This window comes from Bifidobacterium sp. UMB1197, assembly GCF_030217745.1.
Classification (GTDB): Bacteria; Actinomycetota; Actinomycetes; order Actinomycetales; family Bifidobacteriaceae; genus Bifidobacterium; species Bifidobacterium vaginale_B.
In genome coordinates this window covers 1-52,762 of the sequence record NZ_JASOOL010000009.1, presented here as the reverse complement: position 1 = coordinate 52,762, position 52,762 = coordinate 1, and the positions used below count along the sequence as shown (strand labels likewise).

General features: G+C 42.3%; 39 protein-coding genes, 3 tRNA genes, 1 other RNA gene and 1 pseudogene. 26 read left to right on the top strand and 18 right to left on the bottom strand.

Translation table 11 applies throughout. The features are described 5' to 3' along the window. The first annotated feature begins 277 nt into the window (after window positions 1-277). Both lysS and QP420_RS05785 read left to right on the top strand, forming a co-directional pair. Window positions 278-1,954, top strand: coding sequence for a lysine--tRNA ligase (gene lysS / locus QP420_RS05790; RefSeq protein ID WP_415695322.1), 1,677 nt, complete (start codon window positions 278-280; stop codon window positions 1,952-1,954). A 58-nt stretch (window positions 1,955-2,012) separates the two neighbouring features. Then, window positions 2,013-2,753, top strand: coding sequence for a phosphoglyceromutase (locus QP420_RS05785; RefSeq protein ID WP_004128801.1), 741 nt, complete (start codon window positions 2,013-2,015; stop codon window positions 2,751-2,753). 108 nt (window positions 2,754-2,861) lie between these two features. On the opposite strand, the gene phoU is transcribed toward QP420_RS05785, so the two are convergent. Beyond that, window positions 2,862-3,542: a phosphate signaling complex protein PhoU gene (phoU, locus tag QP420_RS05780; protein WP_060787381.1), complete on the bottom strand. Its 681-nt coding sequence runs from the start codon at window positions 3,540-3,542 to the stop codon at window positions 2,862-2,864. Window positions 3,543-3,699: 157 nt separating this feature from the next. Between phoU and QP420_RS05775 the strand changes: the two genes are divergently transcribed. Further along, window positions 3,700-5,151 carry a sensor histidine kinase gene (locus QP420_RS05775; RefSeq protein WP_481616817.1) on the top strand — a complete coding sequence of 484 codons (1,452 nt, stop codon included), beginning with the start codon at window positions 3,700-3,702 and terminating at the stop codon, window positions 5,149-5,151. A 10-nt stretch (window positions 5,152-5,161) separates the two neighbouring features. Here QP420_RS05775 and QP420_RS05770 read toward each other — a convergent pair whose 3' ends face one another. Further along, on the bottom strand, window positions 5,162-5,416 hold the full coding sequence (locus QP420_RS05770) for a DUF2530 domain-containing protein (protein ID WP_415689137.1): 255 nt from the start codon (window positions 5,414-5,416) through the stop codon (window positions 5,162-5,164). Between the two features lie 148 nt (window positions 5,417-5,564). On the opposite strand from QP420_RS05770, the gene QP420_RS05765 reads away from it, so the two are divergent. The 3 genes from QP420_RS05765 (at window position 5,565) to QP420_RS05755 (ending at window position 8,599) form a co-directional block, all read left to right on the top strand. Beyond that, complete coding sequence (locus tag QP420_RS05765; protein ID WP_060787336.1) at window positions 5,565-6,560, top strand: CHAP domain-containing protein; 996 nt, start codon at window positions 5,565-5,567, stop codon at window positions 6,558-6,560. Between the two features lie 129 nt (window positions 6,561-6,689). Continuing rightward, on the top strand, window positions 6,690-7,412 hold the full coding sequence (locus tag QP420_RS05760) for a C40 family peptidase (protein ID WP_415689280.1): 723 nt from the start codon (window positions 6,690-6,692) through the stop codon (window positions 7,410-7,412). Between the two features lie 143 nt (window positions 7,413-7,555). Beyond that, window positions 7,556-8,599 (top strand): universal stress protein, encoded by a 1,044-nt coding sequence (locus QP420_RS05755; protein ID WP_060787338.1) that lies wholly within the window; start codon window positions 7,556-7,558, stop codon window positions 8,597-8,599. A gap of 107 nt (window positions 8,600-8,706) precedes the next feature. On the opposite strand, the gene QP420_RS05750 is transcribed toward QP420_RS05755, so the two are convergent. Then, a complete protein-coding gene (locus QP420_RS05750; protein ID WP_481616816.1) occupies window positions 8,707-9,945 on the bottom strand; it encodes a glycosyltransferase in 1,239 nt (412 codons plus the stop codon). Between the two features lie 165 nt (window positions 9,946-10,110). Then, window positions 10,111-10,530 (bottom strand): OsmC family protein, encoded by a 420-nt coding sequence (locus QP420_RS05745; RefSeq protein WP_060787340.1) that lies wholly within the window; start codon window positions 10,528-10,530, stop codon window positions 10,111-10,113. A gap of 109 nt (window positions 10,531-10,639) precedes the next feature. On the opposite strand from QP420_RS05745, the gene QP420_RS05740 reads away from it, so the two are divergent. The 3 genes from QP420_RS05740 (at window position 10,640) to QP420_RS05730 (ending at window position 12,770) form a co-directional block, all read left to right on the top strand. Beyond that, window positions 10,640-11,512, top strand: a complete 873-nt coding sequence (locus tag QP420_RS05740) for a thymidylate synthase (RefSeq protein WP_060787341.1) — start codon at window positions 10,640-10,642, stop codon at window positions 11,510-11,512. A 70-nt stretch (window positions 11,513-11,582) separates the two neighbouring features. Then, window positions 11,583-12,206, top strand: a complete 624-nt coding sequence (locus tag QP420_RS05735; RefSeq protein WP_481616818.1) for a dihydrofolate reductase — start codon at window positions 11,583-11,585, stop codon at window positions 12,204-12,206. 18 nt (window positions 12,207-12,224) lie between these two features. After that, window positions 12,225-12,770: a low molecular weight protein-tyrosine-phosphatase gene (locus QP420_RS05730; RefSeq protein WP_481616815.1), complete on the top strand. Its 546-nt coding sequence runs from the start codon at window positions 12,225-12,227 to the stop codon at window positions 12,768-12,770. 6 nt (window positions 12,771-12,776) lie between these two features. On the opposite strand, the gene QP420_RS05725 is transcribed toward QP420_RS05730, so the two are convergent. Next, window positions 12,777-13,562 (bottom strand): DUF4191 domain-containing protein, encoded by a 786-nt coding sequence (locus tag QP420_RS05725; protein ID WP_060787343.1) that lies wholly within the window; start codon window positions 13,560-13,562, stop codon window positions 12,777-12,779. 147 nt (window positions 13,563-13,709) lie between these two features. Continuing rightward, window positions 13,710-14,366, bottom strand: coding sequence for a DUF3043 domain-containing protein (locus QP420_RS05720; RefSeq protein ID WP_415695328.1), 657 nt, complete (start codon window positions 14,364-14,366; stop codon window positions 13,710-13,712). Between the two features lie 151 nt (window positions 14,367-14,517). Here QP420_RS05720 and QP420_RS05715 point away from each other — a divergent pair, with 151 nt between their 5' ends. Both QP420_RS05715 and QP420_RS05710 read left to right on the top strand, forming a co-directional pair. Further along, on the top strand, window positions 14,518-15,885 hold the full coding sequence (locus tag QP420_RS05715; RefSeq protein ID WP_481616814.1) for a M20/M25/M40 family metallo-hydrolase: 1,368 nt from the start codon (window positions 14,518-14,520) through the stop codon (window positions 15,883-15,885). 217 nt (window positions 15,886-16,102) lie between these two features. Then, entirely contained in the window at window positions 16,103-18,784 is a 2,682-nt protein-coding gene (locus QP420_RS05710; protein ID WP_481616813.1) for an ATP-binding cassette domain-containing protein, read from the top strand. Between the two features lie 13 nt (window positions 18,785-18,797). On the opposite strand, the gene QP420_RS05705 is transcribed toward QP420_RS05710, so the two are convergent. Next, window positions 18,798-18,870 (bottom strand) — tRNA-Arg (locus tag QP420_RS05705). Window positions 18,871-18,877: 7 nt separating this feature from the next. Here QP420_RS05705 and QP420_RS05700 point away from each other — a divergent pair. From QP420_RS05700 to QP420_RS05665, 8 genes are all read left to right on the top strand, one after another. Then, window positions 18,878-19,000 (top strand): hypothetical protein, encoded by a 123-nt coding sequence (locus tag QP420_RS05700; RefSeq protein ID WP_481616812.1) that lies wholly within the window; start codon window positions 18,878-18,880, stop codon window positions 18,998-19,000. A 484-nt stretch (window positions 19,001-19,484) separates the two neighbouring features. Then, window positions 19,485-20,123: a hypothetical protein gene (locus tag QP420_RS05695; RefSeq protein WP_415689150.1), complete on the top strand. Its 639-nt coding sequence runs from the start codon at window positions 19,485-19,487 to the stop codon at window positions 20,121-20,123. A 182-nt stretch (window positions 20,124-20,305) separates the two neighbouring features. Beyond that, on the top strand, window positions 20,306-22,132 hold the full coding sequence (locus QP420_RS05690; RefSeq protein ID WP_481616811.1) for an ABC transporter ATP-binding protein: 1,827 nt from the start codon (window positions 20,306-20,308) through the stop codon (window positions 22,130-22,132). Window positions 22,133-22,147: 15 nt separating this feature from the next. Next, window positions 22,148-22,921, top strand: a complete 774-nt coding sequence (locus tag QP420_RS05685) for an energy-coupling factor transporter transmembrane component T family protein (RefSeq protein ID WP_415695333.1) — start codon at window positions 22,148-22,150, stop codon at window positions 22,919-22,921. Between the two features lie 57 nt (window positions 22,922-22,978). Continuing rightward, the gene (gene menA / locus QP420_RS05680; protein ID WP_481616810.1) at window positions 22,979-24,079 is read left to right on the top strand and encodes a 1,4-dihydroxy-2-naphthoate octaprenyltransferase; all 1,101 of its coding nucleotides are present in this window, start codon (window positions 22,979-22,981) and stop codon (window positions 24,077-24,079) included. A gap of 213 nt (window positions 24,080-24,292) precedes the next feature. Further along, window positions 24,293-25,081 carry an ANTAR domain-containing response regulator gene (locus QP420_RS05675; protein WP_481616809.1) on the top strand — a complete coding sequence of 263 codons (789 nt, stop codon included), beginning with the start codon at window positions 24,293-24,295 and terminating at the stop codon, window positions 25,079-25,081. 103 nt (window positions 25,082-25,184) lie between these two features. Beyond that, complete coding sequence (gene polA / locus QP420_RS05670; RefSeq protein WP_481616808.1) at window positions 25,185-28,202, top strand: DNA polymerase I; 3,018 nt, start codon at window positions 25,185-25,187, stop codon at window positions 28,200-28,202. Between the two features lie 94 nt (window positions 28,203-28,296). Next, complete coding sequence (locus tag QP420_RS05665; protein WP_481616807.1) at window positions 28,297-29,154, top strand: Nif3-like dinuclear metal center hexameric protein; 858 nt, start codon at window positions 28,297-28,299, stop codon at window positions 29,152-29,154. A gap of 85 nt (window positions 29,155-29,239) precedes the next feature. Here QP420_RS05665 and QP420_RS05660 read toward each other — a convergent pair. From QP420_RS05660 to QP420_RS05640, 5 genes are all read right to left on the bottom strand, one after another. Then, a tRNA-Leu gene (locus QP420_RS05660) sits at window positions 29,240-29,326 on the bottom strand. A 66-nt stretch (window positions 29,327-29,392) separates the two neighbouring features. Next, entirely contained in the window at window positions 29,393-31,360 is a 1,968-nt protein-coding gene (locus QP420_RS05655; RefSeq protein WP_481616806.1) for an FAD-binding protein, read from the bottom strand. Between the two features lie 41 nt (window positions 31,361-31,401). Then, window positions 31,402-32,916 carry a DNA-processing protein DprA gene (locus tag QP420_RS05650; protein ID WP_481616805.1) on the bottom strand — a complete coding sequence of 505 codons (1,515 nt, stop codon included), beginning with the start codon at window positions 32,914-32,916 and terminating at the stop codon, window positions 31,402-31,404. Next, complete coding sequence (locus tag QP420_RS05645) at window positions 32,913-34,598, bottom strand: YifB family Mg chelatase-like AAA ATPase (RefSeq protein WP_481616804.1); 1,686 nt, start codon at window positions 34,596-34,598, stop codon at window positions 32,913-32,915. Before QP420_RS05645 ends, QP420_RS05650 begins: the two co-directional genes overlap by 4 nt. After that, a complete protein-coding gene (locus tag QP420_RS05640; RefSeq protein WP_481616803.1) occupies window positions 34,598-35,050 on the bottom strand; it encodes a YraN family protein in 453 nt (150 codons plus the stop codon). The genes QP420_RS05645 and QP420_RS05640 overlap by 1 nt, the downstream gene beginning before the upstream one ends. 225 nt (window positions 35,051-35,275) lie before the next feature. On the opposite strand from QP420_RS05640, the gene glgX reads away from it, so the two are divergent. Next, window positions 35,276-37,399 (top strand): glycogen debranching protein GlgX, encoded by a 2,124-nt coding sequence (gene glgX / locus QP420_RS05635; RefSeq protein WP_481616802.1) that lies wholly within the window; start codon window positions 35,276-35,278, stop codon window positions 37,397-37,399. An 87-nt stretch (window positions 37,400-37,486) separates the two neighbouring features. On the opposite strand, the gene QP420_RS05630 is transcribed toward glgX, so the two are convergent. After that, a complete protein-coding gene (locus QP420_RS05630; RefSeq protein WP_481616801.1) occupies window positions 37,487-38,551 on the bottom strand; it encodes an ABC transporter permease in 1,065 nt (354 codons plus the stop codon). A gap of 134 nt (window positions 38,552-38,685) precedes the next feature. Here QP420_RS05630 and QP420_RS05625 point away from each other — a divergent pair. Both QP420_RS05625 and aroA read left to right on the top strand, forming a co-directional pair. Further along, window positions 38,686-38,759: transfer RNA gene (locus tag QP420_RS05625), tRNA-Pro, on the top strand. A gap of 48 nt (window positions 38,760-38,807) precedes the next feature. Beyond that, window positions 38,808-40,193, top strand: a complete 1,386-nt coding sequence (gene aroA, locus QP420_RS05620; RefSeq protein WP_481616800.1) for a 3-phosphoshikimate 1-carboxyvinyltransferase — start codon at window positions 38,808-38,810, stop codon at window positions 40,191-40,193. Window positions 40,194-40,296: 103 nt separating this feature from the next. Here the strand turns inward: aroA and QP420_RS05615 are convergent, their stop codons facing one another. The 3 genes from QP420_RS05615 to QP420_RS05605 all read right to left on the bottom strand — a co-directional run bounded on the left by QP420_RS05615 (window position 40,297) and on the right by QP420_RS05605 (window position 46,071). Continuing rightward, entirely contained in the window at window positions 40,297-41,526 is a 1,230-nt protein-coding gene (locus QP420_RS05615) for an acetate/propionate family kinase (protein ID WP_481616799.1), read from the bottom strand. 143 nt (window positions 41,527-41,669) lie between these two features. Beyond that, complete coding sequence (gene pta, locus QP420_RS05610) at window positions 41,670-43,328, bottom strand: phosphate acetyltransferase (RefSeq protein WP_481616798.1); 1,659 nt, start codon at window positions 43,326-43,328, stop codon at window positions 41,670-41,672. A gap of 265 nt (window positions 43,329-43,593) precedes the next feature. Continuing rightward, window positions 43,594-46,071, bottom strand: coding sequence for a phosphoketolase (locus QP420_RS05605; protein ID WP_415695345.1), 2,478 nt, complete (start codon window positions 46,069-46,071; stop codon window positions 43,594-43,596). 386 nt (window positions 46,072-46,457) lie between these two features. Between QP420_RS05605 and guaA the strand changes: the two genes are divergently transcribed. The 3 genes from guaA (at window position 46,458) to ssrA (ending at window position 50,326) form a co-directional block, all read left to right on the top strand. Continuing rightward, the gene (guaA, locus tag QP420_RS05600; protein ID WP_464405389.1) at window positions 46,458-48,020 is read left to right on the top strand and encodes a glutamine-hydrolyzing GMP synthase; all 1,563 of its coding nucleotides are present in this window, start codon (window positions 46,458-46,460) and stop codon (window positions 48,018-48,020) included. Between the two features lie 89 nt (window positions 48,021-48,109). After that, the gene (locus tag QP420_RS05595) at window positions 48,110-49,807 is read left to right on the top strand and encodes an alpha-amylase (protein WP_481616797.1); all 1,698 of its coding nucleotides are present in this window, start codon (window positions 48,110-48,112) and stop codon (window positions 49,805-49,807) included. 122 nt (window positions 49,808-49,929) lie between these two features. Then, window positions 49,930-50,326: a transfer-messenger RNA gene (ssrA, locus tag QP420_RS05590) on the top strand. Between the two features lie 86 nt (window positions 50,327-50,412). Here the strand turns inward: ssrA and QP420_RS05585 are convergent. Continuing rightward, on the bottom strand, window positions 50,413-50,886 hold the full coding sequence (locus QP420_RS05585) for a Fic family protein (protein ID WP_481616796.1): 474 nt from the start codon (window positions 50,884-50,886) through the stop codon (window positions 50,413-50,415). Further along, the gene (locus QP420_RS05580; protein WP_481616795.1) at window positions 50,883-51,395 is read right to left on the bottom strand and encodes a Panacea domain-containing protein; all 513 of its coding nucleotides are present in this window, start codon (window positions 51,393-51,395) and stop codon (window positions 50,883-50,885) included. The genes QP420_RS05585 and QP420_RS05580 overlap by 4 nt, the downstream gene beginning before the upstream one ends. A gap of 732 nt (window positions 51,396-52,127) precedes the next feature. Here QP420_RS05580 and QP420_RS05575 point away from each other — a divergent pair. Next, window positions 52,128-52,762, top strand: a pseudogene (locus QP420_RS05575) (hypothetical protein); the annotation flags it as partial.

Below are 52,762 nucleotides of genomic sequence, written 5' to 3'. Positions count from 1 at the left end.
GATTTGAACCCGCGGCCTCTTCGTCCCGAACGAAGCGCGCTACCAAACTGCGCTACAGCCCGATGTTAGACTTGCACAAAGTACTTGCTCAAAGTGCCCACGCAAAGTACCCACTCAAAGTACCTGCGTACAAGTTCTAACAACGTCCGTAATGTTACAGGTTGGCGCATACAAATATTTTATTGCGTTCGCTTAGCTTGGCATTAGTAACTGCTCGCTTAACTGCGTTCCATACTGCGTTCCATGCTGTATTCCCTAGTGGCTACAATTAGCGTCTATGAGTGACACGAATACTACAATGCTCGCCGCGCAAAACGCTGCAGCAGAAAATGACGCAACAGATAACGCCAATGAAATTGACACCGTTGAGCATGCACAGATGCTGCTTGCTCAAGATGAGGCTATTGCAAAGCGTGTAAACGAAGGCGCAAGCCTGGATGAAGCAATTGATCCAAGCAATAAAGAGTTTGGTCCTCTTGCTCACCCAGAGCAGGTGCAAATGCGCGTTGCAAAGCGTGCGATGATGCTTAAGGAAGGCGTGCAGCCATACCCAGTGCATCTTAACGTTACAGATACTATCGAAAAAGTGCGTGCCGATTTTGACGGCAAGCTTCAAGCTGGCGAAGAAACCGATACAGAGGTTGGCATTGCTGGCCGCGTTCTCTTCTTGCGTAATGCTGGCGGCTTGTGCTTCGTTAAGCTTGCGGCAGGAGATGGCACCACGATTCAGGCAATGGTTTCCAAGAAGGAAATCGGCGAAGAATCCATTAAGAGCTTTAAGCAGATGGTAGATTTGGGCGACCATTTGTACGTGCGCGGTCGCGTGATTTCTTCTAAGACTGGCGAGCTTTCCGTATTCGCAACTGAGTGGGCAATTGCAGCTAAGGCTTTGCAGCCACTTCCAGCTTTGCACAAGGAATTAAGCGACGATACTCGTACGCGCAAGCCTTATATTGGCATGATTGCAGACGAGAAGATTCGCGATATGGTTCGTAGGCGTTCGCATGCTGTGGCTTCTCTTCGCCGCACTTTCGACAGCCACGACTTCTTGGAAGTCGAAACTCCAATGTTGCAAACGGTTCACGGCGGTGCTGCTGCTCGTCCGTTTACAACTCATATGAACGCTTTTGACATTGATCTTTATTTGCGAATTGCTCCAGAGCTTTTCCTTAAGCGCTGCTTGGTTGGTGGCATTGACCGCGTGTTTGAAATTAACCGAGATTTCCGTAACGAAGGCGTGGACGCAACTCACGCTCCAGAGTTTACAATGCTCGAGGCGTACCAGGCTTACGGTACTTACGATACAATTGGCGATCTTACTAAAGAGCTGATTCAAAAGGCTGCTGTAGACGCTTTTGGCTCCACTAAGGTGACTTTGCTTAACGGTGAAGAGTACGATTTTGGTGGCGAATGGAAGCAGATTACCATGTACGGATCGCTTAGCGAGGCTTTGGGTGAGGAAATTACGCCAGAGACTTCTGTTGAGCATTTGGGCGCAATCGCAGACAAGCTTGGCGTTGAGCGCGACGAAGTGGAAAATCACGGCAAGTTGGTTGAGCACTTGTGGGAGCACTTCTACGAAGATAAGCTTTATGAGCCAACGTTTGTGCGCGACTTCCCAGTGGAAACCAGCCCGCTTGTTAAGGGTCACCGCACAAAGCCAGGAATGGTTGAAAAGTGGGATTTGTACGTGCGCGGCTTTGAGCTTGCAACCGGCTACTCCGAGCTTAACGACCCAGTTGTGCAGCGTGAGCGCTTTGTTGCTCAAGCTAAGGACGCTTTGGCTGGAGACGTTGAGGCAATGGATATTGACGAGGACTTCATTGAGGCTCTCGGTGTTGGTATGCCTCCTGCTGGCGGCATGGGAATGGGTATTGACCGCTTGCTAATCGCCCTTACGGGCGCAACCATTCGCGAGACGATTACATTCCCACTCGTAAAGCCTCTTCGCTAATTGACGTAAAGTCAAATTTAATTCATGTAGTCGTACGAAACTAATAGACTAGGTAATTATGACATACAAATTAGTATTGCTCCGACATGGTCAGAGCGCATGGAATAAGACCAATCAGTTCACTGGTTGGGTTGATGTACCTCTCACTGAGCAGGGTGTTGAGGAAGCTAAGCATGGTGGCGAGCTTCTTAAAGAGAAGAATGTTCTTCCAGACATCGTGTTCACTTCTTTGCTTCGTCGCGCTATCAATACCGCGAATTACGCGCTTGATGCCGCCGACCGCCTTTGGATTCCAGTTCGTCGCAGCTGGCGTTTAAATGAGCGTCATTACGGTGCTTTGCAAGGTAAGAACAAGTCTGAGATTCGTCAGGAATATGGCGATGAAAAGTTTATGATCTGGCGTCGTTCTTATGCAACCCCACCTCCAGAGATTGATCCAAACGACGAGTATTCTCAAACAAATGACCCACGTTACGCAGGCGATCCAGTTCCAGAAACTGAGGCTTTGGCAAACGTTGTGACTCGCGTAACTCCTTACTGGGAGTCCGATATTATTCCAGAGCTTAAGTCTGGCAAGACTGTAATGATTGCAGCTCACGGCAACAGCTTGCGCGCAATTGTTAAGATGCTCGACGGTTTGAGCGAAGAAGAGATTTCTAAGGTAAACATTCCAACGGCTATTCCTCTTCTTTACGAGTTGGACGAGAACTTTAAGCCAATTAAGCCTCGCGGCGAGTATTTGGATCCAGAAGCTGCTGCTGCTGGTGCTGCTGCCGTTGCAGCTCAAGGCCAGAAGTAAGTTTGATTAGCTTAAGTTAGTTTTGTTAGTTTAAGTTAGTTTTGATTAAAAAAGTAGGCCTGCAATTAATTTTGCAGACCTACTTTTGTTTATTTTGTTTATTTTGTTTTATGCAACAACCGTATCTTTATCTGGTTCTGGCTTCTTAGTTGGGTCAAATCCCGAGACAATAAATACCACTTGTCTTGCGGCTGCAACTGAATGATCGCCTATGCGTTCCATAAATCGGCTTAAAAGCACCAAGTCAATCAGCTGTTTTCTGGTGCCGTTCCAATCTTCGCCTTCTACAAGAGCAAAAATATCTTCGTGCAACTTATCCATTACGTCGTCGCCGTGAATAATAGCATCTGCTACATTAACGTCTCTATTCGAAAGCATGTCTGTTAGTTGACCTGCAAGAACATGCAAAAAGTCAACCATTTTTTCAACAGTTTCTTTTGCCTGGCTAGGAATTGCCGACTCTGGCCAATCTCTTCTTGCGATTTGTGCAACGTGGCTAGCTAAATCTCCCATGCGTTCAAAAGTGGCAGCAAGTCTCATAGTTGCAACTACTTCTCGCAAATCTGTTGCAACTGGGTTTTGGCGAGCAAGCAGTATTAAACATTGATCTATAACGTTTGCTTCTAGAGCGTCTAACTTTGCGTCGTTATCTATAACTGTTTGCGCGGATTCTATATCTGCGTTTACAAGCGCGTTTCCAGCATTGTTCATAGCTTTTGCAACAAGCTCTGCCATGCGTTCAATGTTTGATGCAACAGCCTTCATCTCTTCGTTGAAAATCACTCGCATGGTGTGTCCTTTCTTGCGATTTGCATTTTGAAGCATATTCGCGTTTTTAAACTTGCCATAATAAATTCTTGCCGTAATAAATTATAGACTACTGTGCGCACGTGCTTAAACAGATTAATCGCTTAAATGTGAGCGCGTTAGAGTATTCTTTAAGAGTATGCTTCAAGATTCGCCATCTTCGCCTTTAATGGTGTTTGTTGTTTTTGCTTTGATTGCACTTTGCGTTGCAATCGTTGTTGTTATGTTTGCATTTGACTTTATTTTGCAAACATTTCGCAATGTTTTTGTTCCGTTTTTTACATCCGATTTAAGTCGCGTTTTTAAAGCTATTAGGCGTTATTTTAGGCGCATTTTTAAGCGAATTTTTAGAGGCAATTTTAAGAAGATAAAAAAAGCTTTTGGCGATTTAGATTCTGATTCCGATTCCGATTTTGATTTAGACGATGGTTCCGAAGATATTAGCTCCGACGCTTGCGCGGTTTTGGCTATGCTTCCAGGCGCAACCATTGTTGTTGATAAAAATAACGACGTTTTGCGCGCAAGTTCGCAAAGTTATACTCTCGGCGTTGTTTTAGATGATTCGATTGTTTCGCCGCGCGTTTTACAAGCCGTAAATAAAGTTCGCTCGTCTGGAGGGTCTGAAAGCTTTGACTTGGTGACTTATACGCCAAAACAATATGTAACAATTGACTCCGACTCTGCCGAAGTTGGCTCTAGTTCTATCGATTCTACTGCAATCAATTCTGGTACAATTGACCCTACTGCAATTGGCTCTACAGTACCCGCGTCTAATCCTTCTACAATTTCTAGACCTAACTGGCTTAACGTTACGGTTGGAAGCGTTGGAGCAGGCAAGGTTGTTGTTATTATAAACGACTCCAGTGCAGCGCATCGCTTTGAGCAAACTCGCAACGATTTTATAAGTAATGTTTCTAATCAACTTATTAAATCAACACGCATGATTTCCAGTCTTACTAATGTTTTGCAAACTAAAGATGTTAGTGCAAGCCGTATTAAAGATGTTGCTGCGTCTGCTCAAAAATCATCTAAACACTTGGAGCATATGCTAGAAGATTTGCTGCTTCTTATGCGCGCGCAAAGTCCTATAGACTCTTCAAAGGCTAGTGTTGTAAACGTTTTGAAAGTGTTGGAGGAAATTAAATCACAGGTTTCTAGCCTTGCGCAAAGCAAAAATGTTAATGTAATTGTTAAGGCAGATTCTTCCATTAACGTTTTAGCAGATGCTAGCCAAATAATAGTTGCTGTTAGAAAACTTGTTGAAAATGCTATTATTTACTCGCCCAAAAATCGCAGTGTGGCGCTCTGCGCTTTAAAGTCAAACGATAATAGATTTGCTGTGATTCGCGTTGTTGATTCTGGAATTGGAATTCCACTAAAAGATCAGCCGCGTATTTTCGAGCGTTTTTACAGGTCGAGCAACCAAAATGATTCTAGCCAAGATGGTGTTGGATTGGGTCTTGCTATTGCAAAGCACGTGGCTCTTACGCATCATGGCAGTATAACATTGTGGAGTAGGCCAGGGCAGGGAACTACGGTTAACTTTGCTATTCCGCTTGCTATTCCGCTTGCAAATTCGGATGTAAATTAGATTAAGCGACTTATTTTCCGAGTCTTCTATAATCCCAGCGGTCGAAGTGTTCCCAGATTAAAAGCAAAATTCCAATTACAAATCCGCTAAGGCACACCACCGCAATAAACCACAGTATAAAATGCAAAATCGCAAGTAGAACGGTGATTAATGATGCTATTAGCCAAATAATTGTTCCAGCCATAAAAGCTTTGCACAAGTCTACGCGCAACGGCTTTGGCGCTTCTCTGCGTGCGTCTGGATTAATAATCGGTGCTAGCTTCATATGATTAACCATACATCTTTGCGTGTTCAATATCAATTTTAAGAATTGCATTGCGTACTGTGTTTTGTATCCGTACCACATTGTATTCTTTAAGTTTGTAAGTGTAAATTTGTGAATACGCTTTAGAGGATTTTAGGAGCGATTTTTTATGAAGCATGCTGAGCACGGCGCTAATAAAGCAAAGGGGCGGTTTGGTTCGCCTTTTATGCTTTTTGCTTCTGTACGTGGTTCGCATGCCTCTTCCACAAATCGCGCTGCTGCAGTTTTGTCAAATAATGGCGCTGTTGTAGGTTTGGAAAATGTAGATTTACAAGAATTTGCTGTTCCTTTAACACGCCGTCAGCGCAGAATGGCTCGTGCTACTAAAGAGCGTAAGAATCGTATGATTGTTTCGGCTTCTTTGTTTGCATTAGTTGGAGCTGCTTTAACTTCTATGACTTTAAACAAGCCTAATAATATGGATTCTTTGGCTTCTAAGTCGTATTCTTCTAATTTAAGTTTTGTAGACGATTCTTCTGCTCAAGCAGCATCTCGTTCTAGTGCTAGAGAGAGCATTGATCGCGCTAGTAAGTATTTAAACTTTAGTAGTGCTGTTGCTGGTCTTGAATCCGATTTAAACGCGTTTTCTACTAAGTCTTCTCATAAGTCTAAGTGGGATTTGGGTTCCATCTCCGATTTTAAAGTGTCGGAAATGTCTAAGTCGGCAGCAAATAATCCAAATGTTGCTGTTTTTATGGATTCAGATGCAAAGATTTTGCCAGCTGGCTTTAATCCAAATCACGATTCTGGCGATTCTGGAAACGCTTATGAATTCAGCCAATGCACGTGGTGGGTTTATATTCGCAGGCATCAGTTAGGTCTTCCTGTTGGTTCCAATATGGGAGACGGCTGGATGTGGGGCTGGTCTGCTCGTAAGCTCGGCTATTGGGTTGATCGTACTCCTCGCCACGTTGGAGACATTATGGTGTTTGGCCGTGGTCAGGCTGGTGTTAATCGCTATTATGGCCATGTTGCAATTGTAGAAAAGATTAATCAAGATGGTTCTATAGAAACCTCTGAATCTAGCGCTGAATATCATGGTAGAACTTATTCCAGAGTTGTTAGTGCTAAAGACGTTTCTGCTTTTGATTTTATTCACTACTAAATTCACTACTAAATTCGCCACTATGGCTTTTAAAACTTTACTAGTATAAAGATTAGATTCATCAACTTTTGTTGATTTATTGCGCGGTTTTTGCCGCTTTGTATTGTTAATGTGTTAACATCGCTAATGATGGTTAAGCAAAATATTAAGCAAAATAAGATTTTTTCTTCTATAGTTGCGGGCGCTGCATGTGTAACGCTTCTTGCTACTATGGTTCCGTTTGCTTATGCTTCTGCCAAAGAATCTGCTGTTACTTCTACGCGTTCTTTCCCTAAACTCACCTCTGTTAAGCGAGATTTGCTTACTGAATCCACTTCTACAAGTGTTGATTCTAATTCGCATTGGGGTGGTATTGAGTCTTTGAACGTTCCTCAGACTAAGAGTGCCGAAGAAGTGGCCGCAGAAAATGCACGTAATGCCGCTAATGCTGGCGATTACGATTTTGCAGCAAGCCGTTCTGGCGTTAGAGGAATGTCGCAAAATTATTTTGTTGCTCCTCCAGATGGCTCTTCTGTTTCTTCAATGCTTAATTTTGCCGCTCAATTTGTAGACAAAGTTCCTTATCGTTCTGGCGGAACAACTCCTGCCGGTTGGGATTGCTCGGGCTTTGTAAAGTATGTTTTTGCAAATATGGGTATTTCTTTGCCTCGAACTTCTGGTGCGCAAGCAACTGTTGGCACAGCTGTTCCAAGCCTGGATCAGGCGGCTCCTGGAGACATTATTGCAAATGGCACTCATGCTGCTATTTACGTAGGCAACGGAATGGTTATTAATTCGCAATACGGCGGAACAAAGTATAGCCCTATTCCTTACGTCTTTACATCTGCCTATTCAATTCGCAGAGTTTTCTAGTTATTTTTGCGCGCAAAAGTGACGTTTAATCTTATATTGTTATATTGTAAATCTGCTGTGTCGCAATAGACTCAAAACAATTAAACGGCTATTGTAGTATTTAAGCAAAGGTTGCAAAATTCGCGCATACTAGGAGGATCTAGATGACACAGAATGTTATTACACAAGAAAAAGCTGTTCTTGTAGGCGTTGATGGTTCTCATGCAAGCTATAAGGCTGTTTGGTGGGCATCCAACTACGCTAAGCACGCTGGATTGCAGCTTCAAATTGTTTGCGCATATTCTTTGCCAAGTTATGCGGCTGTGTCTTTTGATGCAACTTATACCGCCATTGGAGACGATAACGTTGCTCATCAAGACGCGCAAGAGATTTTATCTAGAGCCAAAGCCGTAGCTTTAGAGCAGGGTGTTGACGCAACAACTCTTATTGTTACGGGAGACCCTTCTTCCGTGTTTGTGGAGCTTTCTAGAAACTATCAGCTTATTGTTATTGGAAACCGCGGAAAAGGTGGATTAGCAGAGCGTTTGCTTGGCACAACAAGTTCTTCGCTACCAGCTTATGCCTATTGCCCAATTGTTGTTGTTCCATACACCGACGACGATGGCCAGAGAATTCACTTGAATAATAAGATTTCTAAGATTGCAGTTGGCTCCGATGAATCTAAGTGGGGCTTAAAAGCGCTTGAGATTGCTGCCGACTTGGCAGATAGCTGGAATGCTCAGTTAGACGTTATCTCCGCTGTTCCTAGCGTTCAGGGTGCTGAGGGAGATACGGCAGTTATGGGATCTTATATGGAAGATCTTGATGAGCGTGTAAAGCCAATTTTGCAGCGTTTACCAAACCTAAAGATTCATCGTTCCGTGGTTCCAGGATCTGCTGTAAACGCTTTGACTCAAGCCAGCTTAAACAACGATTTGGTTGTTGTTGGCTCTAGGGGCAGGGGCGGATTTACTGGTTTGCTTCTTGGCTCCATTAGCCAAGGTTTGCTTCAGCATTCGTCTAGGCCAGTGTACGTTGTTCCACGCAAGTATGTGGAGCTAAGCGCAGCGCAAGTGGCTCAGCAGGCTATTGCTAGTAGCAACGCGGCGCCTATTGACTCTATTAATGGCGTTCATAAAGTTGATGTTCCAAAGGCTGGTGTAGAAGAAGCTAAGCAGATTGAGCAAACAATCGATCCGCTTCACTAGAGTAGTAACGCTAAGTAGTAACGCTAAGCGCTAAAACATAAATCGCGTATAAGGCACTAATTGTGTTTTATACGCGATTTTTTCAAACTTGTATTGTTAATATGCTTTTAGTTTTTCTTAAGCAAGAATCGTGCTCGTCTTGCCTCGCGAGCAGCACGCTTTTTAGCCATTTCTTGATTATTAATGCTAATTGCGCGCTGATAAATCTTAATTAATTCTTGAGCTTGCTTTTTAAAATCATTGTTCTTTGAGTATTCAAGAACATTTTCTTTTAGCTTTGCTTGCTCTTCTTGGCTCATATTAAGAACGCGACTAAACACTTTTTTAAAGTCTTCTTTAGAATCCCACTGGTAGCCATTTTTGCCACTAATAATCTGATTTTCGTTAGGAGCGTCGTGCTTAACAAGCGCAAATAAGCCAGAGGCCATTGCCTCCAGCATAGAAAGCGAATGCATCTCCGATAAAGAAGCGGTGGTGTAGTAGTCCATTGCGTGCAAATACTTAGGAATTTGCGTGTGGTCAATAGGCCCTAGAAGGTAGATTCTATCTTCAAAACCTTTGCTTGCCACCTTATTGCGCAAGTCCTCTAAATCAGGGCCTCCGCCAATAACAACCAATCGAGCCAAATCGCGTGGAAAATCGCAGTACATAAAGTTGTCAATTAACTCGCTAATGTTCTTTTCTGCGCCAATTCTTCCAACAAAAACAAACAACTTTGTAGAATCTGCAATACCGTATTTTTTACGGAATTCTTCTCTAAAAGCAATTCGTTCTGGCGTAGGCAAGAATTTTTTGTATTCAACGGCATTGCTAAGAACAACAACCTTTTTGTCAACTTTTTGGCGGTCAATATAAGCCTGAGCCTTAGAAGACATGCTTGTAATAATTGTTGCGTTTTTAGAAAATCGCGTAAAATATTTTGCCGATATATTCCTTGAAAACTCGGTAAAATGCTTTAAGCCAATGTAAAACAGGAATTTATCGTATTCGGTGTGTAGTGTGTACACAACTGGAATATGCTCTTTTTTGGCCACTTCTAGGCCGATTTCTCCAATGCCAAACTCGTTTTGAATATGAATAATGTCTGGCTTAAAGTTAATCGGGAATTTTTTGCGCATATTTCCAATTGGAATCGCAACCCTATATTTGTAGAGCTTTTTTAAAAGAATACCTGGAACGTACACAACGCCGTCTACGAGCTTTGTTTTACGCTGTTTTTCGGAGCCAACCGTAACAACAAGAACCTCATGCCCAAGTTCCTCGTACATTTTTTTAAGCATGTAGGATTGTGTTGCTACGCCGTTTATGTATGGTGGATACGTTTCCGTAAAAATAGCGATTTTCAAAGTTTCCTCCGATTACATAAATAGCTCTAACAACCTTAAAAGTGTAGCATTGTGTTTAGCATTGTGCCACAAATCGTTATTTTTTGCCACTTTAGTGGCGTTTTCTTGATGCTAGGTTGCTGGTTGTTTTTCCGCGCTCTAAAAGCGCTGGCGCCAATCTTCCCATTAATGCCGAATATTTACGCTAACTTGTACAACAGCTCCGCGCTCAAGCGTGTGCTTAACTGTGCAACCCTTGCTAATATGCTTTTCCATGCGTTCTTTTAGCGCTTGTGCATCTTCGCTTGTTAGCGCAGGTTTTGCGTTTGTGGCGTCTACTGTTAAGTCTTCTTGGAATCTTAAGTAAGTTCCTTCTTCGGGGTCGTAAGTGCCATTTACAACTACGCGCGCGCCTTTTCCTTCTCCAATCGCGTGTTCAACCGCATATTGGCTGCTTAAAGCCGTGCATCCTGCTAGCGCTATTTGCATTAGCTCAACAGGCGAGAATTGTCCTTCGCCTTTGCCAAATTCCAAAGTTGCTCCGTCTTCGCTTTTTGCAATCCAAGAGCCGTCTTCTAATCGCTCAACCCATATTCTTCTAGCCATTTTTGCTCCTTTGCAGTTGTTGTGTTTAGATAAAACAATTATATAAAGATATACAGTTATTTGCACATACATTGGTGGTGTTGAATTTAGCTAATGCTAGAATAAACGTATGGCTTTAACTCAACAAGAACTTGCAGATTTGCGCGCGCGCGTGCCGCAAAAACCAGTATCCAATATTCCTACTCCTTACGAAGATTTAGTTAGAAAAATCTTTATGGAAGGAACGCTAAAATCGGATCGCACTGGCACGGGAACAATATCTCTTTTTGGTCAGCAAATTCGCTTTGACTTAAGCAAGAGTTTTCCGCTTATAACAACAAAAACCGTGTTCTTTAAGGGGCTTGCATACGAGCTTCTTTGGTTCCTTAAAGGCTCCAGCAATGTGCGTTGGTTGCAAGAAAACGGTGTGCATATTTGGGATGAGTGGGCAGATGAAAACGGCGATTTAGGCCCTGTTTACGGCGTTCAATGGCGTAGTTGGCCAGCTCCAACAGAGCAAAATCCAAATCGAACAATCGACCAGATTGCAAACGTTATGGATCTTATTAAAAATCATCCTGATTCTAGAAGAATGATTGTTAGCGCCTGGAATCCTGCGGAAGTAGAGAATATGGCTTTGCCTCCATGTCACTCGCTTTTCCAGTTCTACGTTGCAGATGGCAAGCTTTCTTGCCAGCTTTATCAGCGTTCTTGCGATATGTTCCTTGGCGTGCCATTCAACATTGCCTCTTACTCGCTTTTAACAATGATGATGGCTCAGCAGGCAGGCCTTGAGCCAGGAGAGTTTGTGTGGACTGGCGGCGATTGCCATATTTACGACAATCACGTAGAGCAAGTGCTTGAGCAGCTTTCGCGAGAGCCGTACCCGTATCCTAAGCTAGAAATTAATAAAGCTGATTCTATTTTTAGCTACGACTATAGCGATTTTAAGGTTGTTGATTATAAGCATCATCCTACGATTAAAGCTCCTGTAGCAGTGTGACTTTTGGCTGTTTGCTTTATTTAGTAATTGATTAGTAGATTTACGTAGGAGTTTTATGACTAGCAATACTGTGACTAGCAATATTCCTGTGCGTTTAATTTGGGGTCAGGCATACGATTTGCAAGGCCTAGCAGGCGCAATGGGTGTTAATGGCGGCATGCCTTGGAGGCTTTCCCCAGATTTGCGCTATTTTAAGGCAATGACAATCTCTTGCCCAGTAATAATGGGTAGGGGAACTTGGGATGCTATGCCAGAAAAATTTAGGCCTCTTCCTGGTCGCGAAAATATTGTTGTTTCTAGGAATCCAGATTTTAATCCAAATGGAGCGAAAAGCTTTACAAATATACAAGATGCAATCTGCTACGCAAAAAAGTGGATTGAAGATAATCCTATTGAGCTTGTAGATTCTTCGGATTTGCCAAAAGATGGCAGAGCAATTTGGATTATTGGCGGCGGAGCAATCTTTAAAGAAGTGATTAATTCAAAAATCGTTGACGCTGCCTACGTAACTCAGATTGATACTAGAGTAGAAGCAGATACGTTTGCTCCAAACGTTCAAAAACTTGTAGATGATGGATTGTGGACTATAGCGCGCGATGACGATTGGCAGGAATCGCCTATAAAAGTTGGCGCAAATCAATTTAATGCAAAATATAAGTTTATGGTGTATAAGCCAGTTAAATCTAAGAAATAAGCCAGATTAAGGATATGTATGGAATCTTTAAACAAAATTCACGTAGACGCTAAGCATCCGTATGTTGTTATGACGGTTTGTACGGGAAATATTTGCAGGTCTCCAATGGCAGAAATTGTTTTGCGCAACGAGTTTAAGCTTAGGGGATTAAGCGATGTTGTTGCTGTAAAATCATGCGGAGTAAGCGATGAAGAATACGGAAATCCTATTGATCCGCGTGCGCAGAGGGAGCTTAAAAGTAGGGGATATTCTTTGCCATTAAGCCATTTTGCGCATAGGATTGAGCGAGACGAAATAGAAGAGACGAATCTTTTTCTTCCAATGACGGCTTCGCATATGCAATCTTTAATTAGGATTATTCCGCCGCAAAAGCGTGGTCTTGTACACATGTACAGGTCTTTTGATCCACAGTTACCAAAGCCACAAGCTGGGCGCGAAGCTGCTTTAGATTTGGCGGATCCTTGGTATGGAGGCCCTAAAGAGTTTGAGATTGCAATGGATCAAGTAGAAGAGTGCGCTCCGTACATTGTTGATTGGGTAGAAGCGCACATAACGCGAGAATAATAGGATTTATTTTCCTCTTAAAGCTCTGCGGCTCACGCGTGGCGTGTGCGTAGGGTCAATTCCCTTTGGAATTCCAAATCCAAGCTTTCCTTGCAAAGTGCGCAAGCGGTCGTTTAGAATCGCAAGCTCCGTTTTAGTAAGGAAGAATCTGCGGTTTGGGTGAATTGCTGCAAGAGGAGCAAACTTATGATTTGTAGGAATTAAAGTTTTAGACTTTAAAACTGTGGTTCTTAAATCTCTAAGCTTAATTTGATTTTGTCCGTTTCCAACGCAAATACGGTACACAGGTATACTAGACCCAGCTGTAACGCTTTTAATCGCATGCTCCTGGCGATTCATAGCTTGGCTTAGTCTTTCGTAATTGCCTTCTCCAACAAGAAAGATTCCGTTAAAGCCAGTTCCGCGCCAAATAGCATCTTTTGTGCGAGGATCAACCCAAACTGGCTGCTGTGGGAATGTAAAACCGCCCTTATTGATTGCGCTTAGAATTCCAGCGGCAGCTCCAGGCTTGCCTTCTAGTTTTGCGTATCCAACTTTATCTGCGCGCTTTGTTAAAACAACCGTAAAAAGCAAAAGCCCCAGCATAAGCGCTGTTACAACCATCATAATCCATGTAAAAATGGACCAGCGCAAAATAACGCCAGCTATAACGCACAGAACTACAGGGGCTGCAAAAGCCAATCCAAGCCAAAGTGGAAGCTGCTTATCGTCTGTATGCGTGTACTTGTAAATGCGCATAATCTGTGAAATCATGCCCGATTTCTTAGTATTCTTTGACTTTTCGTTTGCCATTTTGCGTTTATCCCCTATACGATATTCGCGTTAATTTTGTTTTGTGCTTATTGCAAGGCTTGTACCACGTTTGTGCTGCTATTACTTAAGCAGCATGCTACAAACACACATTGCTATAAATCATATCTTTGTTGGTATACTAGCGCTTTACTTTGGCCAGTTTCCGCGTTTTGGTGTGCTTGGCTTTGGTAACCTCCACCTACGCATTTGTATTGCGCGACTGCAGGCATACATTGCCGACCTAGAGCTTTTAGCAACAGCCACCTGGCCGTACTTCTTAACAAGTTCTTTTCTAAGCTTGCGCCACATTATTAAAACGTCAATAATCGCAGCAAAAAGATACGCGTAAAGAATAATCGCAAGCGCAAAATAAAGAACAATATACTTAGTAGACAAGAAGTTTTGTGTAAAGAAGATGCAAATCATAATTACGATTGCAAACGGAACAAAAAATTCTCCAACATTAAAGCGTGCGTCTACGTAATCGCGAATATACACTCTCCATGGAAGTTGCTCCGACTTTGGCATATGCGCTAAATCGCCATTTTTCATAGCGTCATACTGTTCATTTTCGCGCTGGCGAATTCTGGCGCGTGCAGCCTTTGCGCTAGCTTTGCGGTCTTTTGGCACAAGCGGCCTAAGATTTTGCGCTGCAGCCTCGTTCCTTTTAGGAGTTGGCGCATTTTTTGTGCGAGATTTTGCATTGTTTTCTGCTTTATTCTCGCTATTTTCATTGACTGCTGATTGATTGCCATTTTGCGCATTATTATCAGCATCTTTTTTTACGAATGGATTCCATGTCATGTTTGCAGATTACCCAACAGACTAGACGCGTTCCATAGATTTTGCTGGCTGTTAATGTCTGGTTGTTAATGTTGTTAATAGTGTGATAGTGGTTAGATAGTAGTTAATTGCTTGAGCAGTTGTTTTGGTTATTTGTTTTAAGGAGATTTGTATGGCTAATCTTAATGTGGAAGACGTTAAGAATCGTGTTAGCGCTGCGTGGAACGATGTTATATCTGTTCTTAGTAAAAAGATAGAGCTTGGAGCTGTTTCTGCTAAAGGCATTACTGGAGATCATATGCGCGCTTCGGCGCAATACGTGGCTGGAGTATTGCGCGAAGTTGGTGTTGATGCTCGAGTTGAACAGTCGCAAAATCCAGACGGTACTCCAGGCGCATTTGAGGTTGTTGGATCTAGAATTGTAAACCCAAATGCTCCAACAGTTTTGCTTTACGCTCATCACGATGTTCAGCCTGTTCCAGATGCAAGCGAGTGGAACACAGATCCTTTTAAAGGAACCGAGATAGATGGGCGATTATACGGTCGCGGTAGCGCGGACGATGGTGGCGGAATTGCCATTCACTACGGCGCTTTGCGTGCTTTAAGCGAAGATTTAGGCGTAAACATTAAGGTGTTTATTGAAGGCGAAGAGGAGATGGGCTCTCCAAGCTTTATTCCGTTTATTGAATCTCACAAAGCTGAGTTTGAATCCGATGTGATTATTGTTGCGGATTCTGGCAATTGGTCTGCCGAAATTCCAAGCCTTACAACTAGTTTGCGCGGAAACACTACTGTAGACGTTAAGGTTAAGGTTCTTGGTCATCAAGTTCACTCTGGTCAGTTTGGTGGACCTATTTTAGACGCCTACACGCTAGCTTCAATGCTGATTGCTTCTCTTTACAACAAAGACGGCGATTTGGATGTGCCTGGAATTGAATCGCAAGAGCCTGTTGGCGGCTTGCAACGCGATTTAGACGAATCGCAAGTTAGAGCCGATTCTTCGGTAGTGGATTCTTATAAGCTTGCAGGAACTGGCTCGCTTGCTGCACGAATGTGGACTAAGCCAAGTTTGACTGTTATTGGAATGGACGCGCATCCAGTAGAGGAAAGCTTTAACGTTATTGCTCACGAAACGCGCTTGCGACTTTCGCTTAGAACTGCGCCTTGCCAGCGCCCTGAGGCTGCACAAAAAGCGTTGTGTGACTTTTTGGTTGCAAACGCTCCGTTTGGCGCACAAGTAACTGTAGAGCCTCTAGACAATGGCATGGGTTGGGCTATGGATCCAAATGCAATTGCAACTAAAGATGCGCTCGCTTCTATGAAGGACGCTTTTGGTGTAGACCCTATTAACAAGGGTGAGGGTGGTTCGATTCCATTTATTCCAGAATTGCAACGAATCTTCCCTAAAGCACAGGTTTTGGTTACGGGTCCAGAAGATCCAAAGTCTAATGCTCATAGCCCAAACGAGTCGATTTCTCTTTCTGGCTTGGAATCGAATATTGTAACGGAAGCTTTGCTGCTTAGTCGCTTAGCTAAGTAGTGAAGTAGTGTTATAAATTTTGGCTTGCGCACAAAGCGCGCGAACACGTTGATTTTGTGCGCGAGTCTACACAGTGCCGTAAAATTTTCAGTCGACACGGGTGCTTTGCGTAATTCGTAAAGCTGAGAGAAACCGCTTGAACGTGAATCCAGATAATGCTGGCGCACGGAGATCAGTTTTTCCCCTGCCTAAAAATCATTGCCATAAAGGATTTGCTATGCCCGATGCATTTAAAACGCAGGTTTTGAACGAAACCAAACAGCATAAAGCTGAAACTTTCCTTCCATCGGCTTTTAGTGCTGCTCAGTTGCGTTTTGAGAATTGGGGTTATCGTCATGCCTCTCGCAAGGCGTTTGCTGTTCGTGGTTTGAACCTAACTATTGAAGCAGGGCAAAGAGTTTTGCTACTAGGAGCATCGGGCATAGGCAAGTCTACTATTCTCGAAGGCGCTGCTGGATTAATAGGCAGCGATATTATTCTTAAATCCGATTCAAACGTTAAAAACAATCAATCTTCTTCAAGCCAGTCTTCTTTAAAGCAGAATGTTTTAGTAGAAGACGAAGATGGCGGAGTGAGTGAAGGTGCAGTATTTGTAGACGATGTACCAGTTCATAAGGCTCGCGGACGCGTTGGCTTAGTTTTGCAAGACCCAGAAGCGCAAGCGATTTTTCAACGTTTAGGCGATAACGTTGCATTTGGGCCAGAAAATATGAATGTTCCACGTAAAGAAATCTGGAATATTGTTGACGAAAGTCTTAAAGAGGTTGGCTTAGATGGTTTGCAACTTCATCGCTCTACAGCGCATTTAAGCGGTGGTCAAATGCAGCGATTGGCTCTTGCTGGCGCGCTGGCAATGAAACCTAGTGTTCTTCTTTTAGACGAGCCTACAGCAAATCTTGATCCAGACGGCGTTGAGCAAATCGTTGCAGCCGTTAAAAAGGTGCTTGATAATACTCATGCAACAATGGTTCTTGTAGAACATCATGCTCAGCCTTGGATTGATTTAATAGACCGAGTAATTGTTCTTGGGCTTGATAATAACGAAAATGTTGGCAAAAATGGCGGCAGCAATAAAGGTGAAACTTTTGTTCACGATGACGATATTGCAAGAGGCGAGAGCGCTAAAACAGTAATCGTAGCTGATGGCACTCCAGACCAGGTGTTTAATCGCAAGGATCTTGACTTTGAAGATCTTGGAATATGGCTTCCAGACAAGTACAAGGATCCAAAAAATCGCAATATAACTAGGATTCACGTTAACGGAGAGCCTGATTGCGACCCTTCTGTAGGAGATGGAAAAGTAGTTTTATCTACAAAAAACCTTGCGATTAGTCATACGGATACTCCAATAGCCAAAAACATTAATCTTGAGTTTAATTCTGGCCAAATAACGGCTTTGGTTGGTGCAAACGGTGCTGGAAAATCTACTTTATCGCTAACTCTGGCAGGATTAATTCCATCGCTAGAAGGCGAAGTTGTAGCAAGCGAGGATCTTTGTAAAGATTTAGACTCAAGTGATCCTATAAAATGGAAGTCAACTGAACTTGCTAAAAGAATTTCGTATGTTTTTCAAAATCCAGAACATCAATTTGCGTGCGGAACTGTTTTAGAAGAGGTTATGTTAGGACCTATTAGAACAGGCATGAGCGAGGAAGACGCTCGTTCTAAGGCTCAAGAGCTTCTAGAACGATTCCGATTGCTTAGATACGCCAACGCAAATCCGTACACTCTTTCTGGCGGAGAAAAGCGAAGGCTCACGGTTGCAGCGTCTTTGGCAGCAGCTCCAAGAGTTTTGATTTTAGATGAGCCAACTTTTGGCCAAGATCGAAAAACTTGGATGCAAATTATAAAGCTGATTGCAAGTCTTAGAGCAGACGGCGTTAGCGTTATTGTTGTTACTCACGATAAAGAGCTAGTAGACGCTCTTGGCGCGCGTTTGGTTGAACTTTTGCCAGTTAACGATGCTAAGAATAGTGATTCTGGCGATTTAGACGATTTAGATGATTTACAAGAATCGCCAGCAGCCGCAGTTTGCGATTCTTCCGAAGCTCTGTCTTCTACAACTTGTGCAACCAATATATCGCGAATAAAGGTTAGCGCGGTAAATAAGCGCGATGAGCAAGAGAGGGCGGCAAGCTGCTCGCCATTTTTGGCTTCGTTAAACCCTGTTTACCGCATGCTTGGAGCTTTTTTGCTTTCTGTTCCGCTTATATTTACTCTAGATTGGCTTTCTTCGTCTATTGCACTTGTTCTAGAGTTTGTAATTTTATGGATTGTTGGAATGAATCCTTGGCGCGTTATTAAGCAATCTTGGCCTGTTTGGGTTGGTGCGCCTGGGTCTGCTCTGGCTGTGTGGTTGTACGGTAAGCCTGGCGGCGAAATCTTCTTTAATTGGGGAATTATTCAAGTAAGCGAACACTCCACAACTCTTGCAATTGCAACGTTTATTCGTATTTTGGCGATTGGTGTTCCTGCAATCGTTACGGTTATTGGCATTGATGCTACCGATTTAGCAGATGCTTTTAGTCAAGTTATGCACTTGCCAGATAAGTTTGTTTATGGCGGATTAGCAGGAATGAGGCTTTTTAGCGTTTTGCAAGATGATTGGGCGGCTCTTACCGCTTCTAGAAGATCTCGCGGTCTTGGAGACGATAGTAAGATTCGCGCATTTATGCCTCAAGCTTTTGCGCTGCTTGTTCTTTCGATTCGTAGGTCTAGTACTTTGGCAACAGCAATGCAAGCTCGCGGTTTTGGAGGGAAAAATCCAAGATCTCATGCACGTATAAGCTATGTAAATAAGCGCGATTATGTGTTTATGGCTGGATGCTTAATTATTCCTGCAATTGCATTAATCGCAGCTGTTTACTACGGTACGTTTGCGTTTCTTGGTGGAGATTAATTAACGCAAAACGTGGGCTCGATGGGATTTGAACCCACGGCCTTCTGCTCCGGAGGCAGACGCTCTATCCACTGAGCTACGAGCCCGCAACTTGTGAAAGTATACACGTTGCTAGGGATTGGGGTTGTTTTTTCTAATCTTTTGCAAAAGCGCAAGAAGCTTGTTCTGCTTGTTTTATTCGTTTACGGCGTTTTGCCTGGAATTGTGCCGATTTAAGCGTGGATATTTTTACGTGTTTTGTGTGATTTTTTGCTAATTTTATCTTTTTGTTTGCATTTGTACTTTTATAGTGTTAGCATCGAACACAACGCAAACGCATATCGTAAATTTTACGGTATTAGGTTTGTGATTGACCACATAGGCATTTAGCTTTTGCAGCTAAAGTATTTAAGGAGGCGGCTATCATGCGTAACATGAATGTTCAAGCTCGTTCTTCTTTTGATGCTGCTCGTATGTGGTGGTGGCAGACTTCTCTTTGGCGTAGTTTACTCTAAAGTTTTAGAAGCTGCTTGTTTAGGCTTATAAAAGACCTCTAGGGTAAACCTAGGGGTCTTTTTTATATCCCTAAGCCAAAATCCATTTGGATTTAATCCAAATCTAAAACAATCTAAACAATCTAAACAATCTAAAACCAATAACAATTTATAAAACAAAATTGTTGAAAATAGATAACGTAAAAATTTACGTAAAGGAGAAAATCATGAATCAGGAATTTAATCAGAATGCACAGCAAGATGTAGCTAACGCAAATGAAGCATCTGTAGAGTCAGAGATTAATCAGGCAGCGACTTTGCTTAAAGGCGTAAATGTTAAAAAGCACGCTTTAGATATTACGTCTTTGGTGCTGGTGGCTGTTCTTTTTGCAGCAGGATGCATTCTTGACTTTACGGTTGCAAAGTCTCTTTCAATTGGAAATATTCAGCCAGAGTTTGTTATTGCATCGTTCTGCTTGTCTATTCTGCTTGTTCGACCAAATGTTATTCAAGGTGCGATTATTGGTGCTTTGGCTGCTACATTGATTCAATTTAACACTTCGATTCCTGGTCTTGAATACGCTTGCGATATTCCAGCAGCAATTATTATGACGTTAGTTCTTATGGGATATCTAAAAGCTTTCCCTAAGGATGCTGCTAGAAAGTTCAGCGTTTTCCCATTTATTTCTACGTTTGTTACAACTGTTATTTCTGGAATGATTTTTGCAACAATCGCATCCTTCTTTATTCTTCATTCTCCAAACACTGTTCTTGTTATGCTTCCAATCATTTTGGGAACTGCTGTGTTTAATGCTGTTGTTGTTGAAGTTCTTTACACTCCAATCCGACTCGTTTTGCACAAGTAGCATAGTTTGTGTTACGCAATATGTGTTACGCAATATGTGTTACGCAATATGTGTTACGCAATTTGTGTTACGCAATATGTGTTATGCAATATGTGTTAGGAATATTTGGTAAATTATATAATCGTTAGATACTAATCAATAATTAGTAATCAATTTATTGGTTTTAAGAGTTAGGAATTATTGTGCCTTTGCTGGAATTAAAAGAAGTATCTTTTAAGTATGCGAATCGTAATAAGGATGATTCTTTCAATTCTTCAAAGGCGCAAAATTCCGCTTTTGCTTTAAAAGATGTAAGTCTTAGCATAGAATCTGGCGAATTTGTTGGTATTATTGGCCCTTCTGGGTCTGGTAAAACAACGCTTGCTTCGCTTTTTTCTGGAGCTATTCCGCATCATTATTCTGGCGAACTTTCTGGAAGCGTTAAAATTGCTGGTCAAGACACTAATAATCTTGCTTTAACTAATATAGCTTGTTTAATTGGATCTGTTATTCAAGATATTGATGCACAGATGGTGGCTGCAAACGTAGAAGATGAGATTCTTTTTGGGCTAGAAAACTTTGGCGTTGCACATAGCGAAATACCAAGTCGAATAGATGAAGCTTTGCAAATTGTTGGCATTAGCGATCTGCGTAACCGCGATTTAGACACTCTTTCTGGCGGCCAAAAGCAGAAGGTTGCGATTGCTGCTATTCTTGCGCTAAAGCCTAAAGTTATGGTGTTAGATGAGCCTACGTGCGCTTTAGACCCTGTTTCTTCTAGAATGATTTTTTCGATTCTAAAAGATTTAAACAAGAACTTTGGAATAACGGTTGTTGTAATTGAGCAAAAAGTGGCGCTTTTAAGCGAGTATTGCAAGCGTTTAGTTGTGCTTTCTAATGGCACTTTGTCGCTTGATTTGCCTGTTAGCCAAGCGTTGAAAAGTATGGATTTGCTTTATTCTATTGGAATAAATTATCCACGCACTACGCATTTGGTTAATGATTTACAGAGCAAGAATATTTGCGCTAAAAGTGATTTGCCTGTGTCTGTAGAAGATACAGTAAATACTATTGTTAATACGATTAATAGCAGCAATTTTAATAGTAAAGATTCAAATATTGATTGTGCGGATGGCGAATGTGCAGATGCTGAATGCTCGGCTGCTTGCGACTTTTCCAATGAATCTCAAACCTTAGAACAAAACTCTTCTCCGTGCCTTTCGCTCAAAAACGTCAGTTTTTCCTACCCTAGTGGCGTTAATGCTTTAAAAGATGTATCTTTTGAAGCTTATGCTGGGGAGCTTGTAACGCTTGTTGGAAGAAATGGTGCTGGAAAAACAACTGTTACTAAGCTAATCAATGGTTTGCTTAAGGCCAGCAGCGGCAGCATTTTTATTGACGGCAAAGACACTAGCAATATGAAGATTAGCCAGATTGCGCATTATGTTTCTACGCTTTTCCAGAATCCAGACCGTCAGCTTTGCAAAGACACTGTTTTAGAAGAAGTTGCGTTTAGTTGCATTCTTCTAGGTGAATCTGTTAAAGATGCTAATGATCATGCAATGCAGGTGATTAAAAAGCTAAATCTAAATCCTAGTGCAAGCCCATTTATGCTTTCTAGAGGTCAGCGTCAAATGGTGGCTTTGGCTGCAACTGTTGTAACAAATCCTAAAATTCTTGTTTTAGACGAGCCTACGTGTGGCTTAGACTACATGGAATGTTTACGCATTATGCAAGTTGTAGAAGACCTTAGAGACCACGGTTGCTGTGTGATAATGGTCTGCCACGATATGGAAGTGGTTCTTGACTTTGCAACGCGTTTAATCGTAGTAAACGATGGCAAAATTCTAGAAGACGGCAGCATAAGTTGCGTTTTTGAAAACAACGCCATTTGCAAAGAAGCTGCATTATGCGCTCCGCTTTTATGCGCTGTATCTAAAGGATTAGTGGAACACGGTTTTAGTGCATGCAGGGGCTTATATAAAAGGGATATGCTGGTTAATGCTCTTAAAAAGAGTTGCAATTTGTAAAGCAAGGTGTGAATTATGCAAACTAAAATCTTAACTTATAACGAAGGTTCAACTTTACTTCACAAAGCAAATCCTATTGCAAAACTCATACTGGCTATAAGTGTTGTTGTTTCTGCTTTTATAGCTCAACAATTTACTGTTCTTGTTGTTATTGCAGCTCTTATTCTTGCTGGCATGGCTATGGCTGGAATTCTTAAAACGCTGTTTCCTCTTGTGCGCGCAATGCTTATTCTTGGCGTTGTAATGTTCTTTTTGCAAACAGTTATTGCCCAAGGCGGAAATTACATGTTCTTATGGTTTAGCACAAAGGGAATTTCTGTTGCATTGCGAGCATCTTTAAGGCTGTTTTGCTTTGCATTGCCTCTTGTAAGCGTTCTTAGCATTACAAAACTAAACGATTTAGCCAATGCAGTTGTTCAATACTTCCATATTCCGTATTGCTATGCTTTTACAATCACTACTGCTGTGCGATTTGTTCCTATTTTTGCGTACGAAATGTCTCAAATTACGCAAGCGCAAATGGCAAGGGGAGTGGAGTTTGATACTAAAAATCCTTTTAAAAAGATTAAGCTTATGATGCCTTTGATTGTGCCTCTTTTGGTTTTGTCTGTTCGTAAAGCAGATAGTTGTGCTCTGGCTGCAGAAGAGCGTGGGTTCTATTTGCGCACTAGAAAATCCTCCTTTAAAAAGTATTCTTTTGGATGGCGTGGATTTGTTCTTCTTGTTGTGTCTGCGTTAATGATTGCTTTGCCAATTCTTGCATCTATATTTGCTCCACAAATAATCTAAAATAGTCTAAACTAATCTAGAATAAGTTAAAGAATTCTAGAATTTAGGCGATTTTTAATGACTAATATTAAGTTTTGGATTAAAGGTGCAAGACTTTATACGCTTCCGATTGGAATTGTGCCAGTTGTTATGGCAATTTCGATTTTTGCAAGATATTTGTTTAGTGGGCAAATACTTGTTAAACCATACAATATTGAAAATTTTGTTATTCAATCGCTGTTATGCATAGGCGTTGCTGCTTTTATGCAAATTTCCGTAAACTATGCAAACGATTATTGCGACGGTTTGCGCGGGCTAGATAATCAAAGATCTAAGCGAGAACTGAGTGCAGACGGTAAAGCGCTATGCGATGTGTCTTGGAGGCTTGCAGACGCTGGTATTAAGCCAAAATCAGTGCTGTATGCTGTTGGAATATCTGCTTTAATATCATGCATTTTTGGCTTGATTATTACTATTAAAAGTGGTGTTTGGCTGTTTATTCCTCTTGGCTTAGTCTGCTTGATTGCAGCGTGGTTTTATGCTGGAGGATCGCATCCATATGGATACTGCGGTTGGGGAGAGTTTAGTGCGTTTTTGTTCTTTGGGCCAGTTGCGTTTTTAGGAACATTGTGCGCGCTTTTTTATGCAAGTGGTTTTTCTAAAGATTCAATTGCGTTAGCTAGCGTAAGTCAAATCGCATTTTGCGTTTTATTATCTTTTATTCCAGGTGGATTTTCTGCTTGTCTTATGATGATTAACAATTTGCGAGACGCAGAAAGTGACATACGTCATAAAAAAATCACAGCAATGGCGTTGCTTGGAAAGCGCAAGGGTAGTGTTGTATTTTCTTGCGTTGTTGGTTTTTTGGTGATTTTGCAATCTGCATATGTGCTGTTATACGTGTTTTATACGCGATTTATAGGCGTAATTTTAAGTATTGGTAATCCATATGAAATTGTTTGCACGTTAAATAGCGGATTGCTTAATAAAGGTGTGTTTATTGTTTCTTGCATTCTGTTATTATTGATTACCTATGTGTTTATTAAAAAAGCACACTTGCTAATATGCGCGGTTTCTAATAGTGATTATGCTAATGCTTTTCCGCTATGCGTAAAGCTGGCAATGCTAGGTGCCTTGACTTTTGTATTGTCAATATTTGCATGCAGTTTGCCGCATTAAAATGCGGTTTATAACGTATTTTTATACACGCATGCGAGTAAAATCATGTGGCAACGCGCACAGTGTGCTTTTTAGTGTTTGTGCATAAAACTTGCATGATGCTGGCCTAAAAATAAACGCAAAGATGGCGAGTATTAAAGTGTGCGAATGTACGTGTTGGTGGAATGCATAGCGCTGTTGCCTTGTGTTTTATGGTAAGGAAATGAGGTTAAAATGTCGGCTGAAAATGGCGATGAAGAGATGGGGAAGGCGCCTGTTGTGCTTACAGATGATGAATTGCGTAATGCTGCTGAGGCGCAAAATGGCGTAGAGAGTAATAAGAACGCTAGTGAACAAAACGAAAATGTTGAAAAAACTGTTGTCGTTGCCGAAGATGAAGCAGTTAACCGTATGGATCTTGTAGCTATGCTAGAAGACAACGGATATAAGGTTGTGGGACAAGCTGCTAACGGCCAAGAGGCGGTTGATCTTACTCGCGAATATCGTCCAGACGTTGTTTGCATGGACGTTAAAATGCCTGTTGTAGATGGAATTCAAGCGGCTGCTACTATTTGCGACGAAAACATTGCTCCAGTTGTTATGCTAACCGCTTTTTCGCAAGCTGATTTAGTTAAGCGTGCTACGGGTGCGGGCGCAATGGCTTATGTTACAAAGCCTTACGAAGAGTCAAAGCTCTTGCCAGCCTTAGAAGTTGCTATGGGTAGGTTTAGTGAGATTAACGATTTGCTAGATAGTGTTGAGCGCACAGAAGGCAAGTTGCAAGATGCTCAAGATCAGCTTCGTAAAGCAGAAGAAAAGCTTAAAAAAGCCGAAGATACCTTAGAAGAACGCAAGCTTGTAGATAGAGCAAAGGGCTTGCTTATGGATAAGGCTGGATTCTCGGAGCAGGGTGCTTTCCGTTGGATTCAAAAAACTTCAATGGATCAGCGTATTCCTAAGAAGCGTCTTGCTTTGGCTATTATTGCTAAGTATGGCGAAGAGAAGCCAGCTGCCGAGGAATAGGCATAGTTAGTAAAAACAAAATTTAATAATCGTTGCAGATTGTATGCAAGCGTGCATTGAATAATTTCAAAATTTATTTTACGAAAACGCAGGTGGGTGTTAAGTGGATACCAGCATCGTTTCAAACGAAGATTCTTTTAAGAACAATTATAAAAAAGGAACGTTGTTGGTGGTAGATGGCCACTCACTTGCGTTTCGTGCTTTCTACGCAATATCCGCGGATAATTTTTCCACAAAGTCTGGTTTTGCAACTAATGCAATATGGGGCTTTTCTACTATGCTTTCGCAAGTTATAGAAAAAGAGAAACCAGATAAGCTTGCGGTTGCTTTCGACGTTAAAGGTGGAACTTTTAGAAACAAGCTTTTGCCGCAATATAAGGGCACTCGTGATGCAGCTCCAGAAGAGCTTATAGCTCAGCTTCCCGTTATTCAAAAAATGCTTAGCGCGTTAGGCGTTAAGTATATTACAAAACAGGGCTACGAAGGCGACGACATTATTGCAACTCTGGCAACAATGGGCGCTAATGCTGGCTATAAATCGCTTATTCTTTCTGGCGATCGTGATGCTTTTCAGATTATTGATAACAATATTAATGTACTGTACCCGGGCAGGCATTTTAAGGATTTAAGGCAAATGGATCCTAATGCGATTATTGAAAAGTACAACGTTACGCCTAGTCAGTATTCGGATTTAGCAGCGTTGCGTGGAGAAACGTCTGATAATATTCCAGGAGTTCCAGGAGTTGGAGACGGCTACGCTGCCAAGTGGATTAATCAGTTTGGTAGTTTAGAGGGCATTATTGAAAACGCAAATCAAATCACTGGTAAAAAAGGTGAATCTTTGCGAGAAAGTATTGATCAGATTCGTTTGAACAAAAAGGTTAATACTCTTGTTAAAGATTTAGACCTTGGTGTTAGCATTAGCGATCTTGAATTTGGAAATGTGGACGCTGCAGCTGTAGGCGAGTTGTTTGAAAATCTTGAATTTGGTACGCGTACTAGAAGAAAGATCTTAAAAGAGTTTACGCGCGGAAGCAAAGAGCTTTTAGACGAGAATATTAAAATGATGATTTCTGCTTCAAGCGCGCACGCAGAGAATAATAGTTCGTCTGAGTTAGATAATTCAGAAGATTTAGAAGACATTAAAGCGCTGATAGATCGAATAAACGTGCATAAAATTAATTCAGAATCCGATTTAGATGTTTGGATTAATCTAGCAAATTCTTGTGTGGCGGAGACTTGCGATTTTTCTGCTCCAGATAGCACAAATCTTATAAGAAACGACTTGTCTTGCGCAAAAACAATAAAAGAGCACAAAGAAATATCATTATTTGCTTTAGAAGAGCCAAATAACACTCAAGAGTTTGGCATTTTTGCAAAAGCGTTAATAATCCTAGCTGGTAATGATGCAGCAATCGTGTATGCCGATGTTCTTAATAAAAATAGCGATACAATCTGCTCTAAGCTAAAAGATTTTATAAAAAAGCATGAGTCTTCAATAGTTTTGCATGATTACAAAAAGAATATTGCTCTTTTAAAGTCATTGAAAATTGTGGAAAACAACTACTCGTTTAGTCCGCTAATTGACACTCGTTTAGCATCTTACTTAATTGAGCCAGATTTTAAGAATGAAAATCTTTGTAATATGGCCGAACATGTTCTAAACATTCATATAGGTGGTGCGGAATTAAACGCTGAGCCAACGCAGGGCAAGCTTGATTTTGATATAGAAAGCGGCGAGGATTCTAAAGAACAAGAGTCGCAGAGCCAAGATAGCCAAGATAGCAAAGAATTAGAAAAAGGCATGCTAGAAACAGCTGTGATTATACGCTTATTGGCTAAGCAGTACGCAAATGAACTAGATGAACGCAAGCAAACTGGCTTAATGGTAGACGTTGAAATGCCTGTTTCTAGGGTTTTACGAGGAATGGAAGATGCGGGCGCTGCTGTAGATATGCTTCGACTTACGTCTATGCGAGATAATTTTGCAAGCGAAGCTCAATTTGCGCAAAAAATGGCTTTAGACGTTGCCAGCAGGCCAATAAATTTGCAAAGTCCTAAGCAGATTCAGCAATTATTGTTTGAAGACATGGGTCTAAAGCCTACGCGTAGAACAAAAAGTGGCTCTTACACTACTAATGCCGAGGCTTTGCAAGAGCTGTATGCAAAGACTAATCCAGATGAAAAGTCAAGCCAATTTTTGGGTGCATTGTTAAAATATCGTGAAACTAATAAGTTAAAGCAAATTGTTCAAAGCCTTATTGATGCTGCAAGATATAAAGATGGTAGGATTCACACCACTTTTGAGCAGACTATTGCTGCTACTGGACGCTTAAGTTCTTCGGATCCAAACTTGCAAAACATTCCTAATAGAAACGCTGCTGGAAGAGAGATTAGAGCGGCTTTTGTTCCAGGAAGTAATTACCAACAACTTATGAGCTGTGATTATTCGCAAGTGGAACTTAGGATTATGGCACATGCTTCTGGTGATCAAACACTTATTGATGCATTCCAGTCTGGAGTTGATTTCCATAAGTTTGTAGCAAGCTTGGTTTATAAGATTCCAGTAGAACAAGTTAGCTCAGATCAGCGCAGTCATGTTAAAGCAATGAGCTATGGGTTAGCATATGGTCTTAGCACATACGGTCTTGCAAAACAATTAGGCATTAGTCCTGCGGCTGCCGAGATGCTTAAAGAAAAGTATTTCAATACTTTTGGCTCTGTGCACGATTATTTGGAGTCTTTGGTAGACAAGGCAAGAAAGCTTGGTTATACGCAAACAATGTTTGGCCGAAGAAGATATTTCCCTAAGCTAAATTCCACAAACAGGGCATCTAGAGAAGCTGCAGAGCGAGCTGCTTTAAACGCGCCTATTCAGGGAAGTGCTGCAGACATTATGAAGCTTGCAATGATTAAAGTAGACGATGATTTGCGAAACGCTAATGTTAAAAGTCGTGTGATTTTGCAGATTCACGATGAACTTGTTCTTGAAGTTGCGCACGGAGAAGTAGATGTTGTTCAAGATATTGTTAAAAACGCTATGGAGCATACTGTGGAGCTTTCTGTTCCGCTTAGTGTTTCTACTGGTTTGGGCGACGATTGGCAGCTTGCTGCGCACTGAGTGTGTTTGTAAATTACTATAAATACCATTTAGGCTAATGTAGAAGTCTATTGTAGAAATCTGTTGTAGAGGTCTATTGCAAAGGATAGGAATAATGGCGACTTTAAGCGATATTGTTAAGATTTTGGAAGATTTGTATCCTTTAAGTCTTGCTGAGTCTTGGGATAATCCAGGATTAATTGTTGGAGATCCTTCGCATAAAGTTAATAAAATTGTTTGCTTATCGGACCCAACGCTTGAGGCTGTTAATGAAGCATGCAAAATGGGTGCGGATTTGATTGTTTCGCATCATCCTTTGTTTTTTAGATCAGTTCATGAAGTTTCTGGTTTTTCTGTTCGCGGGAAAATAGTTCAAACTCTTATTGAAAATCGTTGTGGATTGTGGGTTGGGCACACTAATGCGGACGCGGCTTTTAGGGGAGTGGCTGCTGCTGCAGCTAGTGCTTTTGGTCTTAAGGATTTGCAGCCTCTTGTTCCTGCAAGCAATGACGACCCTTCTCTTGGGCTTGGCAGAGTTGGCGTGCTAGAAAAAGAAATCACTCTTAAAGAGTTTGCAATGCGCGTTTTTAACGCTTTGCCTGCTACTAAGTTAGGCGTTCAAGTGTGCGGAGATGTTAATGCAATTGTTAGCAAAATAGCTGTTCTTCCAGGTTCGGGCGATTCTTTATTCGATGCTGTTCGCGCTTGCGGAGCAGATGTGTATGTAACAAGTGATTTAAGGCATCATCCTGCAACAGACGCGTATGAGCAGGCTGTTTATGAATCTAAATTAGCAAACTCCAGTATTGCTAAGCCTATGCTTATAAACACCCCTCATAGTGCTATTGAGTCTTTGTGGTTTGAGTACGCAGTTAAAGATATTCAAGATAGTGTTTATAAAAATCTTGGAGAATCGATTGATGTCTTGTGGATTGGTAGGGCATTTGACCCTTGGAATTACGTGATTAACTAGCGTGATTAGGGCTATAACACATAGCCCCGCGCTTGGGATTAATATGCAAAAAGCCTTGCTGATTTCTCAGCAAGGCTTTATTCTGTGTCCGGAGCGGGACTTGAACCCGCACGCCTGTACAAATAGGCACTAGCACCTCAAGCTAGCGCGTCTACCATTCCGCCACCCGGACGGGTGTTTTAGACAACAGATAGAACTATAACATCTTTTTTGACTCTTTGCTTCGGCGTGTTGAAAATTAATTGATTTTTGCAATAATTTCTTTAATTTCGCTAGTATTTTGCCCGTTAATTGGCTGATTTGGGTTAAAATCAACGATTACAACTGGCATATTCTGCACGTTTCCGCTTAAATCCACTATAGAATGTTGAGGATTTTGGCTGTTATTGCGATTTGGATAATCCAATCTTGTAAAAGATCCTCTAGATTCATGCCTTGCTAAAGATGCGTTTAGAATGCTTTTTGCAAGTGTAATCATATTTTGCAATTCCAAAATAGCTGTTAGTTCTTGATTAAAAACAAGATTTTTAGAATGTACGGCAAGCATTTTAGCTTTTGGAATAATAATCGTATCGATTTTTTGCAAAGCATCTTTAAGTGTTTTTTCGCTACATCTAACAGCTGCCGCAGTTTCCATAATGTTTTCTAAGTTGTCTAGAAGACTATATGGATTTTGATTTGCGCTATCATCGTTACGGATTTGCATAAAATCTTGTATTTTTTGTATTCGATTTTTAGCTAATTCGTCTAGATTTTTAGTTTCATTCTTGGTTTTGCTTTGTAAATTATTTTGATTTTGATTATTTTGATTTTGACTTTGTTCTTGCACGTTCTTTGCAATAGATTTTCCAGCCAGCTTTCCAAATAAGCAAGCGTCAAGAAGAGAGTTTCCGCCAAGGCGATTAGCCCCATGTACTCCCGAGCATGCACATTCTCCAGCAGCATATAATCCGTTTATGCTTTGTTTTTTGCCTCCATCTAATTTATACACTTGTCCGTTAAGGTTGATTGGTATTCCGCCCATTGTGTAGTGTGCGGTAGGCTTAATTGGCACAAAATCTTTTGATGGGTCTAAATGCGCGTATTTTTCAATCGTCTCTACAACTTGCGGAAGAGCCTCTTGCATATGTTGTTTTTCTATATGAGTCATGTCTAGCCAAACGCAATCTTTTTTGTCAACGCTGCTGGTGGTGTCTTCTACGCCCCTGGCAGCGTCAACCTCGGCTACAATCGCCCTGCTAACCACGTCTCTTGGTGCCAAATCCGCGTGAATCTTATCGTAGTTCTTCATAAATGCTTCGTTTTTGAAATTTCTAAGCACTCCGCCTTCGCCACGCGCCGCTTCCGAAAGCAGTATTCCAGTGTGTGCTAAGCCAGTTGGGTGGAATTGTATAAACTCTATGTCTTCTAATTGCAATCCAGCATTTAGAGCTAAAGCCATTCCATCTCCTGTTAAATCCCAGGAATTAGAAGTTGTTTCAAATAGTCTTCCAGCTCCACCCGTTGCTATAAGAACGTTATCTGCGATTATTTTTTCTAGGCTTCCCGTTTTTTCGTTTAGCGCTATAACTCCTTCTACGCTGCTTGTTTCGCTGTTGATTGCAATGTCTGTAACGTAAGTTTCTTCGCTAATTTCAATGTTTTCTTCTAAGCATTTTTGCCACAAACTGTACAAAATTTGGTGACCAATTCTATCTGCAGCGTAGGCGGCTCTTTTAACTGGCTGTTTTCCAAAGTCTGCTGTGTGGCCTCCAAAGAATCTTTGATTAATATGCCCGTCTTTTGTTCTAGAAAAAGCAACGCCAAAGTGTTCAAGCTCAATAACTGTTTCTCTAGCTTCTTTTGCTAGCATTTTTGCCGCATTTTGATCGCTTAGCCAGTCGCCTCCGTGAACAGTGTCGTAATAGTGCCATTGCCAGCAGTCTTTTTCTACATTTCCTAGTGCTGCAGCTATTCCACCTTCGGCAGATCCCGTGTGAGACCTTAACGCTTGAAGTTTGCAAATCACTAGTATTTTAGGCTGTTTTCCGTGCGTTTTTAGCTCTTTGTATTCTTTAGACTTTACTAAGCCTAATGCGGCTGAAAGTCCTGCAGCTCCAGCTCCAATAATTAAAACGTTGTAAAAAGAGCTATTTAATTTTATCTGCTCGCGTTTTTGTTGATTTTTTACGTTTAATCCGTTTTGTTCATTAAAGTTTGACTGCATACTACTTATTTTCTCATATTTTTTGTTTTTTAATTAAGACTTTAAGACTTTTTTCTATTTATGCTAAAAACTCCATTCTGATTTTTAATTACACCGTTTAGCTCAAGAATCGCAAGCTCTCCAGAGATTTTTGATATTGAAAAGTCGCCATTTGTTTCTGCTTTTGCAATGGTTTCACTAATGTTATCTATATTTGCGCAGATTTTGTTGTGCTTGCAATTGTAAATCGCTTTTAATATAAGCTTTTGGAAGTTTGTGCAAGTTTCTGGAATGCTTTCGTTATTTCCTAACGAATGTGGTAAATAGTGGTGTGAAGTAGGGTAGATGTTTTCTATATCTCTGTGTGAGCATATCATCATAGCTTTTCCGTCGTGAATAAGCATGTTGCATCCAGCATTATTTGGCAAAGTTACATCTCCTGGAACTGCATACAATTCTCGGTTTAGCTCCAATGCCCAATTTGCCGTGTTTAATGCACCAGATCTTAATCTTGCTTGCGATACTATGATTTTGCTGGCGATTGCTGCAATAAGACGGTTTCTTAGCAAGAATCTGCGTGCTTCTGGAATAGTTTCTGGGCAAAGCTCGCTTATGCACACTCCGCCGCTTGCAAGAATTGCGTTAAAAAGCTGAGCGTTGCATGTTGGACCCATATTGTTTAGGCCTCCAGCAAAAACGACTATTGTTTTGCCTACAGGGCTTGCGTTTATTGCGTGGCAATCCAATGCGTCTAAGCTTCCCCAATGAGCTGCAGCGTCAATTCCGTATGCTCCGCCAGAAACAATAGTGTGTCCCTTTTTAGCGCATGATTTAGCAAATGTAAAGCTAAGCTCGTACCCGTAGTCGTTGCAGCCTCTAGATCCAACAATTGCAAGAGGCTGATTGCATTGAACAAGAGCATTTGGGTCTCCAATTCCCCATAAGCAAAGTGGGGGAGCAACCTTACATTTTGTTGCTAAATCTTGCAATTGCTTAGGCCAATACTTGCTTTTTGGAGATATAATCCACTGCGATCCGTTTGAGCTAAACCATTTTTTGAGTTTATTTGCATCCCAAAAAGGTAGGTTTTGCATTCTTAAACACCACTTTTTAACGGATTTATGCAATACAGCAAAATTATTTACTTCGTTTTTATTGTCTGCATTTTTACCGCCCCAGATTTTAAGACCTTCCAAAAAGTATTTTTCTAAAACCTTGATTTGCGGGTGATTTTTTACAATCTTTGTAATTGCATTGTCTAAGTCATCTGCGCTTGAGTCAGTATTATTCTTATAGCTGTTTGTTTTAAAATCAAGCTCTAGCTGTTTGCTGCTTATTTTGCCTTTGCTTTTAGTAATTGATTCACAAATAGAATATAGTGCGTCTACAATGCTTGCAGCATTAAGAGTTCCTATAGTAAGCGTGTACATTATGGCGTCTGCTCCGTCTATGCAAAACGTTAGGATTGCGCGCGCTAAAGTTTCGTTATCTATTGAATAAACGTCTGCCGTTTGCGCGTTTGCTATGTTTGTGCTGTTTGTGCTACTTGTGCTGTTTGTTTTATTTTCGCTAATCATATTCTTGTCCTTAAGCTAATTGCTTGAGCCATATCTGTTAAATCTGGGCAAGTGTGCCCGCAAAGATCCGCTAAAGTCCAGGCAAGTCTGAGTGCTCTATCTGCTCCACGCAAACTTAGTTTGTGGTTTTCAAGTGATTTATTTATTAACTCAATCGCATCTTGCGAAGTGTTTTTTCTAAGCCATGTTCCAGAGGCTTGAGCATTGCAACTCCAACCAAGTTTTTTAAAACGATCTTGTGCAACAAGCCTTGCGTTTTTTACGTTTTGACGCATCATTTTGCTAGTCAAAATTTTTCCAGACATTTGACTTGCGCCGTTTTCTAACATGGCTTTTTTAGTTATGATTTTTTCTACAGGCGGAACATCCATTTGAATATCAATTCTGTCTAAAATCGGCCCAGAAAGTCTAGAAAAATAGCGTATGCGTTCTTTTTCTTTGCAAGTGCAGCGCTCGCTGTTTCCGTACGCGTATCCGCACGGGCATGGATTTGCTGCAATAACAAGCTGGAATTTAGCAGGATACAGCGTTGTTCCTTTAGATCTAGAAACAGCAATGTGGCCAGATTCCAATGGTTCTCTAAGTGTTTGCAAAACTCGCGGAGAAAATTCTGGAGCTTCGTCCATAAATAAAACACCGCAATGCGCGCGAGTTATTATTCCAGGTTTTGCAAGTCCTGCGCCGCCTCCTATAAGAGATGCTGCAGAAGAAGTGTGATGAGGTGCTTCAAAAGGCGGAATGTCCGTTATTCCGTAGTAGTCAAGAGTTCCGCAAAGCGAGCGAATAGAGGCCACTTCTAGCTGCTCTTGTTCGGTGAGTGGGCACATTATGCTTGGCATTCTGGAAGCCAGCATGGTTTTTCCAGATCCAGGAGGGCCTATCATCATAACATGATGACCCCCAGCCGCTGCCACTTGCAAAGCCCACTTTGTGTGCTCTTGGCCTAAAACTTCCGACATATCTCCAATTGCGTTTAATGGCTTATTGTTATTTTGTGGCTCTTCGCTGCCTTCTTTTTTATAGTTTGTATTGTTAAGGCCGTTATTATTAGGATTGCAATAATCTCCAGGATTTTCCCTTTCTTCCACAATAATGTGGTCGTACGGGTTAATCGCATTTAATGCGCGTTCTCTGTTCTTTTCGGCAATAGGCCTATCTTCGTCTTCTAATTTTCCATTTAGCTCGTCTACTAAATCCAAAATATGCTTAATTCCAATCGCCTCAATGCCGTCTACTAGCTTGGCTTCTGCAAGATTTTTGTATGGAATAATCATTTTTGTAATATTTTTTTGCTTAGCATACAGTGCGATTGGCAGCATGCCTTGAATTGGCAAAACAGACCCGTCTAAGTTAAGCTCGCCCAAAATAATAGTGTTTTCTAGCTCGTTAAGTGGAATAATTCCTCTAGCGCTTAGTATGCTTGCAGCGATTGCAAGGTCGTAAGAAGATCCGCTTTTTGGCATAGATGCAGGTGAAAGATTTACTGTTAGCCTTGTGTCTGGCCAAGTGCAGTGTAAAGACATGTATGCCGATTTAACTCGTTCTCTTGCTTCGCTTAAAGAAGTATCTGGTAGTCCAATAATCGAAAATCCAGGTAGACCGCTAGATATAAATGCTTGTAATTGTATTGTAAAGGCTTTTAATCCGAGTAGTCCTACAGATAATGCGTTGCCAATAACCATTAGAATGCTCCTAAAATGTGTTGTATTTGAATGTTTTTGTTTTTTGAAATAAGGATTGATACAACGTCGAATCGTATTCTTCTATGTTTAAACATCTTGTGATCTTCTAGCCATTTAAACGCAGCTTTGTGTGTTTTTATGCGTTTTTCTTCTGTTACCGCTTCTAGAGGAGTGCCAAACCGTACGCTTCTACGTGTTTTTACTTCTATAAATACGATTGTTCCTAAAATATCCATCATTACAACGTCCAGCTCTCCAAAACGACTATGCCAATTTCTATCTAGAAGAATCCAATTTTTAAGCATTAGTTTTATTGATGTGTATTCTTCTCCAAGACTCCCTATTGTTTTATTGGGCGTTGAAAAGTCGCGTAGCTGTTTTTCAACGTTTTCTACGCGGGTTAATAGCCCTTCTTGAGATTGTTCTGCTGCAATGTTTTGTTGGTTTATCATGTTGCTATTTCATCAGTCTTAAAGCTTTTTTGCTATGTTTTTTAAGCAATGTGGTTAAAGGCTATACTTCGGCGTGTTGCCTTTAATTTAGGGAAAAATCAGCATGTTATATAAAAGATTTTTTTATTTTCTAAAAGACTCTTGCATTTTGTAAAAGTTTAATCTTTTTTAAGAATCGCCTATGGTATTGATGAAAACTATATAAATATATGCCATACTGGAACTATGCAAATTAGACCAGGTTCTATGTATCCGCTTGGAGCTACCTACGATGGCGCAGGCGTAAACTTCGCGTTATTCTCCGAAGTGGCAAAGCACGTTGAGCTGTGCTTGTTTGACGAGCAAGACAACGAAACTCGTATTGACATGACGGAGCAGAATTCTTACGTTTGGCATACTTACATATCTGGCATACAGCCAGGCCAAAGGTACGGCTATAGAGTTTACGGGCCGTATGACCCAAATCATGGATTGTGGTGTAATCCAAACAAGCTTCTTTTAGACCCATATGCTAAGGCAATAGAGGGAAATATTGATGGCGACGAGAGCCTGTTTTCCTACTGGTTTGCAAATCCAGACGATTTATCGGCAATGAACACTTTGGATTCTGCAAGCCACACTATGAAAGCTGCTGTTATAAACCCATATTTTGATTGGGGAAACGATCAGCATCCAATGATCCCGTATCACGATAGTGTAATTTACGAGGCTCATGTTAGGGGAATGACGAATCTAAATCGCAATGTTCCTCCAGAAATCCGCGGAACGTACGCAGGATTGGCTCATCCAAGCGTAATATCTTACTTAAAAAAGCTTGGTATTACTGCCATTGAGCTTATGCCTATTCACCAGTTTGTAAACGACTCTTTCTTGCAAAATAAGGGCTTAAGCAATTATTGGGGATATAACACAATTGGCTTCTTTGCTCCGCAAAATTCTTATTCTAGCTCCGGCCAGCGCGGCGAGCAGGTTAACGAGTTTAAGGCAATGGTTAAGGCGTACCATGCTGCAGGAATGGAAGTTATTCTAGACGTTGTTTACAATCACACTGCCGAAGGAAACGATAGAGGCCCAACTTTAAGCTTCCGTGGAATCGATAACCGTGCATACTATCGTTTAGTAGACAACGATCAACGTCATTATTTTGACACCACTGGCACAGGAAACTCGCTTCTTATGCGTTCCCCTAAAGCCTTGCGATTAATCACAGATAGCTTGCGCTATTGGGTTACGGAAATGCACGTAGACGGATTTAGATTCGACTTGGCAGCAACGCTAGCTCGCCAGTTCCAAGAGGTAGATAAGCTCTCTGCATTCTTCGACATTATTGAGCAAGACCCTATTATCTCTAGCGTAAAGCTTATTGCAGAGCCTTGGGATATTGGCGTTGGCGGCTACCAAGTTGGTGGATTCCCTCCAAGCTGGTCCGAGTGGAATGGCCGATACCGCGATTGCGTGCGAGATTTTTGGCGCTCGCAGCCTTCGACTTTGCCTGAGTTTGCAAGCCGACTTATGGGAAGCTCCGATTTATATGAGCAAAACGGCCGTAAGCCAGTTGCGTCTGTAAACTTTATTACCGCTCATGACGGCTTTACTATGAACGATTTAGTGAGCTATAACGAAAAGCATAATGAGGCTAATAAAGAGGGTAATAACGACGGTGCTAACGACAATCGTTCGTGGAATTGTGGAGTAGAAGGCCCTACGAATATTCACGATGTTAACGAGCTTCGTCAGCGCCAGATGCGAAATCTTTTCTCCACTTTGCTAATGAGCCAGGGTATTCCTATGATTTGCGCTGGAGATGAAACCATGCGCACTCAAAATGGAAACAACAACGCATATTGCCAAGATAATGCTATTTCTTGGATTAATTGGGATTTTGATTCCACTCAAAAAGATATGTTTGACTTTGTTTCCAAGCTTATTCATTTAAGGCTGGATCACCCTGTTTTGCATAGGCGTAGGTTCTTTACTGGTCGTATGCCTTCGGATGATGCCTCAGAGATTCCGCAAGTAGAGTGGTTTGATCACACTGGTTCCGTAATGGATATGGAAGCTTGGAGTAATACTCATGCGCTTTCGGTTATGATCTATTTAAACGGTTCAGATATTCCAGAAACCGATTGGTATGGAAGTAGAATGGTCGATAACGACTTTATTCTTATTTTCAACGCGCATTACGAGCCTATAACTTTCACTTTGCCAGATAAGCGTTATGTAGAAAAGTGGACTCTTGTTGTAGACACTCATAATCCAAAAGGTCCGCAATTGCATTACGAATCTGGTTTTAATATTGTTGCTCAATCAAGAAGTTTCCTTCTTCTTATGAGCGAAAAGCAAGAATAATATTAAGGATTAAATTGATTGTGACCTATGGTTGCGCTTTTAGCCAGCCGTAGGTCACATTTTTAATATCTTGATTTAAGACATTATTTAAGATTTGACTTGAGACCTTAAACGGTCGCTTTGCATAGCTGCCACTTGCCTGGAAAACACTATTATCCATCCTAAAAATAGTAAACAAGACAAAGCTTCTACATTTGTTAAAGTGTTATTGCCATGAACCCATTGGTTTCCAACCCAGGCTGTAAGAATAACAGCTAAATCCGAAGCAACGTAGAATGTTTTAGAAAGCCTAGGCGCAAGCCACGGAAGGCATATAAGCATTGTGCAAATAAGTCCTGTAACGCCTCTAGCGCATAAATCGTGTATAACGGGGTGTGGGGTATAGCGGAAAGTTCCAATCCCAATAAATGCTATTCCTCCAAGAATAAGCAGAGCTGCCATAATAGTTGTTCGAGCTTTAAAATGCTTTGTAGCGTTGGTGCCTTTATTTTGCAAGATTTCGTGCTGTGTAGCAACAAACTCGGTTATAGCAAAGTAGCTTGTAATAATAATGCATATTCCAGCTAGAATCAGCGTTGCGTTAAACATGCTTGCAGCAAACGTTGTTCTGTCGCCAAGTTGGGAGAAGTTATTGTTATACCAATATGGGTCGTCGGAGGTTAATCCAGCAGTTGCTGCTCCAGAAATCACAAATAGTGGAAGAAGTGAGGCAACGGTTTTTGCCTCTAAAAGTTCTGCCTGAACAAGAGTTGCATACCCAACAATTCCGCTTAACGCACAGCAAAGAACAGGAAGATAAGTATTTACAGCGCTTCTTCCAATAATGCTGTTGATTATAGAAAGAAGAGCAAAAGACATTAATAGCATTGTTGCGCCGTAAATCGTAGAAAGTGCGATTATTTCAAAAGCATGTTTTGCAATTTGCAGCCAGTTCTTTTTAAGTAATCCTTTGTGTGTTCTTAAATATCCGACTATAAAAGTGCACATGCTGCAAGCTGCCACAACTCCAGATGCCATTGTAAACAAGCGTTGCGTAACCTGCCATATTGCGGGCATTGTGTTTATGTATATAGACATTACAATCATGCCAAATACTGCGCATGCAAGAAAAGCGATTAATCCCGCTGCCTCCGTACGTTGAAAACGCCCCATGCTAACCTCTAAAATCCGTTGCCTATTTTCAATGCTGATTCTATTCTATCGCGCGTGTTGCAAATTTGCTTTTGTCTGCAATGTGCGCTATTGTATTTGATTGTGCTTGGAGCTGGTAACCAGCTAGAAAGCATCGGGGTGTAGCGCAGTTTGGTAGCGCGCCTGCTTTGGGAGCAGGATGTCGCAGGTTCGAATCCTGTCACCCCGACTTTTTTATATCTGCTTGTTTTCTACACGTTCTTAGATAATTCATAGTATGAGTGACGTTACGAATTTAAATGCAAAAGGTGTAAACAATCTTTGGAAAGCACCATTTTCAAATAGTGCGATTAATGCTTTAGTTTCTGTTCCTGGAAGCAAGTCGTTATCTAATCGATATTTGATTCTGGCAGCAATCGGTAAAAAACCAGTTGTTTTAAAGGGGTTGCTGCGTTCTAGAGATACGGAACTTATGATTAATGCGCTAAGCGTATTTGGGGTTAAATGCAATTCATTAAGCGAAGATGGCACAACAGTTTGCGTTATTCCGCCTAAAAATGGCGTTTTTAGCGTAGATGATTGTGCGGTTGTTAATTGTGGCTTGGCTGGAACAGTTATGCGTTTTGTAACGGCTTTAGCGCTGTTTGCAAATAAGTCTGTAAAGTTTGACGGAGATGAGCAAGCGTATGCTCGTCCAATGAAGCCTGTTCTAGATGGATTGGAACAGTTGGGTGCAAAAATCGTATATCACGGAGAAGTCGGCTTCTTACCATTTAGCGTTATTCCTCCTAAAAATCTTGTGGAATATGGGGTAGATGGCAAGCAAACTGCTGGCAGCAATCGTGTTGTTCGTATTGATTCTTCGCTTTCGTCTCAATTTATATCTGCGCTGCTGTTAATTGCATCGCGTATTCCAAAAGGTCTACAAATAGAGCATATTGGAAGCAAATTGCCTAGTATGCCGCATATTCAAATGACAATGGAAGATGTGCGCAAAGCTGGCGGAGTGGTAGATATGCCAGAAAGCGGAATTTGGCGTGTTAAAGAACATGATTTAACTTTGCCAGATGAAGTTGTTGTGGAGCCAGATCTTTCTAACGCAGCGCCTTTTATTGGGGCAGCGTTGATTGCTGGCGGATGCGTTAAAATCCCTAATTGGCCGCTTAAAACTACTCAGCCTGGGGGATTGTTGCCTGGGATTGTTGAGCGGATGGGTGCAAAAATCGTTTTTGAGCATTCTAGCGCAGATTCTTCAACGTTATGCGTAACTGGTAGCGGCAAAATTCATGCCATTAAGTCACTTGATTTGGCTGCTGCTGGTGAGGTTGCGCCAAGTATTGCTGCGATTCTTGCGTTTGCAGATGGTGTAAGCGAGTTGCACGGTATTGCGCATTTAAGAGGCCACGAAACAAATCGCTTGAGTGCAATAGTTGCCGAACTAAATCGTGTTGGAATAGGCGCAGATGAGCTAGAAGATGGAATCCGTATTATTCCTAGCCAAAATATGCATGGGGAAGTAATGGAGACGTATGCGGATCACAGAATGGCCACGTTTGCAGCAATGCTCGGGCTTAGAATTAATGGCATTAATGTTAAAAACATTGCCACTACGCGTAAAACGCTTCCAGATTTTCCAACAATGTGGAATAACATGCTTAAATAGTGTGCTTAAATAACATGCTTAAATAACAAATAATCCCGAGTTTTTTTAACCCGGGATTATTTATGTGTTACGTTTTTACGTTACGTTGTTTTTACACTACGATTTAGCGCTCAAACTTGTTGCCGTAAGAATCCTCGCCAGCTTCTGCGATTTGTGCAGACTTTCGAGCGATTGCCAACTCTTCGTTGGTTGGGATTACAGCAATAATCACAGAGCTATCTGGAGTGGAAATAACGCGTGGCTCCTTAGAACGAACCAAGTTCTTCTCTTTATCGAGCTTAACGCCGAATGGAGCAAGCTTTTCGCACACAAGAGCGCGAACAATCTCATCGTTTTCGCCAACGCCAGCGGTGAATGTGATTACATCCACGCCGCCCATTTGAGCGGTGTAGTTGCCAATGTAGCCAACAATGCGGTGAACGTACACGCCGAGAGCAAGCTTAGCGTCTTCGTCGCCTTCTTCAATGAGCTTATGAATATCGCGCAAATCGCCGTGGCCGGTCATGCCCATCATGCCAGAACGCTTGTTAAAGAGCGTATCAAGCTCGTCCACGTTCATGTGAGCGTTGCGAATAAGGTGGAACACTACAGCTGGATCAATATCTCCAGTGCGGCCGCCCATCATCAAACCTTCGAGAGGGGTTAAGCCCATAGAAGTTTCAACTGGCTTTCCAGAAATCTGAGCGGAAGCAGAAGCGCCATTTCCAATGTGCAAAACAATCTGCTTTAAGCCTTCTGCAGGCTTTCCAACAACACTTGGAACTACAGAGCCAATGTACTCGTGGGAAGTGCCGTGAGCGCCGTAGCGACGAATGTGGTACTGGTTTGCAATATCTTTGTTCAATGCGTAAGTCGCAGCAACCTGTGGCAAATCGTGGAAGAACGAAGAATCGAACACCATAATCTGTGGAACGTCTGGCAAAAGTTCAGTCATAACTTCAGCGCCAACAGCCTCTGGACCGTTGTGAAGTGGAGCCAAAACGGCCAAATCCTTTACCTTATTAATTGTCTTTTTGTTCACTAATGCTGGCTTAGGGAAGGTTAAGCCACCCTGAACAACGCGGTGTCCAACAGCAACGATTCCAGACTTGGAAAGATTTGGACCATATTCTTCAAAGAAGCCGAGTACGCGCTTTAAGCCCTGCTCGTGATCGTGCACTGGCTCGTCAAACTCATGCTTTTCGCCATTGAATACGTGCTTGTAGTGTCCGTCAACTGGCTCGCCAATTTTTTCTACAATACCAGACGCAATACCTTCGCCGCTTTCCAAATCGACGAGCTGGTACTTAATAGAGCTAGAACCAGAATTGATAACAAGAACGGTTTTTGCCATGAGGGCATCCTCCATAAAGTGTTGATAAGGCTAGTAAATTGCCACATTTAAGTGTACATGTAAGTTCCTACAATGAATGCTTTTGTTAAGTCAAATCATTGTAGGAACTTGCGATTTTTGTTTGCGATTATTTCTTGCGATTATTAGAACTGCGCTTCCAATGCTGTAAGAGCAACAGTGTTAATAATATCTTGAACCAATGCGCCTCTAGACAAGTCGTTAACAGGCTTGTTTAGTCCTTGCAAAATTGGTCCAACAGCCAATGCGCCGCTGGAGCGCTGAACGGCCTTGTATCCAATGTTTCCAGCGCATAAGTCTGGGAACACAAACACATTTACGTGGCCTGCAACATCATTTCCTTTAGCTTTGGACGCAGCAACAGTTTCGGACCATGCAGCGTCAAACTGAATAGATCCAACAACCTTTAAGTCTGGGTCGCTTTCTTTTACAATCTTTGTTGCTTCTTCTACAAGATCAACGTCTGGGCCTTTTCCAGATCCAAGAGTGGAGTAAGATAGCATGCCAACCTTAGGGTCTAATCCAAAAGCTTTAGCGGTTTGAGCAGACTGCAAAGCGATATCTGCCAGCTGCTGCGCGTCTGGATTAAGGTTGATTGCGCAATCTGCAAACACAGCCACATGATCTTTAAAGCACATAATGAATGCGCCAGAAACAAGCTTAGAGCCAGGCTTAGTTTTAATAACTTGAAGAGCTGGGCGAACAGTATTTGCAGTTGAGTTAACAGAGCCAGAAACAAGTCCGTCTGCTAATCCAAGTACCACTAGCATTGTGCCAAAGTAGCTTGCATCTTTAAGCTGTTCTCTAGCTTGCTCTTCGGTCATGCCTTTCTTTGCGCGCAACTCGCAGAGCTTGCTAATCATCTTGCTAAGAACAGCCTCGTCGCTCATAGACTGGAAGCTTGCTTTGCTAAGAGACTTTAAGCCGAGTTCTTTTCCGCGTGCAAGAATAGACTCGCTTTGGCCAACAATAATAAGATTTACAATGTCTCGCTCTAGCAAATAGTCAGCTGCTTTTAGAATGCGATCTTCTTCGCCTTCTGGAAGCACAATTGTTTTCTTATTTGCCTTGGCTTTTCCAAGTAAGCTGTATTGGAAGGCATACGGGGTAGTAGGGGCGTTAAATGGCTGTTGCAAAGCGCTAATAATCTCTTCGTCCGCTACAAATTCGCTGAATTTATTCGATTCGGATTCGCTTATAGCAGGCAAAGTCCAAAGTGGAGTGCCATTATTGCTTTGAGCGTAGTTTTCTTTTAATTCTTTTGCTAAGTCTTCTTTGCAATCAGTTACAAATACGCCAAATACTTTTGTGTATTCTTTGCTAACGCTTGCGGATTGTGCTTCGATTGTTTGCAAGATTTGCTTGCTATCTCTGCCTTCTGCACAAATACTCAAGAACACTGGGGAAGCTAAGTCTGCTGCAACAGATGCATCGAATCTAAACAAATCTGGGTCAAATACGGAAGTGGAATCGCTAGCTACAATAACGCATCCTTGAGCGTTTGTTGCGCTAATCAGATCGTTGTAGCTAGCTACAATGTCTCCTCTTAGTGTGTCTTTGTTTTTACGTACTGCGCATGGGCATGCGGCAATTGCCTGTTCCAGCGTTGGTTTTGCGCTGCTTGCTGCTATCAATTCGCTTGTAAACGCGTCATCATGCTTTGCAGATGGTCTAAAAACAGTTGTTGAATAATGATTAGAAAGAGCCTTTGTAACTCCCAGTGCTACAACATTGCGACTTTGCGCGCAGTCGGAGCTGATAATAGTTACGTTAACTAACGACACGACTTTTCTCCTTTGATGCGTCTGTGTTTGCTTTATTGTCTTGTATTTTCGGTTTTGCTATTCTTCGTATTTCAACGTTGAAAATTGCATATCGAACGAAGAATCCTTAGCTATTTTAAGGCTATTTGTAGAACAACAAGCGGAAATTCTGATTTTTTATGTGTTTTATTATTAATTTTTTTGTGCGACTAATTTTTTAGGGAGCCAACCTTTCGATTGACTCCCTAAAAATCAGCTAAGCAATTTTAGCGTTGATAGCTTAAAACTACTCGTTATCGCCAGCGGTTGCAGCGGTAGCGGTGACAGCGCCTGGCTTGTCGGTCTTAACGCCTGGCCATACCCAATCGGTGTAGTCTGGGTGATCAAGACCCTTGTCCACTGCATACTGGAAGGCTTCGAGGCGGAAGTCCTCGAGCTTCTTGATTTCGTCGGCATACTTAGCAGCATCAACCATTCGCAATGCTTCAGCGGTAAGCTCGTAACGATCCATGTCGTTCACGCGAACCATATCGTATGGCGTGGTGGTGGAGCCCTGCTCCTTGTAGCCATGAACGTTGAAGTTGTCGTGGTTTGGACGATCGAAGATCAAGCCGCGAACGTCATGTGCGTAGGAGTGATAAGCGAAGAGGACTGGCTTATCAGCGGTGAAGAGATCGGTGAACTCTTCGTCAGTCAAAGCTTCGTTGTTTTCCTTAGCGGACTGCAACTTGAGCAAGTCAACAACGTTAACAACCTTGAACTTAACGCCAAGCTTGTTCAACTTGTCGGCAGCAGCCATCAATTCCTGCTGTGGAACATCGCCAACACCAGCAAGAACAACCTGAACTTCGTCATTGTTCTTAGCGTTGGAAGCCCACTTCCACTCTGCAGCACCCTTCTCGAGCTCTTCGCGAGCTTCGTCGAGGGTCAACCAAGTGGCGGCTGGCTGCTTGCCAGCGAAGATGGCGTTGATCATGTTGGTGGACTTGTAAGCCTTCTCTGCAACAGCGAGCAACATGTTGGAATCCACTGGGAAGTAGATGCCGATTACGTGATCGTTGTTGAAGGTCTTGTTCAAGAGCACGGAGGTTACGCCTGGATCCTGGTGCGAGAAGCCGTTGTGATCCTGACGCCATACGTGGGAGGACACAAGCAAGTTCACGGAGGAGATTGGCTTACGCCATGGAATCTCGCGAACTGTAGCCTCAAGCCACTTTGCGTGCTGGTTCAACATGGAGTCAATAACGTGTACGAAGGACTCGTAAGAGCTCCAAATGCCGTGACGACCAGTGAGCAAGTAGCCCTCAAGGAAGCCTTCCATCTGGTGCTCGGAAAGCTGCTCGGTAACCTGGCCAGTAACAGCCATGTGCTCGTCAACCAAGCCAGAAAGGTATCCTGCATCCCACTGCTTGTTGGTTACCTCATAAGCAGCCTGCAAACGGTTGGAAGCGGTCTCATCTGGGCCGAAGATACGGAAGGAATCTGGGTTGTTCTTAATGATGTCGCGGGTGTAAACACCAAGGCGACGGGTAGCTTCGAGCTGACCCCAACCATGACCGAATTCCTTAACTTCCTTAACCTCGTAATCCTCAAGCTTTGGAAGCTTAAGATCTTCGCGAATACGACCACCGTTGGCGTTTGGATTTTCGCCAATACGGAGTTCGCCCTTTGGCATAAAGGAAAGAACGTCTTCCTTAACAGCACCCTTTTCGTCGAAGAGCTCTTCTGGCTTGTAGGACTTCATCCAGTTCTTCAAAACCTCAAAGTGAGCTTCGGTATCGCGAGCGGAAGCCAGTGGAACCTGGTGTGCACGCCAAGAACCTTCGGTCTTCTTGCCGTCGATGAACTTAGGGCAAGTCCAACCCTTTGGAGTGCGGAAGATAATCATTGGGTAGTAAGGGCGAGTTACATCGTTAGTCTGAGCCTCGGCCTTAATATCGCAAATCTCATCGAAGATGGTCTCGAACATATCGGCAAAGCGACGGTGAATGGAAAGATGATCCTCATCGTCGAAGCCAGCAACGAACTCGTATGGCTCGTAGCCCATGCCGTGGAAGAACTCGTGAAGCTCTTCGTCGGAAATACGGGAAAGAATGGTTGGGTTAGCAATCTTGTAACCGTTCAAGTGCAAGATTGGAAGAACAATACCATCGGTACGTGGGTTTACAAGCTTGTTGGACTGCCAACCAGTAGCCAATGGACCAGTTTCTGCTTCGCCGTCGCCAACGATTGCTGGAACGAACAAGCTTGGGTTGTTCATAACAGCGCCGTAAGCGTGGGAGAGAGCGTAACCAAGCTCGCCACCTTCGTGGATGGAACCTGGGGTCTCAGGAGCGAAGTGAGAAGGAATACCGCCTGGGTAAGAGAACTGGCGGAAGAACTTCTGCAAACCAGCTTCGTCCTTAGTAATCTTTGGATAGTACTCAGTGTAGGTACCGTCAAGATAAGACTGAGCAGTACCAGCTGGGCCGCCGTGGCCTGGACCCATGATAATCACGGTGTTCTGCTGGTGATCAGCAATAAAGCGGTTGATGTGTCCAATAAGGAAGTTAAGGCCTGGAGTTGTACCCCAGTGGCCGACTAGACGATGCTTAACGTCTTCGCGAGTGAATGGCTCCTTCATTAGAGGATTGCTGCGAAGATAAATCTGACCGATAGCGAGGTAATTAGCAACACGCCAATACTTGTCTACGCCTTCGATGGCCGCCTCGGAAACTGGAGCGTTAAGCTTCTTCCAAGGGGTGCCAATAACAGGACTCGTCATGTGTACTCCTGTACTCAAGCACTTTTCAGTGCAATTTTAATCATTACCATTTGGTTATAGAGGCTAAAAAACAAACGTATTCGCCTCTTTTTCCATCTTTTTCAGTATAGTAATAGCTTTTGACTTTTGTGCGTTTGATTAGTTACTACGTGCGAATTTGTTGAAAAAATGTGTTAAAGTGTTAACAAAAATCACCTTAAAAGTATCAATTATGTTATATTTGATGTTAACTTTGTTGTTATGTCAAGGTTGTTTATTTTTACAATTTTTATGATTTGTTAAGTTGCGGCGTTTCGCACAACGCCAACGTCTAAAAGCGCCATTAGTATAAATTGAATCACCTATAAATGTGTTTCTAAATGTGTTTCTTATATATAAGGAGAATCATGGCAAACGGTCCGGTACTTGTAGTTGACTTCGGTGCCCAATATGCCCAGCTAATCGCTAGAAGAGTGAGGGAAGCAAACGTTTATTCGGAGCTTGTTCCACACTCCATGCCAGTAGAAGAGATGCTGGCAAAAGATCCAAAAGCCATAATTCTTTCTGGCGGCCCTGCCTCCGTTTATGAGCCAGGAGCGCCAAAAATTGACACAAAGATTTTTAATGCGGGCGTTCCAGTGCTTGGAATTTGCTACGGATTCCAAGTTATGGCTCACGAGCTTGGCGGCGTTGTAGATAAAGCTGCATTGGGCGAGTATGGAAAAACGCATGCAACTATTGACGATGCAGAAGGATTGCTTGCTAATTCTCCAGCAGATCAAAGTACCTGGATGAGCCACGGAGTGGCAGTTAAGAGCGCACCAGAAGGATTTGAGGTGCTTGCTCACACGCAAGGCGCTCCTGTTGCGGCTATGCAAGACAAAAGTCGCAAGCTTTACGGAGTGCAGTGGCATCCAGAAGTCAAGCATACGCCTTTAGGTCAAAAGCTTATTTCCACATTCTTGCACGAGTGCGCAGGATTGGAAAATGATTGGAATCCTTCTAACATAATTGAAGATCAGGTTGCAAAGATTCGCGCAGAAGTTGGAAACGCGCAGGTTATTTGCGGACTTTCTGGAGGAGTCGATTCCGCTGTTGCAGCAGCCCTGGTACATAAGGCAATTGGAGATCAGCTCACTTGCGTTTTTGTAGACCACGGTTTGCTTAGAAAAGGCGAAGTTGAGCAGGTTAAGCACGATTTTGTGGAAGCCACTGGAATCAAGCTTATTGCAGTAGATGCAGAAGATGACTTTTTAGATGCACTTAAGGGAGTTAGTGAGCCAGAGCGCAAGCGCAAGATTATTGGCGAAAAGTTTATTCGCACATTCGAAAAAGCGCAGCGCCAAGTTATTGAAGAAGCTGGCAAAACTGGAGCGGAAGTTAAGTTCCTTGTACAAGGCACGCTTTACCCAGATGTTGTAGAATCTGGCGGCGGGGATGGCGCTGCAAATATTAAGTCGCATCACAATGTTGGCGGCTTGCCTAAGGACTTAAAGTTTAAGCTTATTGAGCCTTTGCGCACGCTATTTAAAGACGAGGTTCGCGCAATTGGTACCGAGCTTGGGCTTCCAGACGCTATTGTTTGGCGCCAGCCGTTCCCAGGGCCAGGTTTGGGAATCCGCATTGTTGGCGAGATTACGCGCGAGCGTTTGGCTGTGCTTAGAGAAGCAGATGCTATTGCGCGCGAAGAGCTTTCGGCAGCTGGATTAGACCGCGATATTTGGCAATGCCCAGTTGTTCTTTTGGCAGATGTTCACTCTGTTGGAGTTCAGGGAGACGAGCGCACATATGGTTCGCCAATCGTGCTTCGCCCAGTAAGCTCGGAAGACGCTATGACCGCTGATTGGTCGCGAGTTCCATACGATGTTCTAGCCAAGATTTCTACTCGAATCACAAACGAATGTCGCCAGATTAATCGCGTTGTGCTCGACGTAACTTCTAAGCCGCCTGCAACAATCGAGTGGGAATAGATAGGACTAATATAGTCCTACATAGCTCTATATATAAGGAGTGAAGTAAGAACAAAGCAAAGCCGCAATTCTTGCAGAAAGGAACAACGATGATCCACGGCATAAAAGCATTTACAGGCTTTAATAAAAAGGCGTTTGTAAAGTTAAAGTTTGTGTTGGCAAGAGTTGCGGCTATAACATCTTGTGTTGCTACCGTTTTTGCGGGAGCAGTAGTCGCAAGCAGCCCAACGATTGCGTATGCTGGCGTAAAATCATCTCAAAAAACTGCAGAAAAAGGCGTAATCGTAACAGCATTCCAACAAAATTGGAAAAGCATAGCTAAGGAATGCAAAAAAACGTACGGCCCAGAAGGCGTAAAATACGTGCAAGTTTCTCCAGCTCAAGACCATATTAAAGGCAATCAGTGGTGGACAAGTTACCAGCCAGTAAGCTATAAAGTCAACTCAAAGCTTGGCAACGAAGAAGAATTTAAAAATATGGTAACAACTTGCAAAGCTGCGGGAGTGGGAATAGTAGTAGATGCTGTAATAAATCACACTAGTGGCTTTGCAAACAAAGATACCGTTGGCGTTGGTGGAAGCAAGTATGATGCTGCAAATCAATCGTTCCCAGATGCTGGGTACACAAAAGATGATTTTCACAAATCTACAGAAAGCATAGGAACCTACAAAAAAGCTGAAGTTGTTTGGAATAATAGGCTTGTTGGGCTTTTAGACCTAGACACGTCTAGCAAACACGTTCAACAAACTTTGGGAGCATACTTTGCATACATGCTAAAGCTTGGAGTTGCTGGGTTTAGGGTAGATGCCGTAAAGCATATGTCTCCGCAAGATGTAAAAGGCATAAAAGCGGCGGCGGCTAAGGCTGCTGGAACAACGCCAGATAAAATATGGTGGATGCAAGAAACAATCGGGGCGCCTGGGGAAGAAGACCCTAGAATTGAGCCAGACCAATACCTAGGAACGGGCGAAGTTAAGGAGTTTCAATACTCCTACAGGTTGCGTAATTATTTCTACGGTTCGATTGAAAATCTTAAGAATATTACAGATAAGTTGATTCCAAGCAAAAAAGCTGCGATTTTTGTTACAAATTGGGATACTGAGCGAGATAATGCAAGCAGAGTTTTAACGTACAAAGATGGCGAAAAGTATAAGCTTGCGAATGCGTTTATGCTTGCGTACCCGTACGGAACCCCAAACGTGTTTTCGGGGTATGAGTTTACGCAAAGAGATGAGGGAGCGCCTGGGGCAACAAGCACTTCAATTCCAGATGTAAGTTGTGCAAGCGGTTCCAAGTGGCAGTGCACGCAAAGATGGACTTCGATTCGCGGAATGATTGGGTTCTACAACGCTGTTAAGGGCACTAAGGTTACTAATTGGCAAGATGACGACGATAATAACGTTGCGTTTAGCCGAGGAAACAAGGGTTTTCTTGCGATCAACAACACGGAAAAGCCGCAAAAAGTGAGTTATAAAACCGATTTGCCAGATGGTGAATATTGCAATGTTTACGAGTCTAAAGATTGCAGTAAAACCGTTAGCGTTAGTGGCGGTAAGGTAGAGACTACTATTGCGGCGGAATCTGCTGTTGCTCTTCATGCTAATGCTGTAAAGAGCCTTGGAAACGCTAGAGCTAGAAACGTTACAATATTTATTTGCTTGTGCGCGGCGCTAGTTTGTGCGTTTGTTGTTAATAGAAGATTTGTTGAAAAATCGAAGAAGCTTGCTAAGGGCGCTGCTGGCGGTGCTGGCGCTAGTGATGCTGGCTCTGCTGGCGCTAGCAATTAAGCTTAAAACAGGTTGACTCTATCACTGTATTTATTTATAATGATTATTCTGGCTTTTGCCAGTGTTTAATCATTAGTTAGTGTTTAATCACTAGTTTGATAAACCAGTTTGATAAATCAAAAGGGGTCGATCGGTTTCGACGGTGATCTGTTCGCCGCGGGGAAGCGTGCCGAGAATGCGAAAGTCCACTCGTAAACGTTCTTTCGCAAAAGAATAAGTGCTAAATCTAATCGCACTGAGTTCGCTCTTGCTGCCTGAGCTTCGCGCCAGGATTAACCAGTGAGCAGCTGCTCCGTTTACCCACTCACGTCTTCGGGGTGGTGCTAAACGTCATTAGAAGACTTGCTTGAATTGCCGAGCTGCAGGGTGGTTCAGGGACTTTTACTGTAGATATGCTCGCCATGAATTGTCTGCAATAACATGGGGGCAGAAAAACTGCCGAATGGCCAGCAGACTACGCACGTAGAAGACCGAGGGTACGGTTTCCGGACCGGGGTTCAATTCCCCGCGACTCCACAAACGCAATAACGCCACTGCTCAAACAGTGGCGTTTTTTGTAGCAAATCCCAATGTTTCCAACATTTAAGTTACGCGTCAAAACCTAATTAATTAACTTCATTCAATAATAAATGTGCGTGCGAACGTAACTGTTCGGCTAAACTCGCACGCGCAATCTTACCTTCAACAATATTCTGAATCCACTTATATAAATCATTGTCAAAAGGATTTACACTATCTTCGATATCAAGAATAATCCCATTATTGCGAAGTAAAGCTACACACGTTAATACTGTTGTACGCTTATTGGCGTCAGGGAAAATATGGTCTTTAGCGAGATGCGTAGCAAAGTCAGCGATTTGGTCAAAAATATCCGTATAATTATTTCGATCAGCTGGAGCTCTATCAAAAATAATCGCAAATGAAAAATACAAAACATTTTCAACAGAGCCCTGAACTTCTTGCTTAACAGTAGCAAGCCCTTGGCTTGTATCAACAATTTCTCGTTGAATAGAACATACTATTTCCGCGAAGGCAATAATTTGTTCCTCATTCCAAACAAGAGCATCATACTGGCTCATGCGTCACCAAGAATACGCAAAGTATTTGGATACTGTTTTCTTACAGCATCTACAGCACTAATAAACGTATTTTTCTTAGCAGGATACGAAGTAACATCTGACGATTGCAGAATATTCTGTACAAGAATCGGTTTATTGTGCGACGCATCATACACATTGTGCCATGCACCGCCAGCGCGATGAACATAATTTACTAAATCAAACGCATTCATCCAAGCATATTTTTCAACAACAGTATCTACAATGTAATCAGCATACTGGCTAGTTTCGTGATTAGGCGCATTGAAAATACGATTTCTACCAAACTGCTTAAACTCGTTGTAAACACTAGGTTCTACAGGACCATATTCCCAAGCTTGAATCTCATCCGTGAACAGCGGACACTCAGGATTATTACGCAACGATTCCACCTGCGCAAAATATACTAGTTTATTCAAAGTGAGATTGGTTAATGCTAGCGTTTTACCATATCGATCAATAAAAATTGATGCTATATCTAAAGCTTTCATATTTAATCTCCTTTCAACAAACTTATTATGCATATACGAGTAAGATATATTTTGCGGAATATCTTGTTAATATTACCATAAAAACGCAAGATAAGGCGATATTGAGCGCATTGGTACTAAAACGTTATTCTATGAAACTCTTAGAGAAATAAGGCGTTAGTGGCTATTAAATGCAAATTCCTCAGACTACGCAAACGCAAAAACGCCACTGCTCAAACAGTGGCGTTTTTTTTGGTCTATAACCCGAGTTTCCCGAGAATGTAGTCCAAAACGCCGATTTGAGCTACGAAGTCGGTAGGTTTTTCCCGAGAATGTAGTCCAAAACTGCAAAATTAACAACAAACTCGGGAAATCGCTCGCGCGCTACGCTTTAAGCGAAAAGGCAGGTCGTCGCGCGCGACACGCGCGGATAACGTTTCCTTAAAAAAACCTGGGAAAATTCTTTAAAAACCTTGAAACACGTATTTTTACGGTTTAAGTGATGCTTATCCACAAATTTTACGGTGAATGTGACTTTTAGTGTGGATTATTCTGTGTATAACATTATTTTTTTCGGTTTAGCATGTGTGGTTGGGACTTGACTTTTTTAAACGGGGGGGGGTATGTTAATAGCAACATCGCTTGGTGGATAACCATGTTGGTGGAAACATGCGAACGCATGTTTTAGTTTTTCCCCACTGTTGGCGCGGATTTGCGCGGCGGCTGTGGAGGAGAAGAAGAAAGGAAATTAAAATGATGAATAAGAAGGCTATCGCCGCTTTCGCTGCTGGCGCAACTTTGCTTGCCGGCTTCGCAATGGCCACCCCAGCAATGGCTCAGGAAGCTAAGTTCACTGGTCTTGGAGAAATAGGTGATTTCTTTAAGAATAATGGTTTCTTTGGTGAGGCGAAGAAGACTTATACTGAGAAGGATCGTACTCAGGCTAAGCTTGATTATCTTACTGCTGTGGACGAGCAGGCTGCTGCTGCTAAGAAGGCTAATGCTGAGCAGACTAAGTATGAGGCTGCTGTAGCTGAAGCTAAGCAGGCACAGGATAAGTATGATGCAGGTCTTGCTGCTGCAAAGGCTGCTAAAATCGTCAAGTCAGATGGTCAGCTTGATGCTGCCGAGGTAGCTAAGCCTGCTAATGCTGATGCTGTTAAGGCTGCTAAGGATGCTGGCGTTCTTAATGAAGCTGGTACTGCATTACTGACTCGTCCTGCTGATGCCCCTAACGCTGCTTTGCAAGCTGCTCGTCTTGATCTTGATGCTAAGGATACCCTTTTGGATGCTGCTAAGAAGCATTATAACGAGGTTATGGGTTCTTCCGATACTCCAACTCCTGATCCAAAGCAGCCTGAAGAGGTGACTCCAACTACTAAGGCTGG

Excerpts from the sequence above, each read along its gene's own strand:
- QP420_RS05730 (WP_481616815.1), top strand. The coding sequence starts at position 12,225 with ATGGAATCTTTAAACAAAATTCACGTAGACGCTAAGCATCCGTATGTT.
- QP420_RS05650 (WP_481616805.1), bottom strand. The coding sequence starts at position 32,916 with ATGATTAGCGAAAATAAAACAAACAGCACAAGTAGCACAAACAGCACA.
- QP420_RS05580 (WP_481616795.1), bottom strand. The coding sequence starts at position 51,395 with ATGAAAGCTTTAGATATAGCATCAATTTTTATTGATCGATATGGTAAA.
- QP420_RS05655 (WP_481616806.1), bottom strand. The coding sequence starts at position 31,360 with ATGCAGTCAAACTTTAATGAACAAAACGGATTAAACGTAAAAAATCAA.
- QP420_RS05685 (WP_415695333.1), top strand. The coding sequence starts at position 22,148 with ATGCAAACTAAAATCTTAACTTATAACGAAGGTTCAACTTTACTTCAC.
- QP420_RS05775 (WP_481616817.1), top strand. The coding sequence starts at position 3,700 with ATGCTTCAAGATTCGCCATCTTCGCCTTTAATGGTGTTTGTTGTTTTT.
- QP420_RS05720 (WP_415695328.1), bottom strand. The coding sequence starts at position 14,366 with ATGACATGGAATCCATTCGTAAAAAAAGATGCTGATAATAATGCGCAA.
- menA (WP_481616810.1), top strand. The coding sequence starts at position 22,979 with ATGACTAATATTAAGTTTTGGATTAAAGGTGCAAGACTTTATACGCTT.
- aroA (WP_481616800.1), top strand. The coding sequence starts at position 38,808 with ATGAGTGACGTTACGAATTTAAATGCAAAAGGTGTAAACAATCTTTGG.
- QP420_RS05765 (WP_060787336.1), top strand. The coding sequence starts at position 5,565 with ATGAAGCATGCTGAGCACGGCGCTAATAAAGCAAAGGGGCGGTTTGGT.
- lysS (WP_415695322.1), top strand. The coding sequence starts at position 278 with ATGAGTGACACGAATACTACAATGCTCGCCGCGCAAAACGCTGCAGCA.
- QP420_RS05770 (WP_415689137.1), bottom strand. The coding sequence starts at position 5,416 with ATGAAGCTAGCACCGATTATTAATCCAGACGCACGCAGAGAAGCGCCA.
- QP420_RS05725 (WP_060787343.1), bottom strand. The coding sequence starts at position 13,562 with ATGGCAAACGAAAAGTCAAAGAATACTAAGAAATCGGGCATGATTTCA.
- QP420_RS05715 (WP_481616814.1), top strand. The coding sequence starts at position 14,518 with ATGGCTAATCTTAATGTGGAAGACGTTAAGAATCGTGTTAGCGCTGCG.
- QP420_RS05645 (WP_481616804.1), bottom strand. The coding sequence starts at position 34,598 with ATGGTTATTGGCAACGCATTATCTGTAGGACTACTCGGATTAAAAGCC.
- glgX (WP_481616802.1), top strand. The coding sequence starts at position 35,276 with ATGCAAATTAGACCAGGTTCTATGTATCCGCTTGGAGCTACCTACGAT.
- QP420_RS05710 (WP_481616813.1), top strand. The coding sequence starts at position 16,103 with ATGCCCGATGCATTTAAAACGCAGGTTTTGAACGAAACCAAACAGCAT.
- QP420_RS05605 (WP_415695345.1), bottom strand. The coding sequence starts at position 46,071 with ATGACGAGTCCTGTTATTGGCACCCCTTGGAAGAAGCTTAACGCTCCA.
- QP420_RS05595 (WP_481616797.1), top strand. The coding sequence starts at position 48,110 with ATGATCCACGGCATAAAAGCATTTACAGGCTTTAATAAAAAGGCGTTT.
- QP420_RS05615 (WP_481616799.1), bottom strand. The coding sequence starts at position 41,526 with ATGGCAAAAACCGTTCTTGTTATCAATTCTGGTTCTAGCTCTATTAAG.
- QP420_RS05695 (WP_415689150.1), top strand. The coding sequence starts at position 19,485 with ATGAATCAGGAATTTAATCAGAATGCACAGCAAGATGTAGCTAACGCA.
- phoU (WP_060787381.1), bottom strand. The coding sequence starts at position 3,542 with ATGCGAGTGATTTTCAACGAAGAGATGAAGGCTGTTGCATCAAACATT.
- QP420_RS05585 (WP_481616796.1), bottom strand. The coding sequence starts at position 50,886 with ATGAGCCAGTATGATGCTCTTGTTTGGAATGAGGAACAAATTATTGCC.
- guaA (WP_464405389.1), top strand. The coding sequence starts at position 46,458 with ATGGCAAACGGTCCGGTACTTGTAGTTGACTTCGGTGCCCAATATGCC.
- QP420_RS05675 (WP_481616809.1), top strand. The coding sequence starts at position 24,293 with ATGTCGGCTGAAAATGGCGATGAAGAGATGGGGAAGGCGCCTGTTGTG.
- QP420_RS05745 (WP_060787340.1), bottom strand. The coding sequence starts at position 10,530 with ATGGCTAGAAGAATATGGGTTGAGCGATTAGAAGACGGCTCTTGGATT.
- QP420_RS05665 (WP_481616807.1), top strand. The coding sequence starts at position 28,297 with ATGGCGACTTTAAGCGATATTGTTAAGATTTTGGAAGATTTGTATCCT.
- QP420_RS05630 (WP_481616801.1), bottom strand. The coding sequence starts at position 38,551 with ATGGGGCGTTTTCAACGTACGGAGGCAGCGGGATTAATCGCTTTTCTT.
- QP420_RS05740 (WP_060787341.1), top strand. The coding sequence starts at position 10,640 with ATGGCTTTAACTCAACAAGAACTTGCAGATTTGCGCGCGCGCGTGCCG.
- QP420_RS05785 (WP_004128801.1), top strand. The coding sequence starts at position 2,013 with ATGACATACAAATTAGTATTGCTCCGACATGGTCAGAGCGCATGGAAT.
- QP420_RS05755 (WP_060787338.1), top strand. The coding sequence starts at position 7,556 with ATGACACAGAATGTTATTACACAAGAAAAAGCTGTTCTTGTAGGCGTT.
- QP420_RS05640 (WP_481616803.1), bottom strand. The coding sequence starts at position 35,050 with ATGATAAACCAACAAAACATTGCAGCAGAACAATCTCAAGAAGGGCTA.
- QP420_RS05760 (WP_415689280.1), top strand. The coding sequence starts at position 6,690 with ATGGTTAAGCAAAATATTAAGCAAAATAAGATTTTTTCTTCTATAGTT.